Here is a 56,172-nt window from a genome sequence, read left to right as displayed (position 1 = left end):
CCGATTTGACTTGTCAAGTGCACTATTCGATATGTTGTGTCAATTATGTTACGACGTTAGATTTTGGTTGTCCATTGCTTAACCTGTTGACATTGGATTAGAAATACAATTAAACCAATGCCAGTAATGGGCGGGAAGAAATGATGAGTATGGAGACAAAGATATATGAAGGAACGCGAGCTTTTCGTATTCGACGGGTTTTCCGGGGCTGATCCGATAAACCGCTTAGTACCCCTACTTTACACAGAGAAAGGTTGGACTCCCAATGTATAGTATTCGATAAGAAAGTATCATAACTTACGCAGTTCGACCCATTTTATAGGGGCTGTTTTGCGAGCTATGATGGATTTATACAGTAACTTCTCGCTTATGTATTACTCCGAGCTTAGCGTCCGGTTTATTCAAGCATAGTTTCTCACATTTACCGATTAATCTCATGAACTGCATAAGTCATGAAAGTATGTTTTCCTTGGATCAACTGCTGGAAATGTGTCCAGATGAAATCCTGTTTTGGCTTGTAGCAAGACATAGCCATCTCCGTTATTATTAAAGCTCATTAGGCCAGCCATGGCGACCGGGCATCTGAATATGGCAAGAACGCATAGCATTTTAAAGTATAAAAATCCTGTTTATACAGTATTGGTGAGAGCGCATTATTTATGCCGGACGAGACCGATCCTGTGTTATTGCAGAAAAAAAAGCTGTCCCCGGTCTACGACCCTTGGGACAGCCTCTTCGATTACAATCCCCGTTCCCGTCTTCGGGCGACGCCGGAAGCATAAGCGGCCTGGATGACTGCTTCCTTCACTTTCTCGGCGACATGCGGATTGAATACGCTTGGAATAATATAATATTCATTCAGCTCTTCCTCCGTAACGACCGAGGCGATGGCATGAGCGGCCGCCAGCTTCATCTCCTCAGTGACGCGGGAGGCGCGGCAATCCAGCACGCCCCGGAACAATCCCGGGAAGCAAAGCACGTTGTTGATTTGATTCGGATAGTCCGACCGTCCGGTCGCCATCACGCGCACAAGCCCTTCGGCCTCCTCGGGCGCAATCTCCGGTGTCGGGTTAGCCATAGCAAAGACGATCGGATCCTTGGCCATCCTGCGGATATCGTCTGCCTTCAGGACGCCGGGCGCTGACACGCCGATGAAGATATCGGCTCCCGCAATCACGTCGGCTAATCCTCCCTGTTCGCGTTCCGGGTTCGTGTTGCCTGCATACCAATTCCACGCTTCGTGCTCATAGTCTCGGCCGTTCACAAGCGCACCGGCGCGATCAACACCAATGATGTTGACGACCCCTGCGGCCAGCAAAATTTTGGTGCAGGCGATTCCGGCTGCTCCGACGCCGTTAAGCACGACTTTGCAGTCCTGGAGCCTTTTTCCCGCCAGCTTCACCGCATTTAAGATGCCTGCCAGCAGAACAACGGCTGTTCCATGCTGATCGTCGTGGAAAACCGGAATGTCGAGCTCCTCGATCAGCCGCCGTTCGATTTCAAAACAGCGCGGGGAGGAGATGTCCTCTAAATTAATTCCGCCGAAGGCTGGTGCGATCCGTTTGATCGTAGCGATAATTTCTTCTGTGTCCTGCGTATCGAGGCATATTGGGAAGGCATCGACGCCTGCCAATTGCTTGAACAGCATCGCTTTTCCTTCCATGACCGGCATTGCCGCGAGCGGGCCGATATTACCGAGCCCGAGCACCGCCGTTCCGTCCGATACAACGGCAATTGTATTCCGCTTAATCGTCAAGGTATGCGCACGGCTGGGCACTTCATGGATGGCCATGCTAACGTTCGCTACGCCAGGCGTATATACGCGTGAAAGATCGTCCCGCGTCTTGATTGTCATCTTTGGCGTCACTTCTATTTTTCCGCCCAAATGCATGAGAAACGTCTGATCGGACACCTGAAGCACATGCACGCCAGGCAATTTATTTAATGCGCTTACAATTAACTCTTTGCGATTTGTTTCAGAAATATTGACAGTCAGGTCACGAATCGTTGTCGTCTTGCCCGTTCCGCTCACGTCGACGGCTACAATATCTCCGCCTGCTGCGCCGATCGCGGTGGCGATTCGTCCGAACGTCGTGCTGTCCTTATCCATTTCCAAGCGAAGCACGATGTTGGTGCTTGCAGCTGCCGGCATTGCCATGTTGACCACACTCCCGTTATACGGTATCTGTAACTGATGCCTTTCATGTTACCGTTTTCATAGGAGTGTGGGAAGCTTTTGGACATATTGTTATTTATGAACGTTTTGGTCATGGCTTTAACACATATCGGTTAACGGGCCGGCCGACACCTCCGTAAATGATTTTAAGCTTGACGCGGCCCGTCTTCTCGAGATAATCCAGGTAACGCCGGGCGGTCACGCGCGCAATCCCGACGCCGTCGGCGGCCTCCTCCGCCGATAATCCGCCGTCATGCAGCTGCATGACATGCAGCACCTGCTTTAGCGTGGCGGCGTTCAAGCCTTTGGGCAAATCATCCTGAACGTTCGAGGGGGCAGCCGCTGCAACGCGGGACTCTGCAGGGACGTCTTCGACACCTGAATTGGCTTTATGCAGCAAGCGGTCCAATTCGTCTTGCGTCACCGACGGGGCTTCCGTACAAGCTTCATGCAGCAAGCGGTAGCGCTCCAACGTTTGCTTAACCCGTTCCAGCTTAAACGGCTTTATAATATAGTCGAATGCGCCGTTTCGAAGCATGGTGCGTATCGTTTCCGCATCCTTGGCCGCAGTGACGGCGACCACCTCGACTGGCAGTGCCATGGTCCGCAGCCGCTGCAGCGTTTCGATGCCGCCGAGCGAAGGCATGAATACATCAAGGAAAACCAGGTTCGGCGATAACTCCCGGACCAGCTGCAGACCGTCATTTCCGTTACCTGCGATACCGACGACCTGGAAGCCTTGCACCTGCTCTACGAACAGTCTGTTAACCTCTTGAACCATAGGGTCGTCTTCGATTAATACAACCTTGTATAACGGTTTATCATTTGCTTTCATATTGCAGCCCCCCTGTCATCGGAAATGAAATCTCCATCGTGGTGCCCCGGCCGGGCTCGGACTCGCACCTTAGCTCGCCGTTTCCTTTCTTCACGATGCCTTGCAGCAAATAAAGCCCGATCCCGCGGTTTTTGTTCTCTTTGGTGGAGAAGCCGCGTTCCTGCATCCGTGCTTTTATTTGGTCTGTCATTCCGCAGCCGTTATCCTCCACGAGGATAGAGAGCAGGTCTTCATTTTGCTCCAAACTAACATAAACTTCTTTGCGCTCCCGTTCGATTTCGGTCAAAGCGTCAAAAGAGTTCTCGATCAAGTTGCCCAGCAGCAGAACGAAATCGTGACGGTCCAGCAGTGGAGGAAAACGTTTCAGCTCGCTGTGCGGATCGATCTGGACATGAATGCCGAGCTCTTTGCCCCGGCTGATTTTGCCGAGCAGCAGCCCCGCCAGGCTGTCATCTGTAATATTTTCCTGCATAAACCGTGTAATCCCTTCCTGCTGTTCAGTGATATCGTACACATATTGAAGCGCCTGATCTTTTTTGTCCAGCTGAAGCAGTCCCGCAATGGTGTGCAGCTTGTTGCTGTGCTCATGATTTTGAACCCGAAGCGCATCAACGAATTCGCGCACCCCGGTCAGTTCCTCCGCCATTCTCGCTACTTCCGTGCGGTCCTGGAATATCGCAATGGCGCCTACAGTCATACCCTGTTCGCGAATGGGGATCCGATTGCTCCAAATAAGTGTTTTGCCGATCCTCAGCTCTTGATTGAGCACGGGCTGCTCAAGCTTCAACACTTCAGGAAGCCGGGTATCGGGAAGCACGTCGCAAATTGAACGGCCGACCGCATCCTGCACGACGCCGAAAATTTGTTTGGCACGATCGTTGAAGATCGTTATTGTCTCACTGCGATCAATGGCGATCACGCCTTCGTGCATGGCTTGGAAAGCGGCGCTCCGTTCCCCGAACATACGGGCAATCTCCTGCGGCTCCAAATTGTACATTTGCTTCTTGATATGGCGGGCAAGCAGCGCGGAACCGAAAATGCCGAACAGCAGGGAGAGCAGGGCAGTAAGCACGATCGCTTGCCGTTCTTCCGCGATGAGCTCTTTCAGCCCGGGCAGCAGTCCGCCCGCCACGATGACGCCAATTTGCATATGCTGCTCGTTCATGACCGGCACGAAGGCGCGCAGACCGATGCCGGCTTCTCCCATTACCTTGGACACGTATGTGTGCTCCGCAAATGCCGCATCCGCGTCGGTCGCGGCAAAGGTCCCGCCGATCCGTTCCGTCAGCGGGTGGGAAAGCCTCGTCCGATTCATATCGAGTACAACGATATAAGCAACATTGTTGATAATCCGAATGTTATCCGCAATTGGGGCAATATGCCGCGAAGCGCCCGGATTGCCTATGTTCTCTCTAATATCGGGCAAATTGGCGACAGTCCGGGCGGTGATCATCAGGCGCTGCCGCAGCTCGTCCTCCTTGATTCTTGTTACGCTGCCTATTACGACGACACCGCCGATCAGAAGGGAGAAGAGCACCAGTCCGAACGATAAAATGACGATTTTCCAATAAATGCGCAATTGGTTCAAGGACGGTTTCTCTCCTTACGTGCTTTAGTTTACGATTTGACTCTATTGTGAAATAATGATCGTAAAATAGCAACAGGGAGGTATACGGTGAAGACGTGGATCGGCATTGGATTGTTTATTGTGCTGGGGATGTTTGCGGCATTCCTGATCGGGTTTCGGCCGCATTTTACTGATTCGCTGCCGATGGATGATGAGCAGACGGGTCTGAAGGATCGTATTATTATCAAATTCAGTCATGTCGTTGCCGAAAACACGCCTAAGGGCCTCGCTGCCGAGCATTTTGCGAGACTTGTGAAGGAACTGAGCGATGACCGCGTGGAAATTCAGGTGTTTCCGAACGGGATGCTGTATTCCGAAGATACTGAATTCGCGGCGCTGCAGAGCGGAGACATTCAAATGATCGCGCCTTCCTTCTCGAACATGAGCGTGGTCGAGCCGGCGTGGCTGGCGATGGATTTGCCGTTCGCTTTCGCTGATCAGCAGGCCGTTGACGCTGCGCTGCAGGGTGAGCTTGGGCGGCGGTTGTTCGGAACGCTTAACTCTCACAAGGTACAAGGAGCAGCCTTTTGGGCGAACGGGTTCAAACAGATGACGAGCAGCGTACGGCCGCTTCAGGTTCCGGACGATTTTCGCAACCAGATGTTTCGCATCCTTCCGAGCCGGTTGCTTGTCAGCCAATTTCAAGCGCTTGGCGCATCAACCGTCAAGATACCGTTCAACGAGGTCTACGGTATATTGAAGGACGGATCCGCGGACGGGCAGGAGAATACGATATCGAATATTGTTAGCAAGCGTTTGTATCAGGTACAGAAATATATGACGATCAGCAACCACGGCTATTTGGGTTATGTGGTACTGTTCAACAAGAGGCTGTGGGCGGACCTTTCTCCTGAAGTGCAGCGGGTACTGCAGCAGGCGCTGGAGGAGACGACCGCGTGGATCAATCAAGAGACGGCTTCGATGCATGAGAAGCAGCTTCTCGAGCTGAAGGGGATAGACGGGTTCACGATTCATATGCTCACCGAAAAGGAAAGACAGCAATGGATCCGCAAGCTGGAGCCGTTGTACGATCAGTATGAGCAGACAATCGGAAGTGAGCTCATGAGCGAAATCGGAAGACCGAAATAACCAAAACGAACAATATGACCGCATGCTTGTTTGGAAGCGGTATCTCTTTTAGAATGAGGGCACACGCAAAATAAAAGCGTTTTCACAAAAAAAAGAAAGCGAGGATGCCCTCATGCGATTTAAACTGAATTTGAGAAATCTTACTGTACAAGTCGTGATTGCTATTATTCTTGGTATACTGTTCGGACACTTCTTCCCGGCAAACGGGGAACAAATGAAAATACTTGGTGACGCTTTCATCAGGTTGATCAAAATGGTCATTGCTCCGATCGTATTTTTCACCGTTGTGAACGGCATTGCCAATATGGGCGACTTGAAGAAGGTTGGCCGGATCGGAGGCAAAGCGCTGTTGTATTTTGAGATCGTAACTACGGCTGCGCTCGCGATCGGTCTGGTCGTTGTCAATCTGGTCAAACCGGGAGCGGGGATTGATGCCGGCGCTGCGACTGGCGATGTTTCCCAATACACGGAAGCTGCGGCGGAATCCAGCCATAGCATGACAGACTTCCTGCTACACATTATTCCGGATAATGCTGTAGGCGCGATGGCGGCGGGAGAGCTGCTGCCGATTCTGGTCTTTGCGATTTTATTCGGGCTTTCTTTAACGGCAATGGGCGAGAAAGCTAAGCCTGTAATCGCTTTGTTCGACAAGATGACACATGCTTTCTTCGGTATCGTGAATATGATCATGAAAGTGTCGCCGATCGCCGCATTCGGCGCGATGTCCTACACGATCGGCAAATTCGGGCTCGGTTCACTGTGGTCGCTCGGCAAGCTGATGGGCTCGGTTTATATGACAATGGCTTTCTTTATCATCGTGGTACTTGGATTGATCGCACGTGCTTACGGTTTCAGCATCTTTAAGTTTATGCGTTACATCAAAGAAGAAATCCTTCTCGTGCTTGGCACTTCTTCTTCGGAATCCGCCCTGCCGCGGATGATGGATAAGCTGGAGAAATACGGCTGTTCCAAGTCGGTTGTAGGTCTTGTCGTTCCTACCGGCTATTCGTTCAATCTGGACGGCACGTCGATTTACTTGTCTATGGCTGCGTTGTTCGTGGCGCAAGCGTCCGGCGTAGAGATGACGATTTGGCAGCAGTTGACGCTGCTTGGCGTGCTCATGCTTACCTCCAAGGGAGCGGCGGGCGTAACAGGCTCCGGCTTTATTACGCTGGCGGCAACGCTGGCGGCGTTCCCAAGCATTCCAGTCGCAGGGATGGCTCTGCTGCTGGGGGTCGACCGCTTCATGTCGGAAGCCCGTGCGATTACGAACCTGATCGGTAACGGCGTCGCCACTGTCGTCGTAGCCAAAATGGAAAATGAGTTCCATCCAGACGGGAAGCAGGAAGCGGACGAAACGGTTGATTATAGCGAGCTTCCGTCTGCGGGATCAGCTGGGAGCCTTATCAAGACGACTACCAATCTAGGGTAGTTAACGGACAAACAAAGGCGGGGCATATGCTCCGCCTTGTTTGTGTTAACGGGATATTTTACGCAAAAAAAATGAAAAGTTGTTGACCAGTTCTCTTTAAAGAACTAAAATAAAAATATCGTCTGTTATAACGCCTGACTTTGCACCTGTAATTGCCTGGTTCATGATGGATCTAAACTGGCCGAAGGAGAATATTATGATTGGGGAACGGATTAAAAGTCTACGGGAAAAAAAGGGCTACTCGATTACGAAGCTTGCTGATCTTGCTGGCGTCTCCAAGTCTTACTTAAGCTACATTGAACGAAATATGCAGAATAACCCCTCTCTTAAAGTGATGGCAAAAATCGCGGCTCCTTTGGATTCTAACATCGAATATTTATTGGGAGAAGAGCATTTACCGAAAATTTATGAGGATGAAATATTAGACGATGAATGGCGTTCTATTATAAAAAAAGCCGTTGACGAAGGAATGAGCAAGGGAGACTTTCAAGCATTAAAAGACTTGGTCCGTTCGAATATGTGGAAGGAAAGCCTGCAGGACGCGGCTGTTTCATCAAACGAAAAAAAGAAAACATCGAATATTATTATTCTTCATATCGATAACTAACGGCGAATGAAAAAAATGAAATCATGTATTGACATGTTCTATATAAGGAACTAAAATTGACTTATCGTTCTTTATAACAAACAATGTTGGCAGGTGAACAAATGGATGGCAAGCAATTGGAAGACGTGCAGACAGAGCGTATTGAAAAGGAAAAGGGCAAGGAAATTAACCTCAAGGCGCTTTACGGCACGCTTAGAAAGCGCCTTTGGCTAATCGCACTCATGACTATCAGCTTGGCCGTTATCGCGGGCATCTACAATTCGAGACCCGAAACTCCTCTCTATGCTGCATCATCGCGAATAATCGTCGCTGCAAGCTCGGAAATGATGGGCACTGCGAGGGTCCTGTTTCGAGAGCCGATTGTCTTAAACAAGGTAGCTGAGGAGCTTGGACTGAATCGTTCTGCTGCAGGACTACGGGGGCAAATACGATTAGACAGCGCTGAGGGTTCCCTTATTACGGTCGTAACGGTCGTTGATCCGGATGCAAGACTGGCAGCTGAAATTGCAAATACTTCCGTTGAGGTATATAGGCAAGTAGCAGCCGAAACGTTAGGCGTGAGCAGCATACGGGTGCTGACGCAGGCGGAAGAAAGCTCCTTTCCAATCAATGAAAAGAGCAACACGATCGTATTTGCCGCATTAATAGTCGGCCTCATTATGAGTATTGCTCTGACCTTCTTGCTCGACTCCCTTGATGATTCTATTAAGTCTGAGCAGGAGGCCCAGGAGCTGCTTGGGCTGACGATGCTTGGGCAAGTTTCCCAAATGAAGCGAAAAGATCATGCCAGAGCATCCAAGAAACAAAAAAGCATTGTAGCGCGAGGTGAAACCATTGGTTCGTGAACGCAAAAAACCGGCAAAGTCATTCGTAAGCAGAAGCTTGTTAGCCTACGTGAATCCCCATAGCTCTATTTCGGAGCAATACCGGACCATTAGAAACAATATTCAGTATGCAGCTAACGGGAGGAAGGTCCGTTCATTGCTTGTGACATCGCCTTCCGAAGGGGAAGGGAAGTCGACAGCTGCCGTAAATTTGGCCATATGCATGGCGCAGCGCGGAGACCGGGTGCTTGTCATCGACGCCAATTTCCGCAATCCGGTTCTTCACCAAATTTTCAGCGTACAAACCTCTCCGGGTTTGTCGAATGTATTAGGGCAGCAGCTCGATATTCGCGAAGCCATTTATAGTACCGAGGTCGAGGGCTTGCAAATTTTGCCGAGCGGACAACGATTTTTTAACTCGACGGAATTGCTGGATTCTGTTCTCATGGTCGATGTGATGGACTATGCCGCTTCCCATTACGATATGATTTTGCTGGACTGTCCGCCCGTGCTGGGCGTAGCGGAGACGAATGCGCTGGTCAATAAATGCGATGGCGTCATTTTGCTGCTAAAGAGCGGAAAGACGCAGCAAGAGCAGGCGAAGGAAGCAAAAAAGGCGTTGCTGTTTGCAAAAGCCAATATTTTAGGCGTCATACTAAACAAGAAAAGCGTTTGATGATCTCAATCGGATAGCGCTTTTTTTGCGGGACAGTCGTTCTCTATTAAGCACAATTTTCATTTTCAATAACATAGTCTTGTTCGGTGATGTCTCCTTACCGTTATCAATGGAGGCACTCGGCCATGCTGTGGGCAATATTCGGCCTTAGACGCAAGTCGTCAAGGGTGTGGCGTGAGGCGGGGTTCGATGCCCCAAAGGATGATCTGGAAAGGGTGAACGATTTGAAGTATCGTCAAAGGTTATCATTTTTGATTTTAATAGACTCGCTTATCGTACTGACAGCCATTTTTATTAGCAGGTTTCTGCTGGATGCCTCGCTTGATGTTGTGACGCCGCCTATTGTCATTAGCTCGATTACGCTGCTGCTTAGTCATCATTTCTTTTCCTTCTACTACAAGCTGTACAAGAAGGCATGGGAGTATGCGAGTGTCGGAGAGCTTTTGATCATCTCGAAGGCAGTCTCGTTCTCGATCATTACGGCAGCAATCATTCAGCAGATTGTTTTGCAGGATGTGTATTTTCGCTTACTCGCCGTAACCTGGATGATTCATATACTGCTGATCGGCGGCTCTAGGCTCTGCTGGAGAATCTTTAGAGGCAGATACCATAATAATGGCGGAATGCGCAAGCGTACGTTGATTGTCGGAGCAGGCTCGGCGGGTACGATGGTGGCCAGGCAGCTTCTGGGTAACGGATATACGGAGCTTCTGCCTGTCGCATTCGTTGACGACGATGCCAATAAACATAATCTCGATATTATGGGCATTCCGGTCCTCGGCGGCGTTGCGAGTATCGCGAGGCTCGCGGAGAAGCAGAAGATTGATAATATCGTCATCGCGATTCCGTCTCTGAATAAAAAACAGCTTAACACGATTTTCACCGAATGCGCGAAGTCAACGGCCAAAACGCAAATCATTCCGATGCTGGAAGATCTGGCTACCGGAAAAGTATCCGTTAACCATTTCCGCGACGTTCAGGTTGAGGATTTGCTCGGCCGGGAGCCGGTAGAGCTCGATATCGACAGCATTTCCGGTTATGTGACGCAGAAGACTGTTATGGTAACGGGAGCGGGCGGGTCGATCGGCTCAGAGGTATGCCGGCAAATTTCCAAGTTTTTGCCGGAGAAGCTCGTTTTGCTTGGACATGGGGAGAACAGCATCTATTCGATCGAGATGGAGCTGAGGGAGCTTTACGGGCATACGAACATTCAGTTCGTGACGGAGATTGCGGATCTTCAAGACGAAGCGAAAATGCTGGCGGTCATGCAAACGCATCGCCCGCAGGTGGTCTATCATGCCGCCGCGCATAAGCATGTGCCGCTCATGGAAAGAAATCCGGAGGAAGCATTCAAAAATAACGTGCTCGGCACCCTGAATGCGGCCAAAGCGGCTAGCGCGAGCCGCGTCGATACCTTTGTTATGATTTCGACCGATAAAGCCGTAAATCCGACGAGTGTGATGGGGGCAACCAAGCGTATCGCGGAAATGATCATTCAGCATATGGATCGAGTCAGTTCGACGAAATTTGTGGCGGTACGGTTCGGCAATGTGCTGGGCAGCCGCGGCAGCGTCATTCCCTTATTCAAGAAGCAGATTGAGAAGGGCGGACCGGTCACGGTGACTCATCCTGACATGGTCCGGTATTTTATGACCATTCCCGAGGCTTCGCGGTTAGTTATTCAAGCAGGCTCGCTTGCCAGAGGAGGAGAAATTTTCGTCCTCGACATGGGAGAGCCGGTGAAAATAACCGATCTTGCTCAAAATGTCATTCGGATGTCCGGCTACACGGTCGAGGAGATTGGCATCCAATACACGGGCATAAGGCCCGGCGAGAAGCTGTTCGAGGAAATGCTGAAGGAAGATGAAAGAAATGAAAAGCAGGTTTATCCGAAAATTTACATAGGAAAATCTATTGAGGTTTATTTTGAGGAAATTGAAGAGATCATTCGAGAATTCGCCGGGATGAATAAGACCGAACTGCGGATTCGTCTGCTTGATCTTGCGAATAATGTTGTTGTTTTACCGAAGTTCGCGTCGGTTACCGGATAAAAAAGCAGAGAAAAGGCGGTTGAATCTATGAAAGTAAGAAAAGCGATAATCCCGGCTGCCGGCTTAGGCACAAGATTTCTGCCAGCAACGAAAGCGATGCCGAAGGAAATGCTTCCGATCGTCGATAAGCCTACCATACAGTACATCGTGGAGGAGGCGATCGAATCAGGGATTGAGGATATTATCATCGTTACCGGCAAGCATAAACGGGCGATAGAGGACCATTTCGACAATTCCGTGGAGCTTGAGCAAATATTAACGGCCAAGCATAAATACGAATTGTTGAGCGAGGTTCGCAAATCATCCGACATGGTCGACATCCACTATATACGGCAAAAAGAGCCCAAGGGCTTGGGTCATGCGATCTGGTGCGCCCGCAAGTTTATAGGAAACGAGCCGTTTGCCGTGCTGCTGGGTGACGATATCATTTCGGCGGAGAAACCGTGTATCAAGCAAATGATCGAAAAATACGAGCAATACCGCACCTCGATCATCGGCGTACAGCGCGTAGCGGATGATGTAGTGTCTCGTTACGGGATTGTCGATGGAAGCTTATTGGAACAATCCTTCCACCGGGTGAAGCATCTCGTGGAGAAGCCTGCTCGCGAGGATGCGCCTTCGAATATGGCGATCATGGGGCGTTATATTTTGAGCTCGGCTATTTTCGACGTTTTGGGCAATCAGAAGCCAGGAGCCGGAGGCGAAATCCAGCTAACGGATGCGATTGCAACGCTAAACCTGTCGGAGGCGATCTACGCCTATGAATTCGAGGGCAAGCGTCATGATGTGGGCGAGAAGATGGGCTTCATTCAAACGACCATTGAGTTCGCTATGCAGCGGGAAGATTTGCGCTACGAGCTGTTAGACTACCTGTCGCAAATGGTAGAACGGGAAGGTGTTCGCAAATAACGACGGGATAGGGTGGGGACATGGTTAACAAAATATTGTTTTTTGCAACCGTTGATTACCATTTCAAGGCGTTTCATCTGCCGGTCATGGAATGGTTCAAGCAGCAGGGATGGGAAGTTCATGTCGCCGCGAAGGGCGAGCTTGATCTGCCGTTCGTTGATAACAAATTTAATTTGCCCATAGAGCGCTCACCCTTTCGTTTAATCAATGTGAAGGCTTATCGTGAGCTGAAAGCTCTAATCAAGCAGCAGGATTACAGCATCATTCATTGCCATACGCCTATGGGAGGCGTAATTGCACGCTTGGCCGCACAAGGGGCAAGAAGGCATGGTACGAAAGTAATCTATACGGCGCATGGCTTTCACTTTTGCAGAGGGGCTTCCCTTCTGAACTGGGCGCTCTATTATCCGATCGAGAAGAGGCTGTCCCAAATAACCGATTGCCTGATTACAATCAACGAGGAAGATTATAGCTTAGCCGTTTCGAAACGCTTTAAAGCGCAAAGGATTGAGCATGTACATGGCGTAGGCGTCAATACTTTGAAATACAAGCCTTTGCCCCAAATCGAAAAATGGCGGCTGCGTCAGGAGCTGGACTTTCGTACCGATGATTTCCTAATGTTCTATGCAGCAGAATTCAACAAAAATAAAAATCATCAGCTGCTCATTCATGCGCTCGCAGCGATTAAAGAGCAAGTACCCCATGCCAGACTGCTGCTGGCCGGTCAGGGTCCGCTTCTCGAGCCGTGCCGCGAGCTGGCCGCTCAGCTTGGCGTAGCGGAAATGGTTCAATTTCTCGGCTATCGCACCGATATCGCCGAGCTTCTGCCGATGTGCGACGTTGCGGTTGCTTCAAGCTTGCGGGAGGGCCTGCCCGTTAATATTATGGAGGCGATGGCCTGCGGTCTTCCCATCGTCGCCGTACAGAACAGAGGGCATTCGGAGCTTGTGTCCGACGGGGAGAACGGTTTTATTATTGCTCCAAGCGATACGGCATTGTTTGCCGAACGGTTGAAGCAGCTTAGTGGATCCATTGAGCTCAGGAAGCGTATGGGGATGAGAAGTCTGCAATTCGTGCAGAAATATGGATTGGCGCAGGTTAAGCAAGAGCTTGGCGGAATTTATATGTCGTTTATGCTGGGGGAACCGAATGAATCCCAAAGTCAGTATCGTCGTGCCTATATATAATATGGAAGCTTATTTAGACAGATGTTTTGAGAGTCTGCTCGGGCAAACTTTAACGGACATAGAGATTGTAGCGGTTAATGATGGATCTTCGGATTCAAGTCTTCAGCTACTTCAGGATTACGCGCGTCATGACTCGCGGATAATCGTCATAGACAAAGCGAATGAAGGAGTATCAGCTGCCAGAAATGATGGCGTGATGGCGGCGAGAGGACGTTACATCGGGTTTGTCGATCCGGACGATTGGGTCGATTCGGACATGTATGAGGAGCTGTACCGGGCGGCTGTTCAAGAAGACATCGAAATCGTCATGTGCACCTATATTCGTGAATTCGATGGGCATTCGAAGGAGAAAATTTTCCAATTGCCGCATAAACAAACCTATCGTGCGGATGGGGTTCGAACGAATATGCTTAGGCGGCTTGTCGGCCCTTTGAAGGAAGAGGTTGCAAATCCTGAATACTTGGATGCATGGGGAACCGTCTGGTCTAAACTTTATCGTGCTGAATTGTTGAAGGGCAATCATTTGAAATTTATGGACCTAAGACTAATAGGAAGCAATGAAGATACTCTATTTAACATGCATGCGTTTTATTATGCCAATTCCTTTATGTTTCTTAATCGCCCGCTCTATCATTATTGGCGTGCAAATGCAGCATCAATCACTTCCACCTACAATCCGAGGCTGGCGGAGAAATTCGATAAGCTCTACGGTTCCGTGCAGTCCTTCCTCTTGGAAAAGCAACTGGACGATGAGTATAAAACAGCGTTAAACAATCGGATTTGTATGAATGTATTAGGGCTGGGGCTTAATATCATGAGTGAGGGACCGCTTTCTTCTATTCGGAAGAAGCAGAAAGCTTTAAGCCGGCTGCTGCATAGCAGCCGTATTAGTCAGTCTCTTAAGAAGTTTGAAGTAAGTCACTGCCCTTTGATTTGGAAGGTCTTTTTTTTATGCGCGAAATACAAATTTTCGCTCGCCATTTACTTCATGCTAACGGCCATTAACTGGATGAGAATAAACAAAACGGGGAGGATTAAAGTTGAAACCGGTTCGAATCTTGCAAGTGGTCACGATCATGAATCGCGGCGGATTGGAAACCATGCTGATGAACTACTACCGTCAAATGGATCGAAGCAAAATTCAGTTTGACTTCATCGTTCACCGGCATGAGGAAGGTCATTATGATCAGGAGATTGCGGCTTTAGGCGGAAATATTTATCGCATGCCTCAAATCAGGCCCGGAAATTATTTTCCATATTTTAGAATGCTGGATCAGTTCTTTAGGGATTATCCTCATTATCAGGTTGTGCACGCCCATATTAACGAGAATAGCAGCTTTGTACTTAAGGCGGCCAAGAAAGCCGGAGTTCCTTGCCGAATAACGCACAGTCATTTAAGCGATCTTGGTATCGATGTGAAGCTGCCCTTTCGTCTGTACGCAAGGCTGGCGATGAAGGATAATCCAAGCAGCTACTTTGCTTGCTCGAAGAAAGCGGGGAAATGGCTGTTCGGCAAACGATTATCCGACTCCGGAAAAGTAATCGTGCTGAATAATGCCGTGGATGTCAAACAGTTTTCGTTCAATCCTGGCATTAGAGATCAGATAAGGGCGGAGCTTCAAGCTGGAGACCGTTTCGTTATCGGCCATATTGGAAGATTCAATGAACAGAAAAACCATGACTTTTTAATCGATATTTTTAAGGCGCTTCATGACAAAGAGCCGCAATCGATGCTGGTTCTGGCAGGCGAGGGGCATTTGAGGCCGATGATCGAGAAAAAGATCGAAAGGCTGGGCTTGTCCGGGCACGTCAAATTCCTTGGCGTTCGTAACGACATATCCGATCTGCTTCAGGGTATGGATATTTTCCTGTTTCCTTCTTTATTCGAAGGCTTGCCGGTCGTTCTGGTTGAAGCGCAAGCCGCGGGCCTCAGATGCGTCGTTTCCGATACGATCACATCGGAAAGCGATGTAACGGGCAGGCTTCAGTTTATTGGCTTAAAGGAGTCAGCCGGGTATTGGGCTGAGCAAATCGCTGCCACCTCCCGAGAGCACGCCGATACCTCCGATTCGTTAAGAAGCAATGGATACGATACGACTACAATGGCGAAATGGCTGTCCGATTATTATATGGACCAGGTCTCCATGGCTGTTTCAAGGTAATGGGGGATGAATGATAGTGAAGCCGATGTTGACTGTGTTTACGCCTACTTATAATCGCGCCTATACGCTGCATCTTTGCTACGAGAGCCTCAAGCGCCAAAGCTGCAAGGATTTTGTGTGGCTCATTATTGATGACGGCTCAACGGACAATACGAAGGAGCTTGTGGCTGGCTGGATAGAGGAAAATGGCATACCGATCCGCTATCATTTCCAGGAAAACCAAGGAATGCATGGCGCGCATAATGCAGCCTATGAACGGATCGATACGGAGCTTAATGTCTGCATCGACTCGGATGACTATATGGCCGATGACGCTGTCGAGAAAATAACGGCTTTTTGGAAAAAAGCAGGAAGTGAACGGTATGCGGGCATCGTCGGATTGGACGTAACCCAGAACGGAGAGGTAATCGGCTCCAGACTTCCCGAGCATTTGGAGCATGCTACGCTTACCGATCTATACGCTTTGCATCAAGTGAAGGGAGATAAGAAGCTTGTTTACCGTTCGGAATTAACGAGCAAATATCCTCCTTACCCTATTTTTCCCGGCGAAAAATATTGTCCATTATCCTACAAGTACATTCTGATCGATCAGGATTATCCGCTGCTCATTATGAACGAGGTGTTATGCGTCGTTGAGTATAGGCAGGACGGATCAAGTCTCAATATCATCAAGCAATACAAAAAAAATCCTCACGGCTTTTCCTTTTTCCGCAAAGTCGCGATGGCCTATGCCCCGTCCTGGAAAAGCAGAGTTCGCGAGGCCATCCATTATGTATCCAGCAGTGCAATTATTCGAAACAAAAACTTTCTTAAGGAATCGCCGCGCAAAGGGCTAACTCTTCTCGCGATTCCGTTTGGATTGATGCTTTATGTTTACATTCAAAATACGAATAGAGCAACGGTGTTGAAGCAAAATCAATAACCAAACGAGCATATAAGAATTCAGAGAAGGGGGCGAATAACATGACGATACTGTGGATTACGCTGGCTTTCGTATTCTCAGTTTCATTAGCGGCCAGATACTTTTCAGTACCGGCAGGGATCGCCCCTTCAACGATCATTCCAAACAAGTATTTGGCTTTTATAGCTGCGCTCACGCTTGCGGCGGTTTCCGGTCTGCGAGTTAATATCGGCGATACCTTCTTCTATATGCACAGCTATTCAATCGGTGATTTTAGCTGGGAGTCGATTGCTGACAGCAATGACATCGGCTTTAATATTTTGCAAATGCTGCTGAAGCAACTGTCGGACGAACCGCAAATTCTAATTTTGACGACTGGCGTTTTGACCAATTTATTAATCGTCATGGTACTGTACAAGTATACGAGACTGTTCGAGCTAAGCGTCTTCTTGTATATCACTATGGGAACCTTTACAGTATCCATGAACGGGATAAGACAGTTTATGGCTGCCGCCATTATATTCGCCGCTACAAAGTACGTGCTGGAGGGCAAGTGGAAGCCGTATATAGCCATCGTCGTCTTTGCTTCCTTGTTTCACCAGAGCGCGTTAATCATGATTCCGATTTACTTCATCGTGCGCAGGGAAGCATGGACGAAAACGACCTTTATACTGCTATCTTTAGCAGTCCTCATGGTATTCGGCTTCAATGAATTTTCCGAGTTGTTATTTACCGCGATCAAAGACACTCAGTATGGTCATTATGAAGCCTTTGCCGAGGGCGGAGCCAGTTATATTCGAGCCATTATTGGGATATTGCCGCTTTTGATTGCTTATTTTGGCAGAGAAAGACTTAAACAGATTTTTCCCAATGCCGATGTGTTCGTTAACATGTCACTGGTGGGTGCTGTGATTATGCTGATTTCGACGCAGAATTGGATTTTTGCGAGAATGGCCATTTATTTTAATTTATATCATCTTATTTTAATCGCTTGGTTAATTAAAGTTTTCCGTAAAAAGGATCAAAAGCTCATTTATCTATTGCTATTAATTTTCTATTTTTTATTTTATTTTTACGAATCGGTGATCGCTCTCGGACTGGAATATAAAAGCGATTATTTAATATGGCCGCTATAGAGGGGGGATTTGAGTGAAGGTTGCAGCTAAAATACCTCGCATTGTCCATTATTGCTGGTTTGGACGCGGGGAAAAACCGAAGAAGATGGTCAAGTGCATGCGAAGCTGGCAAAAGCACTTAAGCGATTATCAATTTATCGAATGGAATGAGGATAATACCGATCTTTCCGTGAATCGTTATGTGAAAGAGGCTTACGAGGCCAAAAAATACGCGTTCGTCAGCGACTACGTCCGGCTTCATGCCTTGTATCATCATGGCGGCATTTATATGGATACAGATGTCGAGGTCATTAAGCCGCTTGATAAATTTTTGAACCACGAGGCTTTTTCCGGCTTCGAGGATCAGACGTTTCTCCAGTCGGGAACGATGGGGGCCGCTAAACATCATCCTTGGATTAAAGAATTGCTGGAGGATTACGACAACAGAAGCTTTCTGCTCAAGGACGGTACATACGATACGACTACGAATACGGCGGTCATCACGGCCATTTGTAAAAATCATGGATTAGTGTTGGACGGCAGCTATCAGGTGATTCAAAATGGAGTGACTTTCTATCCGAGAGATTATTTCAGCCCTTATGATTATATAAACGGCGGCAATTATAAGACCGGTGACAGTCATACGATCCACCACTTTGCCAAATCGTGGCTCCCCGCACATGTCCGTATAAGAGGCGATGTGAAAAGAGTATTAAGCCGCGTTGTCGGTCCCAAAATGATCGCACAAATGAGAAAGCTGTTATCCTCTTCTCATTAAGACGGAATGAATACGAGAGTAAGGAGCCATTATTTATGTTGAAACGAATATTCGATTTTGTTACGGCAAGCACGCTGCTTATTATTCTGGCTCCGATTATATTGCTGACAGCCATGATGGTAAGGATTAAGCTTGGCTCACCGATCGTATTCAGGCAGAAGCGTCCGGGCTTGCATGGCGTTCCGTTCTATGTTTATAAATTCCGTACGATGACTGACGAGAAGGACAGCCTCGGCCAATTGCTGACGGATCAGCTTAGGCTGACCGCCTTCGGAGCGTTCATGCGGAAATATAGCCTGGATGAGCTGCTCCAGCTCATTAACGTCATCAAAGGCGAGCTCAGCTTAATCGGGCCCCGCCCGCTGCTTATGGATTATTTGCCGCTTTATACGGAGGAACAGGCGCGGCGCCATCTTGTAAAGCCTGGAATAACCGGCTGGGCGCAAATTAACGGCAGAAACGCAACCTCGTGGGAGGAACGGTTCGAGCGGGATGTCTGGTACGTGGAGAATCAAAGCTTCCGGCTGGATATGAAGATATTGCTGCTTACCGTAAAAAAGGTGATACGCTCAGAAGGAGTTTCGAATGCCGGGCATGCTACGATGCCTATATTTCTAGGAACAACAAGCAGCCGCGAAGGATAAAGCCATTTCTCAAGCATGGATATGCGAGAGAATTGGCTTTTTATATTTTTCTGATAAGGATGTGTAATGATATGCCAGCTAATGAAATGAAACGAATCTATTTGTCTCCGCCGCATATGAGCGGCAAGGAGCGCTTTTATATTGACGAAGCCTTTCAGACAAATTGGATAGCTCCGCTTGGACCTCATATCGATGCTTTCGAAAAAGAGCTGGCGAATTATGCAGGCACAGCCGACGCGGTGGCGGTCAGCTCAGGCACGGCCGCCATTCACTTAGCGCTGCAATTGCTGGGCGCAGGCCGCGGAGATACGGTATTCTGCTCCAGCTTTACATTCGTAGCAAGCTCGAATCCGATCCGATATTGCGGGGCTGAGCCCGTATTTATCGATTCCGAGCCCGAAACGTGGAATATGTCGCCGGAGGCGCTGGGAAGAGCCTTAATGGCTGCTGCCCGCGAGGATAAGCTGCCGAAGGCTGTCATCGCCGTTCACCTGTACGGACAGGTCGCTAAGATGGATGAAATTAATGCCGTTTGTCAGCAATATGAAGTGCCGGTAGTCGAGGATGCCGCTGAATCATTAGGCTCCACCTATAAAGGGAAGCAAAGCGGAGGATTCGGAAAATTCGGTATTTTTTCTTTTAATGGAAACAAAATTATTACGACATCGGGAGGGGGCATGCTAGTATCCAATGATACGGAGTTATTGACAAAGGCTCGTTTCTTGGCAACGCAAGCAAGGGATTTGGCACCTCATTATCAGCATAGCAGCATGGGCTACAACTATCGGATGAGTAACGTGTTAGCCGGCGTGGGCAGAGCACAATTAGAGGTTTTAGATGAAAGAGTGGCTGCAAGAAGAGCCGTATTCGATAATTATGAGCAAGCATTTGCTAGTCGTAGAGGAATCAGCTTCATGCCGGAGCTTAGCGGTACGAGATCCAATCGATGGCTGACGGCTTTAACGATTGATGAACAGGAGACAGGTGTAACTATACCGGTATTGCTCGAAGCATTGGCAGACGCAAATATTGAAGCAAGGCCGCTCTGGAAGCCGCTCCATATGCAGCCTTTATTCGAAGGCACACGATTTTATTCGCATGAGGAGGGAGAGCCTTTTTGCGAGCGGCTGTTTAGGAGCGGCATTTGTTTGCCGTCAGGCTCAAGCATGACGGCGGCGGACCAGGTTCGGGTTATAGATTGCATGAACAGCACATTCGATAAGCTTGCCGGCAGAAGCGCTCAAACCGCTTAATGGAAAGTCATAGATAACGTTCTCCTGCCTCTCTGTTTCTAATAACCTTGGCAGGTGTTCCATATGCGACGACATGAGAAGCGATGCTGGTTAAGACGGTCGAGCCTGCGCCGATTACGGAATGCTCGCCAATCGTTTGGCCATGAATGATGTTAGCACCCATCGAGACGACCGAATAGTCGCCAATGCTAACGTTTCCGCCCGTGGCTGCCTTTGGGGCAAAGGTAACGAATCGGCCTACGTTGCAGTCATGATCCACGGAAGCATGGGTATAGAGCACGTTGTGCTCGCCGATAATCGTATCGCTGTTAATGATAGCGCCGGCCATGAGCACAGAACCGGCACCGATAGCAGCTCCCCTCGCAACTGACGCCGTTGGATGAATGGCGGTCACGAAATGAAATTGGGGATTGATGGTGCGAATAGCGTCTGCAATGTTCGCTCTCTTCCAATTATCTCCGATCGCGATGATACCGCTGCTCACGCGATCTGCATTCGCGGCCAGCCAAGCTTCGTCTCCCAGTATTTCATAGCCATAGAAAGAAGTGCCTGCCGGCTTATAGCCGTCAAGCAAACCTGCGATACGGTAACGGCCATCTTTTTCAATTGTGTCAATGACAGCCTTTGCATGGCCGCCGGCACCGTATACGATAATCGGATCAATCATTGCATTCTCCCCCATATTTGCTATTCCAATTCAATGATCTCTTTCATTCTAGCAGAATCGATCGATTTATTCTAAAGGAATAGTGAACTTTTTGGAATGGTAATTGACAGATGATAAGTAAGGTGATAATCTGTATTCATGTTCGTTTTATAGAACAAAATAATTATTTTTTTGTTCGCTATTGGCTAATTGGTATGAAGGAGAAATTCATGAATAATGACGTTGCTTTCCATATGGAAGACTTGTCAAATGAGCTGAAGCTTATGCTTGCACTGCTTTCTAACGATGAAGGCGAAGATCTCACTTTCGAATTACAGGAGCTCTTACGGACTGCCGATTGGGATCGGTTTATAGAGCTGGCAAGACATCATCGTGTGTTTCCGTCATTGAATCGGAAGCTTCAGGAGTTGAAATCCGCGGATATCCCGACCTTCGTGTCTACCATGTTCCACCGGGATTATTACCGCAATACATTGCAAATGCTTGGATTAAGCGGGGAAATGGAGCAGCTGGCCAAAACGTTCTCCGATGAGGGGATTCGGACCCTATTTTTGAAGGGACCAGTCATAGCGGCAGATCTCTACGGGGATGTATCACTGCGAACCTCCTGCGATTTGGATCTTCTTATTCCGCTGAAGGAGCTGGAACAAGCCGAGTCGCTTCTTCTGAATCTCGGTTACGAGAAGGATGATTATATTGTCTCTGTTCTGAATGACTGGAAATGGAGACATCACCATACGACCTTCATCCATCCCGTGAAGAGGACTAAGGTGGAGCTGCATTGGAGGCTGAACCCGGCGCCCTCGAAGGAACCGAGCTTTAATGAGCTATGGAGCAGGAAGCGGAAGAGCTCCTTAATCAGCAGGTCCATCTATTATCTGGGCCGGGAAGACTTATTTCTGTTCCTCGTCTCTCACGGTGCGCGCCATGGCTGGTCCAGACTTCGTTGGCTGCTTGATATTAAACAGCTTGTTAATCAGAAGCTGGATTGGCCGGGGCTAGTGAAGTTATTAAAAAAGCACAGTTATTTGCATATCGGAGGACAGTCGCTTCACCTTGCTGCCCGCTTACTGTCAGTCCCTCTGCGTGAGGACATGAAGCCGCTTCTGATTGGAAGAAAGGCGGATTGGCTCGCTGAGGACGCGATGTTCTACGTTCATCGTATGGTGAACCTGCACACGGATCCGATACCTGAAGAGGTGGGGCGCTATCATAAGCGTTACTTATTCTCCCTCCTTACACCCCGGCAAAAAATGACTTTCATTGCCAGCTTTCTTTATCCTTATCCGGAGGATGCGGACACATTGCCATTACCTAAGCCGTTACATTTTCTTTATTTCCCGCTTCGCCCTTTTTTATGGGCTTGGAGGAAAACAAGAAAGCAGGCTTTATCATAAATAGAATGATTTCAATTATTAGGAGATAACGATGAGAAACATATTGATTGCTTCCTATGACATGGAGGTTGGCGGCGTCGAAAGAAGTCTTGCCGGCATGCTGGATGAATTTGATTATGCGCATTTTGATGTCAGCCTTATGCTGTATCGGCATAAAGGGGATTTTATGGAACTGCTCAATGATAAAGCCAGGCTGATGGGAGAAATTCCTCAGTATGCAACTTTGCGTAAGGGAATAGGGGAGCTAATGAGATCCAATCAGCTCCAGTTAGGAATCATGCGTCTCCTTTCTAAGCTGCACGCTTCGATTATTTGCAGGTTCTTGGGCATTGCCGAATCAGGTTATATCCAGCAGCAATTAATGTGGAAATATGCCTTACCGTTTCTTCCAAAATTGCCGCAGGAATATGATATGGCAATTAGTTATTTGTGGCCGCATTACTTTGTTGCCGAAAAGGTAAAAGCTGAGAAGAAGGCAGCATGGATTCATACGGATTATTCAACCATAGAAACGATTCGAAGCATGGATCTCGTTATGTGGGATAAATTCGATTACATTATAGCCGTTTCAGATGCATGCAGAAACTCTTTTCTTAAGAAGTATGAATCTTTAAGCCATAAAGTCATCGTCATCGAAAATATTATGTCACCCGAATTTATTAAAAGTATGGCATCCGAGCCATTACCAAATAATCCAATGAGTTCAGACACAAGATTTAAGCTGCTGACGGTTGGAAGGCTTTCTCACGCCAAAGGAATCGACAATGCAGTAAAGGCGTTTAAACTTCTCATGGATAAAGGGTATAACGACATCGTTTGGTACGTCGTAGGTTATGGCGGGGATGAGGCTATGATTCAGGACTTGATTGCCGAATATAAGATTGAAGATCGATTTATTCTCCTAGGCAAACAAACGAATCCATATCCCTATATTCAGGCTTGCGATATGTATGTGCAACCATCCAGATATGAAGGGAAGGCCGTAACCGTAACGGAAGCTAAGGTTCTGGGCAAACCAATTGTCATAACCAACTATTCGACTGCGCAAAGTCAAGTTCATAATGAAGTCGACGGGTATATCACAGATTTGTCCATAGAGGGTATAGCTGATGGCATTGAAAAGCTATATTTGGACAATGAGCTCAGAGAACGTATGGCAAGTAATTGCGCAAGTTTTGAATATAGTAATCGCGAAGAGCTGGATAAGTTGTATAGATTGATTCATGAAAGAGAGAGGGGGCTCGTTACATGAATATGAAGGTAAGTGTAATTATTCCCGTGTATAATGCGGAAAAGTATATTTCGGAATGCATCGATTCCTTACTTGCTCAGACGCTTCAACATTGCGAGTTTATATTCGTTAATGATGGCTGCAGCGATAGAAGCCGTTTAATCATTGAAGGTTATCAGAATAAGGATGCCCGAATTAAGCTCATTAATCAGCCTAACCAAGGAGTAAGCGCAGCGCGGAACAACGGCATTGCGGCGGCTGTCGGCGAATATGTCGGTTTCGTAGATGCCGATGATTGGGTCGAGCCAAGCATGTTCGAAACGCTGTATGACGCCGCGGCTGCTGAACAGTGTGATATCGTGTTCTCTAATTTCGAAAGCGAGCAGGATGGGCGGAGGTTTGTAAACCAATGCCCCTTCCCAGCAGGCGAAGTATTGGATAAATATTATATCAGTAAAGAGATTTTTCCTATATATGTAAAAGGGGATCAATTGAATTCGGTATGGAACAAATTGTATAAAGCTGCGCTTATTCGAGGGCATAAGGTGCAGTTTCCAGATGAAATAGCTTTGGGGGAAGATGGGTTATTTAATATTAAAGCTATAAGCTGCAGCGTACATGTAAAATATATCGACTTTACGGGCTATCATTATAGAGAGGCTCCGGGCAGCGCTTCTCGTAACATTGCGAAGAAAGACTATTTCGCTGGAGCTCTGGATGTATATCAAATGAAGCTGCCACCAGCATTCTTGTCTCAGCTGGATGAGGAGAAGGTACTTTCGCTTAAGTCATTTAGGCTTATTAAGTCAGTCATATCGTATATTCATCTTTATTATATGCCGGCAACCGGGCTTAGTTTTCGGCAGAAATATCGCTATGTGAAAAAAATGCTTGAGCATAAAGCTATCCATGAAGCTATACCACGGTATAAGGAGCAAATTAACGGTGAGCTTGGCAGGTATGAATGGCTGATTCTTCTTATGATGAAATCCAAATCTGCAATGGCATTATATTGGCTCACTGCATACAGCAGAACTAGAAATAAACAATCTATTGGAGGTTAAGACATGAGAATTATGATGTTTGCACATGGCGGGAGCTTAAATAGAGGCTGCGAGGCAATCGTAAGATCATCGACTAAGCTTATAAAAGAAGAGATTAATGGAGCTAAGGTATACTTGGCTTCGGATAAACCTCATACGGATAAGGTCATTCCATCGTTGGACGAGGTTTATGATGGATCAAAATCTGATCTAAGAAAGTATTCTTTTAATTGGTTCATATCTTCACTTCAGTATAAGCTGCTAAAGAATGAAACCTACGCTTTGGGAATCATTGAACAGAAAATTATTAACCGTATCAAGGATATGGACGTTTGCTTATCCATAGGGGGAGATAACTATTGCTACGGGGAACAGCCTAATTGGTACGAAATTGATAGAAGAATAAAAGCTCAGGGAAAAAAATTGGTTTTATGGGGCTGTTCAATAGGAGAAGAAGATATGTCCGAAAGAAAGCTGCGTGATTTACAATTGTTTGACTTAATACTTGCGCGTGAAACCTTAACGTACAACATGCTCAAAAATAAAGGATTACATAATGTTAGACTTTGCGCGGATCCGGCATTCACGATGGAGCAAGAAGAGTTAGTTTTGCCAGAGGGGTGGCAAGAAGGAAACACGATCGGTATTAATTTCAGCCCGCTTGTATGGAAGAGAAATAAAAATTCCAAAGAAGCAGTGACAGAGCTTATTAAACATATTCTAACGAACTCAGACATGACCATTGCACTTACTCCCCATGTTGTAGACCATGGCAATAACGATTATGAAGCACTGAAAAATTTCCATGAGGAATTCAAGAATACAGGACGTATCATTCTGTTGCCGGATCATCTAACAGCTGTTCAATACAAGGGATACATAGCAAGAATGAGGTTTTTCATAGGTGCGAGAACTCACGCGACGATAGCGGCATATTCCAATTACGTGCCGACTATGGTATTAGGATACAGCGTGAAGTCGAAGGGAATCGCTAAAGATATTTTTGATGAAGAGAAACTGGTGTTAGGAATTGAGGATATTTCTAACAGCAGCAAATTAATCGGCTGTTTTAACGAGATGATTCGAGAAGAAGAAGCAATAAGGAAACGGCTGAAGAAGTCAATTCCCCAAATTAAAAAGATGTCGTATAAAGCAGTGGAATATTTAAGAGAGCTTTGCTGAGGTGAGCATGAAAAAAAATCTATTGTTCGTTATTCCCAGTTTGTCAGCCGGAGGGGGAGAACGCAGCTTGGTGAATCTACTCTCCCAAATTGACTACAGCCAATATAACGTAGATTTGTTTTTGTTTAGCCATGAGGGTTTATTTATGGACTTAGTGCCTGAGGAGGTATGCGTACTGCCCTTGCCGGACAGCTACAATCGGTTCGCACTGCCTCTGAAGCATTCGGTCACACAGTTCTTATTGGCGGGAAGAGCATCACTTGCTTATAACAGAATCATGTTCAGCTTAAAAAACAGGACAATAAAAAATGTAGCACTAAGAGAGCAGTTAAGCTGGAAATACCTTTCCAGTTCCATGAAAAACGTCATGAAACAATACGATGCAGCTATCGGGTATTTGGAGAAAACATCGATCTACTATTGTGTCGAGAAGGTGGAAGCTTCGAAAAAAATAGGATGGGTTCACACGGACTATGACAAGTTAGGTATGGACCCTTGTTTTGATATTAACTATTTCAAAAAACTGGATCACATCGTTACCGTTTCAGAGGAATGCGCAAATATTTTAAAACGTCGCTTTCCTGATCAGGATGAAAAGGTGAATGTCATTCAAAATATCGTTTCTCCGACGGTTATCAACCAGTTGGCAGATGAAGGTCATGTGGATGTTTTCAATAGAAAAGGCGACGAAATCGTTGTCCTTTCTGTCGGAAGGTTAAATGATGAAAAGGGCTTTGATTTGGCTATTAAAGCTTGTAAGAAGCTAGTCGACCAGGGCTGTAACTTTCAGTGGAATGTTATTGGCGAAGGGGAAGAGAGAGAGAACTTAACGAAATTAATTATGGAGTATGGGGTAGAAAATCATTTTAAGCTGCTTGGATTAAAACCCAATCCATATCCGTACATCAAACAAGCAGATATCTATGCGCAAACATCTAAATTCGAGGGGAAATCCATCGCTATCGATGAGGCCAAAATTTTGAATAAACCCATTCTTGTTACAAATTTCTCAACGGCCAATGATCAAATAAAGAATGGAGTTGAAGGTCTCATAGTCGAAATGAATTCGGAAGCTGTCGCTTCTGGTATTGAAAAGCTGATCAAGGAAAAGCGGTTAAGGAGTAGTATGTCAACTCATTTATCCGGATTACAATTAGGAACAGAAGAAGAAATAGAAAAGCTTTATAAGCTTCTTGGATAGGTGGATAAGCCATGAAGAAAAAACTTTTATTCGTGATGAATAATCTGAACTGCGGCGGTGCTGAGAAGTCTCTTATTTCACTGTTGCAAACCATAGATTACGCCAAGCATGAGGTTGATTTGTATTTATTTAAGCATGAAGGTATGTTCTTCAATAAGCTGCCCAAGGAAGTCAACCTATTAAATGAGCCTCCCCTTATCCATTATTTTGATATGCCCATAAAAACGGCTGTTATGAATTGTATGAAAAAGCGGAAGTTCAAACTGGCATTATCGAGAATTCGTGCAGGCTATATCTTTAAAACAGAAAAAAACAATGCGCGATGTGAACAGAGGGTATGGAAATATGTGTCGAATTCATTGCAAATGCTTAACAAGGAGTACGATGCAGCGATTGGTTACCTCGAGAAGTCTCCCGTGTATTTTGTTATAGAAAAAGTTAGAGCTCGCACAAAAATCGGATTTATTCATAGCGATTACGACAAACTCGGCATGGATCCAAATATGGATTCTGATTTTTTCCAAAAGCTAAATTATGTCGTTACTGTTTCCGAAGAGTGCGTCCAAATACTGAAGGAACGATTCCCAATGCTTGAGCATAAAATCAAGCTCATGCATAATATCGTATCTCCTGCCGTCGTTACCAGCATGTCATTTGATCCAGTTGCCATTTCCGGAAGTACCGTTACTATTACATCAGTAGGCAGGCTAAACGCTATTAAAGGATTTTCGATGGCGATAGAAGCGTGCGAAAGGCTGGTTAAGGATGGGTATGATATCCGGTGGTTTATTGTTGGAGAAGGCCAGGAAAGAAGGAACCTGGAGATTTTAATTAAAGAGAAAAATCTTCAAAATGCCGTTATTCTTGCAGGACAACAAGAAAATCCATATCCGTATATGAAGGCATGTGATCTTTATGTGCAGACCTCCTTGTTCGAGGGACACTGTTTAACCGTTACCGAGGCAAAAATCTTAAGAAAGCCTATTGTTTCAACCAATTTTAAAGCTATCTATGAGCAATTATCCAATGAAAAAAATGGTTTAATAGTGGAACAGGATGCTGTTTCGATATACAAGGGTATTAAAAGACTAATTGATAATGAGAATTTGAGAAATCATTTCGTGAATAATTTAAAAAAAGAAGAGCTTGGTACTGAGAATGAAATCATAAAATTATACCAGTGGATTGGCTAGCTAAAGGGGTGGTTATTATTTTTTTTCAACTACTTAGTATTTTGCTGCTTATGACCGCAGCGGTTATTGTGTTCATAGATGTCCTGCCTCTTATAAAAGATTGGTTGGGAAGGATTCATATCGGCAGGTTCTCGAATACGAACGAATGGAATTCATCGATAACAAAAGCAGGAATGAGATGGTTGAATCATACCCCGAAAATTAAAGTAACGGATAACACTCGGCTGGTTGTCATCGATATGTTAAAAGGAAACTATACCAAAAACGCCATTCAAAATTGGCAAGAAGCAGCATTGCTTCTAGGATTGGCGGAATATGCAGAGAAGAACAAAAATCCGGAACTGGAACATGAAATCGCTGCGTATTTAAATACTAAATTCGATCGTGAAGGACAGTGGAAACAGAAGCCGGAACATATCGATGCCGTTATATTAAGTTACGCGGTAATGAAATTAAGCTTCATAAATATCGATCGTTATAAATTAGCTTTTGACTACACATGGGAATTGATAAAAGAACATATTGGCGAGGATGGCACTGTACTGTACCGAAAGTCTATGGAAAATTACCGTTATGTAGACACGATCGGTTTTATATGTCCTTTTTTAGTTGCATATGGGATAAGGTACAACAAGGAAGCATGTGTACAGTTAGCTGTAAAACAAGTGCAACAATATGTTCAGTTCGGCATGTTGGAGAACCATTATATACCTAGCCATGCGTATCATATTAAGAGTAGATTGCCGCTTGGTTTATATGGCTGGGGCAGAGGATCAGGATGGTTTGCTCTGGGACTTATCGATTCCTGGATGGAGCTTCCGACAGAGCATAACTCCAAACCCGTACTTGAGGAATTTATTAAGAGGTTTGCCGGGGCGATTTTAACCTTTCAAAGGGTGGATGGAAACTGGAATTGGACCGTCACGAGAAGTGAATCAAGACCAGATTCTTCTACCACTGCGACATTAGGATATTTTTTACTGCAGGCTTCTCAAATTGAGGAAATCGCAGAGAAATGTACAGAAGGAGCAGAGCGGGCTGTTCGCTATCTGATGAAGGTGACAAGAAGAAATGGAGCAGTTGATTTTTCGCAAGGGGACACAAAGGATATAGGTGTTTATTCCATGCTGTTTAATATCTTGCCTTTCACACAGGGATTTTGTATTCGAATGGTTAACGCTGCTGCTAGAAAAAAGGTCGCATGAATGAGATAGGGGATTTATATGAGAGTGAAAAGCTCTTTATTAAATATTTCGGCCGGCTTGGGTAATCAAATCATAATAACGATTCTTAGCTTAGTCTCACGCACTGTGTTTATTAACAGTTTAGGAATCGAATATTTAGGCATAAACGGATTATTTACGAGCATTCTCGCTATGCTTACATTGGCAGAAGCAGGGATAGGCTCCAGCATCATTTATAATCTGTATAAACCGGTGGCTGATAACAATCAGCCCCAAATATTGGCATTGATGCAGCTATACAAAAGAGTATACCTTGTTATAGCGGGAGTCGTATTGCTGCTTGGGCTGGGACTAATGCCATTTCTTGATCTAATTATCAAGGATACAAGCGTAGAAAACCTTAATCTCATTTATTTATTATTCCTTATCAATACGGCAGCTCCTTATTTATTTGTATATAAGCATTCCTTTTTAAATGTAAATCAAAAAAACTACATCGTAACAGCCGTTTTCTCAGTGTCAGCTATCCTATCCACCTGTATGAAAATTGCCATTTTGTTTTATACAGAAAATTACATTTTGTACCTTGTTATTGAAAGCAGCATCTCCATTGTTACATCAATTATATTAGCCATCATAGTCGATAAGATGTATCCAATCTTGAGGAAGAAAATACAGACAATGCTTGATCCGGAAACGAAAGCTAATTTTATAAAAAACATGAAAGCCATTATCCTCCAAAATGTAGGTAATTACTTTATATTTGGAGTGGACAGCATTATGATCTCTACATTCGTCAGTATCGCGGCCGTTGGTCTATATTCCAATTACAAAATGCTAATCGATATTTGCAGAACCTTTCTTAATCAAATATTTGCAAATATGTATCATAGCTTGGGCAATTTGGTTGCAAAGGAGAGTGCCGGTGCGATCTATCGCATATTCAAAGTAACGTATCTTCTCAACTTTTGGTTATATTCTTGTTTGTCCATTGGTCTATATGTAATGGTTGAGCCATTAATCGTCATGTGGATCGGTCCGGAATTTACAATGCCCAATGTCGTTTTGCTTCTGCTCGTCATTGCTTTTTTCGAAAGAGGAATGCGCAACTCGTTAAGTGCGGTGAAAACAACGGCAGGAATATTTCACGAGGATCGTTTTACTCCGTTATTTCAGGCTTCCGTTAATCTTACCGTGTCTCTCATTCTTGTGCATTATCTGGGTATAGCCGGTATATTCATAGGCTCCTTGGTAAGCGCGATCATGGTTCCATTCTGGTATACGCCATTACTGGTCTACAGAAAAGTATTTCATCAGCCAATTCGCTATTATTTCTTTAGTTACGCGCGTTATACGTTAATCGGAATAGTCGCATGTATAATTGTCAGCAGTGTTATTGAAATGGTGCCTTCAACCACGATCATGTGGTTAGCTTTGAAGGGTGTTGCTTGCTTCATTCTCGTCAATGCGATCTACATTGGCGTATTTCATCGTACGGAGGAATTCAAATATTTGTTTGGAATCATGCATAGTTTGTTTAATAAGGTGCCAAAAGTCAATTTGATCTTGAACAAAGCCTTTAAACGGGATAGAGATATGGATGTTAGTGGAAACAAGTAATATTCTTTAACTATGGAGAGGGGTAAGTGTAATGGCCATTCTAATTACTGGCGGTGCAGGGTATATCGGGAGTCATACATGCGTAGAGCTTCTTGAGGCGGGCTATGAGATTGTTATTGTCGACAATTTATCAAACAGCAGTCCAATGGCATTGAACCGGATAGCTGAGATTACGAATAAAAACTTTACCTTTTACAAAATGGACCTGTTGGACCGAAACGGACTCGACGACGTATTCTCCAGACATTCCATTGATGCGATTATGCATTTTGCCGGTCTTAAGGCAGTCGGAGAGTCCGTTCGCTTGCCGCTGACGTATTACCATACGAACATAATGAGCACCCTGGTCCTCTGTGAGGTTATGCAGAAGCACGGCGTACATAAGCTGGTATTTAGCTCGTCGGCTACGGTCTATGGGCTGCAGGAGCAGGTGCCGATCTCCGAAAACTTCCCCCTTGAAGCAACGAATCCATACGGACAGACAAAGCTGATGCTTGAGCAAATATTGCTGGATCTGGCGAAGTCTAACGAGCAGTGGGGAATTTCGATTTTGCGTTATTTTAATCCTATTGGAGCGCATGAGAGTGGAAAGATCGGTGAAAATCCGAATGGCATTCCGAATAATTTGCTTCCGTTTATTTCGCAAGTAGCCGTCCAGAAGCTGGAGCAAGTAAACGTATTTGGTGACGATTATCCCACAGCAGATGGAACTGGAGTTCGGGATTATATACATGTAGTTGATCTGGCAAAGGGGCACATGCGGGCGTTAGAGAGGATACTGGGCAAGACCGGCGTAGATGTCTATAACCTGGGAACGGGCCGCGGCTATAGCGTGCTTGAGATGATCGCTGTATTCGAGAGGGTATCAGGCCGCAGCATTCCGTATTCGATTGTAGATCGGAGACCTGGCGACATCGCTGTTTGCTTCGCGGATACGTCCAAGGCAAATGAAGAGTTAGGCTGGGCTGCTCTTCGCGGTATTGAAGAAATGTGCAAGGACGCGTGGCGCTGGCAGTATTCGAATCCGAATGGCTATGAGCAGGAAGAGCTATTTGCAACGAACTAGCAAGATTTCGATTTCGACAAAAATTGCAACAAACTAACATTTTTGTGAGACATGAACCGACAACATGCGCAAAAGAGCTGAATTATAATACAATAGAAACCAAATAAAGAAGAAAAAGGGAGACGTTGAAATGCGTTTAGTATCTGGGCACCTTAAACGCAGGGAGTCAGTGGTGCAACCGTCCCAAATCGAATGGGGGACATAGAATTATGGTGCTTGTAAAATCAGAGGATAATCAGGACTTGGATAAGGAATGGGTAGCCTTAATAAAAGACGCGCGATCAATGGGATTTACGAAAGAAGATGTGCGTAAAGTTCTTCTGTGCCTTCAGGAAAGCGGCAAGGATGATACGAAAGAAACGGCTGTTTAATAACAAAAAAAGCGCTATTCGCGCTTGATCTTCCACTTGTTGAATTCCAAAAATTCTTTGAACTGATCTTTGCTGACACCAGAGGCCATAGCTTCTCTAACCAAATCGGCCCATTCATGGTCAAGATGATCTGCCTTTTGCTCAATCTGGTCGCTATTCAAAAATTGTTCAACTGTAACATTCAAAACAGCGCCTACCTTTTCGAGAAACTGAATCGAAGGATTTTGCTGGAGCCCTCGTTCAATGGAGCTTAAATAAGATTTAGCGACGCCGGCTCTTTGTGAGAGCTCGGTCAGTGATAGGCCATTTCTCTTGCGCAGCATCTTAATACGTTCTCCGATCATAGCAAACTCCTCCGTCCTCACATCATCGTAGACTATCTTCTATTATAACGAAATATTCTCAATTGTAAAAGCTTTGATGTTTCCGCTACTGTAAGTTATTGGATACTAATTACATAAATCAATGGAATGAAACTTACTATATCATTCGTAAATCTATTAGTAAATAAGGGTGTATAATAACGTTCTTTATAGTGAATGAAAAATGTGATTTTTACGAAAAAAAAGCTGTTTTAATGATTGACAACGGTGTTTAACAGGTGTAATATGCAATTATGTTCTTTATTAAGAACCACACTCATTTAGATTACAAAGTCAATTACCCACAGGAGGAACATATGAGCGCCATCGCAGGTGTATTTCAAACGGATAACGCATTTCACATATTTGAGCAAGGAAGCAGCCTGATGGATGCTTTAACCCGATATCCCTGCGATACAGCTCAAGCGTGGCATGTGAATAATATATTCCTTGGCTGTCATAACCAGTGGATAACGCCTGAGTCGATTGACGAACAAAATCCATATTATGATTCCGAAAAAGGATTGGTGATTACCGCTGATGCCATCATCGATAACCGCGCTGAGTTGTTTGATTTACTGAAGGTGCATAAGGACCTTAGAAAGCAAATGACGGACAGTGAGTTAATCATGCTGGCATATGATAAGTGGGGCGAGGAATCACCTGGATTTCTAATCGGCGACTTTGCCTTTATGATTTGGGATGAGCGAGAGTGTCGGTTGTTTGGCGCCCGGGACTTTTCCGGCAGCCGTACACTTTACTATCATTGGAATCAGAATCGTTTCGCTTTTTGTACGACAATCGAACCATTATTTTTTTTGCCTGGCATTAAGAAGCAAATGAATGAACAATGGCTTGCTGAATTTTTGGTTATCGCTGGTATGGTGGATGTTGCGGATACTTCACTGACAGCCTATCACCATGTTGAACAATTGCCGCCCTCTCATAGTATTACCATAACAGGAGAGAAATTGACTTTAAAGAGATACTGTTTGCTGACGATAGGTGAAAGCCTTCGTTATAAATCGGATGATCAATACGTGGAGGCGTTCCAAGAGGTGTTTCAGGAAGCTGTTTCCTCAAGGCTAAGAACGTTTCGCAATGTTGGGTCGCAACTGAGCGGAGGCTTGGATTCGGGATCGATTGTGAGTTTTGCTGCACGAGAGCTTCGCAAGGATAATAAGCAGCTTCACACCTTTAGTTATGTACCGGCAAGTGATTTTATTGATTATACTCCAAAATATATGATCGCTAACGAGAGACCTTTTATAGAATCCACGGTGCGATACGTGGGTGGAATTAAGGATCACTACCTGGATTTTCAGGGAAGGGATTCCTATTCTGAAATTGACGGGATGCTGGGGATTACAGAAATGCCATATAAGTTTTATGTGAATTCGTTTTGGTTGAGAGGAATGTTTGAGCAAGCGCATAGCCAAGATGCAGGCATCTTGTTAAACGGAGGCAGAGGGAATTTATCTATATCCTGGGGAGGGGCAATTCCTTATTATGCACGGCTCTTAAAAAGATTAAAGTGGATTCGCATGCTGACCGAGCTGCGCCAATACAGTCTTAATATCGGTTCCGGTCGCAAGCAGTTGATGTCTTATGTAGGCAGAGAAGCATTTCCCTTTATTAACCGGTTGCGTCCTTTGGGCAAACCGTACCATGAGCCGACCATCATTCATCCAAAGTTCGCTCGAAAAACGAATGTTTATGCTAAGCTTCGCATGTTTGGAATAGATGAGATTGGCAGGTCAACAACTCAAGATCCTTATGAGCTTAGAAAACAGCATTTTGAGCAATTATTCCAATGGAACGCTAGTAATACACTGTCTGCGAAGTTATCTTTGCGATACTCCCTATGGAAGCGAGACCCGACCAACGATATTAGGGTCATTCGTTATTGTCTATCTTTGCCGGAGGAACAGTATGTACAAAATGGCCTTGACCGTGCCCTGATAAGGAGGGCAACTGAGAATCTTCTTCCTGATAATGTCAGATTAAATCAACGCATTAGAGGAGTGCAAGGTGTGGATTGGGTGCATCGAATGCTTCCTAAGTGGCAACTCTTTACCGATGAGATAGAAAAGATGTGTAAGGATAACTCATTTCTGGAGATTGTAGACGGTAATGTACTAAGGGAGGCTAATTCCAAGCTTAAGGATGGAGTTCGTCCCGAGCATGCGTACGAAGTTCATCTTAAAGTTTTAATGAACAGTCTGATCGTCTACCGCTTTATTAAAAACAATGCATGAAGGGAGGTGATATTCTATGAAAACGAAAAAATTATGGAGTAAGCCGCAGCTTGAGTTTCTTCATGTACATATGACGGAGGCTGCTACCTACACAAGACCAGACCATGACGAAGCCTATAATGGTGATACTACTGCAACGTATCCAAATGGTGATTTTGTTGAGCATCATGTCAGCTAGGGTATAATCTCTTCGTTTGAAGCAAGAAGCCCTTACACATACCATGTATAAGGGCTTCTAACTTATTCAAGCAATAAATGGAGTGAGTATATTATTGAAAACAGAGACGAAAGTCGTATACAAGGCATTTGGATTAACGATAATCAGTGACATTCCGTTTCCTGAGCTTCCGCGTGTAAACGAGGATGTTGAGCATGTCGATATTGTAGTCAAAATGGACACCTTCCTGAAAAGCGGCTTTCATGCTAAGCCGTTTGAATTTGTAGCGGATGATTTTAGGCTGACTGTGCAAATTCCTGATGTAGGGGTCTTCCGAATACAAAAGGGAAAAGAGATTGTCATATCGCCTTTTGCGGGCGCGGACGAGGATCTCATTCGTTTGTATCTTCTTGGATCTTGTTTCGGAGCTTTGTTGCTGCAGAGAGGCTGCTATCCGCTGCATGGAAGCGCAGTGGCTGTCAATGGGAAAGCATACGCTTTTGTAGGTAATTCCGGTGCGGGAAAATCAACGCTTGCTTCAGCATTTATGGAAAAAGGTTATCAGTTGCTAAGCGATGATGTAATCGCAGTGTCATTAACGCAGGAGAACAAAACAGCGCTGGTCACACCTTCATATCCACAGCAAAAGCTATGGCAGCAAAGCTTGGATGCTTTTGGTGTGAGCAACAGTCCATTTCGTTCGATATATGGAAGAGAAAACAAGTTTTGCATACCCGTCGCACATAAATATTGTTCAAGCCCATTGCCGCTTGCAGGAGTATTCGAGCTTGTAAAAACCGATGCGGAATGTATTACGATTCAACCCGTCTTGAGATTAGAGCGTCTGCATAAACTGTTTATGCATACGTACCGTCAATATTTAATCCCAAAAATGAATTTGTCCGAATGGCATTTTGCAAGTTCCGCCGCGCTCGCAACTGTATTGCCTTTTTATCAAATTACGCGATCTACAAAGGGCTTTACTGCCCATCAGCTTGTAGAGATGATATTAAATACCATTCAAAAGGAGGATTAAGTAATGACAAAGAGTACAGTGATATCAACGCATACCCTGCTTTTAGATCAGCTAGTGGTTCGAGGAGATAATAATATTGTAAGCGATATGGGCGGGGAAAAGGTAATGCTTAGTATTGAGAATGGAAAGTACTACAATCTCGGTGTGATGGGCGGGCAGATTTGGGATCTGGTTGATGAGCCAGTCACCATTGCCAGTGTCGTTGACAGCCTGATTCAGGAGTTTGATGTAGAAAAAGCACAGTGTGAAGAGCAAGTGTTATTGTTCTTATCACACTTACTGGAAGAAAGACTTTTGCAAATAATAGAATAGAGTTGTGGTGACTTTATGAGAATGATTAGGAAATGTATGGTGCTGATCCGTTTAGATTTGAACACCATCTTACTATTCGCAGAGTCTGTCATTTTTTTAGGATGGGTCAGAATTCAACTCCTATATCATCCGTTTTCTAAGATTGCGCCTTCTCTAGGCAGATATATGGCGGAAACGGATATAGAATTACGAGTTGAAAATAGAATCGCTCTATTAAATATACGAAATGCGATTCAAATTATGAGCAAATATACGTTTTGGGAAAGCAAGTGCCTGGTTCGAGCAATAGCTGCTATGAAGATGCTGGAGAGACGACGGATCGGCAGCACTCTATATTTAGGGACAGGAAAGGATGACAGCGGGAAAATGATCGCTCATGCTTGGCTGCGAAGCGGTTCTCTTTATATAACGGGTGCGGAAGAAATGCATCGATTTACGATAACGGGCAAGTTTGGCAAAGTGATCTAATCCCAGATACGGAAAGTGATGAGACGATGAAATCTTTATTATATTTCACAAAAAAGCTTCATGCCTATGCTGGAAAAATATTATATATTAATCTCTTTGGGAGTATTCTAATTGGACTTCTGGATGGTATAGGTATTTTATTATTAGCGCCTTTGTTAAGTATAATCGGCATAGTCGACATCCCGTTGAACGATTTTCCAGGTCTTCGTGTTTTGTATGCTTTGCAAGAGCTTCCTAAGGATAGAGCGTTACTAATTATACTAGGTATATACATTATAATGGTCTCGGGTCAAAGCTTTATTGGCCGAAACATAGGTTTAAGGGAAATAAGGATTCATACTGGCTTTATAAATCATATTCGATTGGAAATCTACCGTACGTTGTTGCAAGCCAACTGGGGCTTCATTATGAAAAAGAGGAAGTCAGATCTTATTAATTCTTTAACTGGTGAACTAGGTCGAGTGACTAACAGTACGTTTGTTTTTTTGCAATTATTAGCATCTATTGTATTTACAGCTATCCAAATTGGATTGGCCATGCTTATATCCTTTAAAATGACTTTGTTTGTATTAGGTTGTGGTCTTGTAATCGCGCTCTTATCCAAAAGGTTTATTAGGAAGTCAAGAGATTTAGGCACTGTGATGACTGACTTGGCCCAAAGCTATCTTGCGGGCATTACGGATCACTTTAACGGAATGAAGGATATAAAAAGCAATCTGTTGGAATCCTCAAGATATCGGTGGCTTGTAGATTGGTCAAATAAAATAGCATATGAAAGATACGAAAATTCGAAGGTGCGGAGTAATTCGCAGCTCTCTTACAAGTTGTTTTCCACGCTAATGATTGCGGGATTTATTTATGGTTCCGTTACATTGTTTCAACATCAGGGCATGTCGCTCCTGCTGATATTGGTCATTTTCTCTCGTTTATGGCCTCGCTTTACTGGAATTCAATCTAATATGGAAAATATTGCCGGATCCATATCTGCTCTTAAAGCGTTAATGGAACTTCAAGAGGAATGCTTCAAGGCCCAGGAGCTGCAAGGAGCGAATGGTATCGACGGAGGGGCAATTATGCCGCTCAAGCTTGAACAGAATCTGGAATGTCAGCAGGTTTATTTTCGATATGATCAGCATCAGCCGGATTATACGCTTGAAGCCGTTAATGTGCGGATTCCAGCCAACAGCATGACGGCAATTGTTGGGCAATCCGGTGCCGGTAAGAGTACTTTGATTGATTTGTTGATGGGACTAATGAAGCCGGAGGCGGGAAAAGTGCTCGTTGACGGCAAAGAGCTTGCAAATGCAGACTTATTGTCACTTAGAAAATCGATTAGTTATGTCCCTCAGGATCCGTTTCTCTTCCACGGCAGTATTAGAGATAATTTAATAATGATTAACCCGAACGCTAGTGAGGAACAAATGTGGGAAGCGATGGAATTTTCTTCCGCTGCCGAATTTGTGCAAAAGCTTCCTCGCGGTCTGAATACGGTTATCGGAGATCGTGGCGTCAGGTTGTCGGGGGGGGAGCGTCAAAGGCTTGTATTGGCTAGAGCTATCCTGCGGAAGCCGTCCATTCTTATATTGGATGAAGCGACTAGTGCGTTGGATACGGTGAATGAAACTAAAATTCAAGAGGCTATTGAGAAGCTGAAGGGAAGGATGACAGTTATTGTCATCGCTCACCGGCTGACAACGATTCGTAATGCGGACCAGGTTATTGTATTGGACAAGGGGAAAATCGTACAAACCGGGCAATTCGGTCAGCTGTCTGAGGATAAGAAGGGGTTATTCAATACTCTGCTAGGCAATCAACTGCAAGTAGCTTTATAATGATAATTTTATTATACTTAAATTGTACAACATCATGCTTAGGAGGATGCAGTTGGTTATTTTTCTCGCGGTTTCGGTATCGTTGTTTCTCTTATATGTCCTCTTCATATTTCCAACCCAATGGTTGAAAATAGAACGGGTACACCATCCTTTAGGTCTGAATAAACGTATTATGCAAATTAGTGATCTTCATGTCGATAAACTGCGCGTCAGCGCGCGAAGGATTCGTTTAGCATTAGAGGATGCTCAGCCGGATTATATTTTTTTGACCGGCGATTATACTTACGATGAACGTTATCTTCCGCGAGTGGCTCACTATTTCAAAGCAATAGCTGATTATGGCCTGCCAGTATATGCGGTCTTAGGTAATCATGATTACGATCTGCCTCGCCTGCAGCGGCTTCTCGACTTGTTTAAGGTCTATCATATTCATGTCCTGCGTAATGAGTCTGTCCAGTTAGATGATTTTCAACTGGTTGGTATCGATAATGATTCTACGAGACACAGCAGAATTGAGCCATCCTTTGAAGGAGTAAACGGTGAGAAGCCGATTATCGTGATCACGCATGATCCCAATGTACTGCTGCGCATCAAGCGCCCATTTGATTTTTTAATGGCCGGTCACCTGCATGGAAAGCAGATGAACGTGCCATTCTTTTTTGTTTTTAAACCGAAAGGTCCGTTGGCGGCCAAAGGGATATACAAAGGCTTGCATTTTGGTGAGCAGGGCCCTTATTACATCTCAAAGGGCATCGGTCAAGCAGGCATTAATGCCCGATTTATGGTGAGGAGCGAGATTACGATCCATGAGCTTTGAGCAGGGCGTATATTCCAACCTTTACCGGGATAATCCATTTAAAAAGCCCTTGGCCAAGCGCGCTTTCGCGCGTATGGACAAGGGCTTTGCATGTTTACGGTTCGTCGTGCACTTCCGGAATGGCATCGTTGTAGTCGTCTTCACCGGGATAATCGCGTGACATGCCCGCGTGGAGCGTGCGGTTTTCGTAATCAAATTGATTGGATGACCGCTGGTCGATTCGCCACGGCTTGCTTTTGCCGAGAGATTCCACCCGCATGCCGGAGCCGTAGGGCCCCTCCGGAAACTCCTCCGGTATAAGGTCATTGCGCTGCGACTCCACTGTCGAAACATCGGTGTACGGCTGGCGATCTTCATGAGTAAAGCGATCCATCAGCAAGCTCCTCCCGAATTGGTAATTTACTACCGTTTCAGTGTACCCTGATTAGTCGGTAAAATGCACCGTTCCTACAACAAAATACAAAAACTGGACGAGCTCCGCCGCTTCTTCCTCTGTCAGCTTATACGTGTATTCCAAGTAGCCTTCCTCTTCAAGGTCGTCGGGACCGATAATGGCGGTTTTCCCGGATTGAAGGTCTGTGATCAGCTTCTTGCCATAGAAACGGTTTGTTGAAGTAATCGCCAAGTCAAAGCGCTTCAAGCTGGGACCTATAAAGGTAACGAACCTTGTGGACGTTTGTTCGGTCGTATCCGACATAAAATCAAAATCAGGCAGCATGATATATAACCTCCACTTCTTTAATTACGTTCCTTATACAATAACAAAATGCTTGTAATAAAGAAATCATTATGTTAGCATGAAAGCAATCGAATCATTGAACGTGTGAGGAAGCACCTCTTCTGCCGTAGGCGGAAGGGGTGCTTTTTTTGTTGTCCCGCTCCTTGGACAATAAGCGGAACCGCTGCCTTTCCGTTCAATAAATTCGCAACTATATCTGCTATTGGAGGATTGAGCTAATTATGCAAATCGTATTTTTGAACACGTTCGAGAAACCGGGAGAGGAACAGCAGGTTGCGAGTGCGCAGCTGTCCATTTGTGAGCGGCAGGGGGTTTGGGCCGTACTATGGATGGAAGGAAAAGAAACGTCAGAAAATCCTCAAACCTGGTTCGAAGGCACTTCATGGGAAGAAATGATAACCGCTTTCCGGCATGGAATCGCAAGAGTGATGGGAGAAGGCTATGCTCCTATTATTGACGGCATGCTCGATGAGCGCCGCACAGCTGCGGGCAGCTTCCTCTCGATGCTGCAGTGCTACGGAGAGCTATACGCGGAACAGGGGCTGTTCCAGTCCTTGCGCGAATGGCGCCGTGCTAAAGCGGTCGCAGAGAAGCGCTCCGCTTATCTTATCTCAACGAATCGTATGTTGTGGATGATCAGCGCTTTTGTTCCGCGGACCGAGGAGGAGCTGCTGCAAATTCCAGGCTGGGGCACTGCCAAGCATGCAGCCTATTCCGCGGAAGTGCTGGCTATAACCAGCGAAGCGAACAGGACGACTGAGTTTCCTTTACAGTGGGTAACGGAGCAGCTCGACCCGGCTGCGTATACGCAATGGTTATTCAAGCAGAAGGAAACGAAGTATAAGAATCAGATGGACCGACAGCATGCCAAAAAACATATTTTAAACGCGGTCCAGCAGGGCGGGACATTAGATCAGCTTGAGGCTGAGCTTGAGCTGTCCCGTCGCGAGCTGCTGGACCGCATCGAGCAGATGGAACAGGAGGGCTATGATTTCGAATCACTCGTTGCGAGAGAGCTTGCCCCTGTGCCGGAGGATGAGCAGCAGCTTGTATGGGATGCGTTATCGTTAGTTGGAGACAAATACTTGAAGCCGGTGCTTCAGCAGGTTTATGGCTCACCGGAGACAACTGAGTCGAATAATTCTGTGGATCAGCTATATGAACGCTTACGCTTGATCAGGCTGCGCTTCCGCAGAAGCCAAACGAATAAAGCGGTTTAGTGTATGAACAGAAAAAAAGCATCCGTGAAGGATGCTTAATATTTATTGCGAGATCTGGCCGTAGGCTTTGAATACGGCCAGATTACCGATTTCCTGCCATGTGACGGTTCCATCGGTTACTGTGGCCCTGGAGGTAGTCGGCCAGGCGGGTGCGACTGTGCCTGTCGTCCCCGCGACCATTACTTGATATACTCGTCCTGCTGCGTTAATTTGGTCGCCCTTCACCTTGGCGGTGGATGCTGTCCAAGCGAAAGTATTCGCAATTCCAGAAGTTATACAAATCCACCCTGCATATCCGCCAGCCGCAGGGAAGGCGTTGCCATAGATTTGGTTGCGGAACCAGCGGCCGGACGATGGAGGCGTTAGACCTTCTACGCTGGTGTCATAGTCAATGTAGACGCCTGCTTCTGCGGCGGGCATATCGATGTTTGTGAATAAGTTTCTAACCGAGGCAAAGGTTTTCACGGCTCTTTTATTGGTATTGTTATAATAGGCCAATGCAAGCCGTCCTGCTCCCGTATAAACGATTTCCGCATCTTTCAGGAATAAACTATTCGTACCAGCCACGTTGAACACGTTTGTAAGGAGATACAGGAAGCTGCTATTCGAAATTTCAATACGGCTGTGATCCACTTCTATCCAACCATATCCGGTATTGAACTCCGTTTGGAAGAGATAGGTATTCGTCGTTACATGAAAATCGCTGTCTTCGATCTTAGTGATTGGTGATTCTCCCGGCGTGTTTATATTTCCGATCTTCACTACCGAATCGGAGAATTTACATTGTTTAAAGGTAGCGGTTCTTTGTTTTTGAGAGAAAATATGATTATTCAAGACACATTTTCTAAATCGGCAGTCTATAAAATTAGCTTCTTCGGCATTTGAATTTTGATTTCTTGTTTCAATTCGCAAATTCATATTGATCATAATGGTATTTTTGATCTCATAAACCCTGAAATAGATATCTCTTGGCTGGGACTGTCCTTCGAATGTACAGTCTTCTACACGGTTAACTGTAATGGCTGGAATGCCTGCATACGTATCCGTCCAGCGGAAATGATTGTTCCGGCAGATGAATTTGTCATCGTTCGGCATAGAGAAGACACCGGCATCGACAATCGTGTTTCGATGGAAGTAAACATCGTAACCTTCACCCATTGAACCTGTATTGTTGGTAAATGCGATGGTATTATTCTCAATGTTTACGTGAGCGTTCTGCAGATGAGCCGTCATTAAGCCTATCCCCGTCTGGCATCGATACAGATAGTTTTCTTTGACGTTGGCGGCGTGAAGTGAGTATAGATTAATGCCAATGCCGCTCAAGTTGTAGAAATGGTTATTGTGAATTTCGAGGGTGTAGCATCCTGCAAGGATCCCATGATGCAGGTTATAAAACAGATTATTCTTTATGATACAGTTATCGCCGTAGGAGTCCTCTTGGTTGATGCCGTATCGGGTTGGGTCTGTAAAAAGCGGTTTTCTATCCATCATGCCGGTACCGTCATGCAGAATACAATTATTGACAACGTTGTAGTTTCCCCCAAGCGTAACGCCGCCGCGGTGAATATTATAAATCTCGCAGTACTCCACGGTATTATGATGCGGGGTTAAACCGAACTTGAGCGTGATTTGCATATTTTTCGTAGTTATTGTTTCATTATTGAATAGGAGCCTGAATTTTTTTGCGCCTGGGGGAATAGAGATCGGGGTATATATTTTTTTGTTTTCATAGCGTCCTAGAAAAGTGTTATCGGCCGTATAATAGAATACGGCAACTTCTTTGGTGTTGATATTCGTTTGGCGAGTATACCCGGCACCGCCGATCAAAAAGCTGTCATACTCCGTGGTTGCCAGGTTTAGCATCTGAGAAACGACCGTTTTTCCAGCAGCCGGAATTATAGCTCCGGTCTTCCTATCGATATCATTTACTGTAAGACCCATACCAAATTCGCCATACTCATAAAAAGATGTGCTGTCGAAGGAAATTCCGTCTCCCATATAGCTGCTGACTTTGCAATTTCGCACGGAGCTAAAGGAAGAGCCTCTGATGACCTGGATACCATAGGTCCATTCAATGGATGCTTCTGCAGCGGTTTTGAAACTCCGATCGTCCTTGCAGCCGACTAGCACCAGATTCTTAATGTGAGTGTTGGTCGCGCCTTGCAGCTTAATGCTGACGCCATCTTGCCCATTCGAAAATTTACCCGGAAAGTTGTAAAAATCGGATACGCCCGTTCTTGTATCAAACGGAGACTTTCGTTCCGAATCATAGATCACCTTTAGTGTTGAATCGTTAAAGTCTACTGTAATGTTGCTTTCTGTGATCATAATCGTTCTAGGGTAGCAGATTGGATAGGAGCCCTTTGGTAAAATGATTGTGCTGTACCCATTCTCGGCCGCCCACTGAATGGCCGCGTTGAAGCCTTGAACATTGGCATCTGCGCGGATGTAATCCTCGTTTGCATAAGGCTTTGCAGGCAGTCCGGCTGTAATGCCCCATCTTTCAATTTCGATCATATAGGTGATGCCGGGTACGGCAGGTCCAGCTGGACCTTGAGGTCCTGTTTCTCCTTGCAGCCCTTGTGGACCCTGGGGCCCTACCGGTCCCGGGATGCCGCCATACCCATCGGGTAAAGCCGATGGTTTTATTTTGCCGGTAGCAGAATCATAAATATTGCCGAGCAGAACTTGAAGTTGTGAATCGTCATATACTTGAATCTCACTGCCATTCACGTTGATGAAACCGTTTTTAGGTAATGTCATTTTTCCACCCCTCTTTTTTCCATTTATTGGACGTGAAATAGTATATGGAATAAAGACGGACGCCGTAACTGTTATTGACTAGTAAAGTACCTTTTCTATTAAAAGAAAAAGCGCCCGAAGGGCGCTTTTTGCTGCCAGTCTTTAAGTATTCACTTGTTCTCCGTAATGCCGGTCTGATCATGCCAGATCGTATCCGCATATCGAATACAAGCGCCAGAATCGCAGTCGAGGCCCGTTTCATAGGAACGGTTCCCGATTAAGTTGACTGCTTCTTCCCTAAGCTTACGAACCTGTGCCCGATCCTCCTTCGCAGGCTGCGGATGCTCGAAAGCTCTTAGCCATGCGAGGATGGCGGGGATTACTGCGAGAGCATCTGTCATCGCCCGGTTCCAAAGTGTCCATACATTCTCCCGGTGATAAATTTTGCCGTCAACGGGATCAAGCCAAGGCTTCCCGGCAAGGTTCAATATATCATAATTTATATTGTTGCTCTTATAGACGAACGGCTCGATCTGTCCGAATGTCAGCTTTCTCCTTATGCCTGTAGGATCATGGAATAATCGTTGTGCGGTCGTAAAATCCCGGTTGGCCCGATTCCAGTCCTTGCGGGCAATAAGAGGGGCAAGCTCTGGATAATAGGTTTCCGTTATAGACATGAAAGCGTCGATAATCGGTTCGGGAAACACGCCGCCCGTATTGATATATTTATATACTGCAGTATTCCAAGTTTCAATCCCCCACAGCTCACGCACGATTAAAGTGTCCATCATAATTTCAAATCGCTGATGATCCCATTTGCGAAAGCCTGATTTGCTAAATATATAAGGGTGCAGGTTTCGATCAAGTATATGATGCAGCACGAAGCCGAGAGTATATAGGATGGACGGATCGGACTGGTTCGAACAGCCCTTTCGTTCAATTACGGAATCCAGCAGCAGGGTTAGCACAGGGCCGCAATGACTATTATGCAACTCCGTACCCATACGATTAAGCGCAGCGCTGCGCTGCCAAGGGAAAAAACGGTGATAAAACAAAAAATCAGGTCCCTGACAGCCCAAATTAAACATATTTTTATGTTCAATGGATTGGAGAAGCTCAGCATCCCCGAGCTCTTTGAGCACGAATTGTCCGAATATGAAATGAGCCCAGACGTTTGGCATGTACATCAACCTCCATGCTTTAGCAAAATTCTACAGTTTTTGTTAAAGGAATATATAGTTCTAAAGCTCCATATCCTTCATTTATAGTATACTTGTCCTAATGAATTAAGTATAATAGAAAACAAACAAGACAAAGCGCGAATTTTGTCGAAAAGGAGCGTAACCTCTTTATGAAGGCTGAATATATTAACCCGTTTCTTGAATCCGCAAAAATCGTTATTGAGCAGGTCATTCAAATACGTCCTGCGACTGGAGAGCTTGGTCTTAAAGATATCAAGTTTGTTGAGAACTATATTTGGATACAAATTGGGCTCAATGGGCAAATGAACGGTGACATTGTATTCGGGCTTAGTGAACAGGTTGCTCTAAAAATGGTTTCAGCGATGATGGGCGGATACGTCATTTCTGAAATCGATGAAATCGTTCGAAGCGGTATTTCTGAGCTGGGTAATATGATTAGCGGTAATGCGAGCACCATGCTGTTCAACCAAGGCATAAGAGTCGATATTACGCCGCCGAAGGTTATTCAATCTGCTCAATCCGCAGGCTTCACGGCGCAGAAAGCATTAACGATTCCGCTTATTATGGAAGGTATCGGAGAGCTCGATATCCAAGTTTTAATCGCATCTTAGCACAGAAGAGGCTCCTTAGGGAGCTTTTTTTTGCGTCTGCAATACCAATCAGTTAAACTTATAAATGGGTGATGTTGGATGTTAAAGGGCAAAGTTGTTTTCATTTCCGGCGCATCGAGCGGTATCGGGGCATTAGCGGCCGCAAGTCTTGCCGAGCAGGGGGCCATTCCCGTGCTGACGGGCCGTAATTTGGATAGGCTGAGGGAAATCGCCTCCACGATCAAGGGAAGCTGCTCGGTCTTTCAGATGGACGTAACGGATAACGTCCAGGTTCAGCAAACCGTTGAAGCTGCCGTTGCGAAACACGGTAAAATAGATATTTTGCTGAACAACGCTGGCTATGGCAAGTTTGAGAAGTTTACGGACATGCCTGTGGAAAGCTTTGAGCATATGATGGATACCAATTATATGGGAATCGTACGCTGTACGAAGGCTGTCATCCCTCACATGATGAAGCAACGGAGCGGGCATATTGTTAACATAGCTTCTATGGCAGGGAAAATCGGTTCTGCAAAGTCAACGGCCTATACGGCTACGAAGCATGCCGTGCTCGGATTTACGAATTCACTCCGAATGGAGCTTCGAGAGCATGGCATACATGTGTCGGCGATTAATCCGGGCCCTATTGACACGCCATTTTTCTCGCTGGCTGATCCATCCGGCTCCTATGTAAAAAACGTGAGCTGGTTTATGATGAAGCCGGAGTATGTCGTGAAATCCATTATTCGCGTAATGGAACGGAAGAAGGAAGAAATCGACCTTCCGAAGGCGGCTTCTGCAGGCATTAAGCTTTATCAGTTACTGCCGCGTACGGCAGATCGATTGTTCGGCAAATGGTTTAATCGAAAATAAAGGTTGGACTAAGAGAGGAATCAAGTATGAGTAAATATACATGGAATGAGATTGGCATTAACGAAGTGCTGGCAGGCAAGCTGGCAGCTAGCGGGATTGTGGAGCCGACTGACGTACAAGCGGAGACGATTCCCATTTTGCTTGGGGGCAGCGATGTTTCTGCGAGATCGCAGACGGGCACCGGCAAGACGCTTGCTTATTTATTGCCGCTTCTGCAGAAGCTGAATGTCCATTCGGGCGCGGTACAGGCCGTCATATTGGCTCCGACCCAGGAGCTTGCCATGCAAATCGTACGCGTCGCGGAAGCCTATGGCGAGCCGCTTAACCTTCGAGTGCAGCAGCTTATAGGCGGAGCCGCATTAAAGCGTCAGGTAGAGAAGCTTAAGCTTAAGCCGCAGCTCGTCATTGGTACGCCGGGACGAATACATGAGCTGCTGAAGCTGCGCAAGCTTAAGCTGAATGACGTAACCAACGTAGTCATTGACGAGGCGGATCAGGTGTTTCAGCTTGGTTCGACCAAAGAGGTTGAAGCGATCTTGTTCGCTATGGGACAAGAGAGACAGATCGCTTTTTTCTCCGCGACGTATCCGGACCAAATGGCCAGATTCGAGGGGCGCTGGATGAATAATCCGACCCGCATTCAAATTACGCCGGAGCATCGCGTATCGGAAACGATTGTTAATTATTATATCGTCAGTGACAAGCGGGATAAGACGGACACGGCAAGAAGGCTTGTCAGGCTGTTGAATCCATCTTCCGCGCTGTTGTTTTTAAATGATACGGACAATATTGCGAACTGGGAAGCTAAGCTTAGCTACGAGGGCTTCACAGTGGAAGCGTTGTACGGCGATGCCGACAAGCAGCGCCGGGCAGCTACGCTGGCACGCTTCCGCGACGGACGCTGCCAGTTGCTGCTCGCAACGGATGTTGCGGCCCGCGGATTAGATATTGAAGGGCTGACGCTCGTCATTCAGCTCGATCCGGCCTCGGATGCAGATCATTACGTGCATCGGGCGGGACGAACAGGAAGAATGGGCCGTTCCGGAACGGTCGTATCGATCGTGACTCCGCAGGAGCTGTTTATTATGGAGAAATTCCGTAAGCAGCTCGAAATCGAGCTGACCGAGCGGACCATGTTCAGAGGCAAGCTGCTTACAGCGGAGGAGCTGCGGGAAGCAACGCGTCCGTTTGCCAGACGTCAAGAAGCGAAGCAGGCCCCCGAAGGTAATGAAGGGGAGCGGGCTTCGGTTGAAACGAGGAAGCCGACAGTACGTGCTTCATCCGGGCTTGCAAAAATCGCCCAGGCAGCCGCAGCGCCGCAGCCGCCAAAGTTAAAAGCGAAGCTTGCTCCCGCGAAGGCCCCCGTGAAGGCGGAGCATAAACGAGAAGGCAAAAACAAAGGCGCGCCGAAATGGTTGAAGGCAAAACGCGAAGAGAATAAAAAACAATAATTATTTTTTGGAAGCCACCCTCTTAAATCGAGCAGCCTCTCCCGAAACCTATGGGCGAAGGTTGAAACATGCGGCAAACCCGCAATCGAAAAAGGAGAGTGGCTTTCTTGACAAAACAAACTCTATGGAAAAAGACAGCGATATCCTCGCTTGCTCTGCTAATGCTAGCAGGCGGAGCGACGTCCGCATTTGCAGACGGCGGTAAGGGCAGGGGGCATGGAGGCGGACGCGATGACGACAAAGGTCGTCATGAGGACAAGCATGACAGATATGATAGTGATGATGATGATGATGACGATGACGACGACGACGATGATAAATATGAAATAACCTGGAAGTTCGAGGACGAGGAAGATCTGAAGTGGGCAATGGAATACATCATGCGTCTTGCTTCGAAGGGCGTGTTCACTGGTTACGAGGATGGCACGTTCAAACCGAATCAAAAGATTAGCCGTATTGAAACTCTAACGGCTGCAGTTAGATTGATGGGACTTCGCACTCAGGCTGAATCGGCGGCAGAAATGAGCACCGAGCTGCAATTTAGAGATGCGGAGAAAATCGAACGCAAATATCAGTGGGCTGTCGGCTACGTAGCGGTCGCGCTGGAAAATGACCTGTTCTCCGAAACGGAAGCGGAAGTGAAGCCCGAGGCGAATGCGACAAGACTATGGTCGACTATTCTATTGATTAAAGCGCTTAAGCTGGAAGATGAGGCGAAGGTACTCAATAATACGAAGCTGGACTTTAAAGATGCGAAAGAGATTCCAGCCGGTTCCGTCGGTTATGTAGCTCTTGCCCTTCAGAAGGGTATTATTACTGGATATGAAGACAAGCATGGCAACAAAACATTCCGTCCTAATCAGCCCGTCTCTCGTGCAGAGCTCGCAGCGCTTCTGGATCGTACCGATGTGGAAATGCCGGATCACGATGCTGCGGCCATTACAGGCAAGCTGAAAGCAGCTTCGGCAAGCGGTGCCATAACAGTCGTGAAGTCGGATAATACCGAAGCAGCTCTTGCTCTGGATTCTAATGTATTCATTTTCCGTGATAACCAGAAAGCTGCCGTAAGCGCGCTGCGCGCAGGTGACGAAGTGCTGGTACGTACTTATCAGAACAAGGTTGTATTCATTGAAGTGACGAAATCGGCTGCTAACGTTATTGCTTTCGATGAGTTGGGCGTAGTCAATACGCTAACCTTTAATGCGCAAGCAAAGCTTTCGACGATCTCCATCTCGCGGGTAGAAAATTCGCAAACCAATGTCCTTATTTATAACATCGATTCTAATGTAACGATTACGGGCGACGTATCGCTTCTGAAGCCTGGTCAGCTTGTACAGGTGAAAGGCGAGAACGGAACGGCTAAATCGATCGAAATCAAATAACACGAGAAAACTGAAAACGAGAATAACGAACAAGCAATAACTTCGCAAGGCCCGGATTCCGTCTAATACACGGAAATCGGGCCTTATCTCGTTTCGGTTGATTACTTCACTGCGCCTTCGGTCAAACCGGAAATAAATTGCTTGCTGAACAGAAGGAATATAAGCAGAATCGGCAGAGTCGCCAGAACTGTGCCCGCCAATATCATGGAATAATCTTGATAGTAGGCCCCGCTCAAATTTTTCAAGGCAATTTGGATCGTATGCACGCTGCGATCCTTCAAGACGACAAGCGGCCACAGGAAATCGTTCCAGGAACCCATGAACGTTATAATGCCAAGCGTCGCAAATCCTGGACGAACGGCCGGTACGGTGATATTCCAATACAGACGAAAGTTGGAGCATCCGTCAATACGCCCGGCTTCCAGCAATTCATTCGGAATGCTTGAAGCAATATATTGGCGCATCCAGAATATTCCGAAAGCGTTGGCGATACCGGGTATGATGACCGCTTTGAGAGTGTCTAACCAGCCCAGTGAGCTGATAATCATATAGGAAGGGATCAGACCGAGCTGAGAAGGGACCATCATCGTACCGACCAAAAAGGCAAATAAGAAATGCCGCCCTTTAAACTCAAGTTTTGCAAACGCAAAACCGGCGAGTGAACAGAAGAAGAGCACGCACAACGTCGCCGTCGTCGATACGATAAACGAGTTTATTATCGCCCTGCCGAAATCAACGGTGTCAAATACTTTTCCTAAGTTTTCGATAAATCTGGAGCCAGGCGACAACGCCGGCGGGAATTTGTTAATGGAGGCTGTCGTATTGGAACCGATGACGAACATCCAATAGAAAGGGAAGATGGATAACGCTGTGATGGCGGTAAGAAAAGTATAGATCGAGAACCGTCCTAACTTGGATCCGGCCATTCCCGCAGATTGTTTCATAAATTCACCCCTATTCCGCAGACTGAAGTCGTCTCGTAATAAACAAATTGATTAGCGAGAAAACGACGATGATAAAGAATAGCATCCAAGCGATGGCCGATGCGTACCCGAACGCTTGTCTGGCAAATGCCTCTTCATATAGAAGAAGGGTAAGGGTTAAGCCTTGTCCTTGCGAGCCTCCGCCGGTGCCGGAGAACATTAACGGCTCAGCAAATATTTGCATACCGCCAATCGTTGACAAAATAATAGTGAATATAATCATCGGCCGGAGCAGCGGAATCGTAATAAAGAAGAACTGCTGGCTCTTCGATGCTCCGTCGATTGTACTCGCTTCATACAGGTCGTTAGGAATACTCTGAAGGCCTGCCAGATATATAATGGCGTTATAGCCGGTCCATCTCCACATGACCATTGATGAAATGGCCAGATGCGTCCCTAGTACAGAACTTTTGAAATCGATGGGATCAATGCCGATGAACGAAAGGGCGTAATTGATTAATCCATAATGCTGGCCGAATATCGCGCCGAAAATAATCGCGACCGCTACAACGGAAGTGATGTTGGGTAAAAAAACACTGATGCGGAAAAACTCTTTGCCTTTCATGAGAGACTGGTTAAGCAAGAAAGCCAGGATCAGCGCGCAGAACAGCTGCGGCAGTGTTGATATATACCAGATGCTGAACGTGTTATAGAGTGATTTCCAAAAATACGGGTCTTCCAAAATAAACTTGTAATTTTGGAAACCTGTAAACGTCTTGGTCCCAAGTATGCTCCATTTATGGAGAGACACCCATGCTGTAAAAATCATGGGAAAAAAGCCAAATACAGCGAACAGAATAAAAAACGGCGCTATATACAGATAGGCGGACAATTGATCTCGCATTCTCTGATTGAATTTCTTTTTCGTTGAAGCTCCAATCATACCATTTACCTCCATTCGACATTATTCAGCCTTATATGATGATGGAAAAGGGAGGCTGATGCATGTACATCAGTCTCCCGCGCACTGCCTCTATTTACGGGACATTTGTCTTTCGATGTCCGCTATGGCTGATTTCCATGCATCTTCCGAAGAGGCTTGCTTATCTTCTACACTTGTAATCGCTTTGTTAAGCGTGTCCTCCACCGTTTGGGAATCCGGTCCTTCCCATACTGGTTTGACGAGCTCAGCGGCTTGAGCGTAAAGCTTGCCTACAGGCGCGTTGCTGAAGTAAGGGTCTGTGAATGATTGGATCTCATCGCTTATGAATAAAGAAGGGGTTGAAGGGAAATTTCCGTTTTTCTTAAACGTCTCTAACTGTTGTTCCGGCGAAAGCAGCCATTTGATCAGTTCATATGCTTCTTTCGAATGCTTGGACTGCTTCGGAACCGTCAGGAACGACCCGCCCCAGTTACCGGAGCCTTCAGGCATCATCGTGATGTTCCATTTGCCCGATGCATCCGGTGCGTTTGATTTCATAAAGCCCATCATCCAGGCAGGTGCAAGCTCAACGGCGAAATCGCCATTCGTCATACCTGTGCCCCACTCCGTTGTCCATGCATCGATATTGGCAGTGATGTTAGCTTCGAGCGCTTTAGACACGTAGTCCCAAGCTTTCTTCACTTGCGGGTTATCTTTCAAAATGAGTGTGCCGTCAGGCTTGAAATATTTCTCGTCGCCTTGGCCAACCATGATGTTCAGCAAACTGGCGGCATTGTCGATCATGCCTACGCCTGCATTAGCCCGAACTTTTTTGCCAGCTTCGATAAAGGCATCCCAAGTATTGATCAACTGAGCGACTTCGTTCGGGTCCGTCGGCAAGCCGGCTTTCTCGAAGACGTCGGTGCGGTATGCCATCGCCATCGGGCCGATGTCGGTCGGAATGCCGAGTAAAGCCGATCCGTCAGCAGTCAATGCTTGTTTCCATTTCCAGTCGATATAGTCGGTCTCGAGATCTCCAGCGCCTAAATCCAGAAGGTTGTAGAACTGCTCAGGGCTCGATTTGAATTTTTCGATCACTTTGACTTCCACCGCTGAAATATCGGGAGCACCGCTGCCTGCCGCCAAGGAAGTCTGCAGGTTGTTATGAACATCGGCAAACGGTGAGAGTTGTATGTCAACTTCGAGATTGTTTTTCGCCGCATACTCTTTAATTTGATCTTCAATGCCCATGCCTGGCCACAGCCAGATCGTCAATTTTACTTTTTCCCCACTGCTTGCCTTCTCGTCCGAAACAGTGTTTGTTGAGCCCTTATCGCTGTTATTTGCGCCCGAATTCGAGCTGCATGCCGCTACCGAAAGAGCCATTATTAAGCTAACGAGTAAAATACTTATGCGTTTTACCATATGTGATATCCCCCTCTTAATGATGCGCCGCTTGTAAGCGCTTACCAAAAGTATAAGAGATTCACTGGCCGATGCCCACGGGTCTAGTCTTAGATATATTGGATTTATATCAGATAGGGATCAAAAAAAACCTCACGATGCTCGGAGTAACGTTCCGATATCATAAAGGTTGCCGAAAGGAGGGGTTGTTATTTCACCGAGCCCTGCTCCCGGTATTGATTGGGCGTTTTGCCGAAGGTAGCTTTGAAAAGTCTGCTGAAGTAAGCCTGATCCACATAGCCGACCTGTTCGCAAATTTGATATATTTTCAAATTAGTCGTGGCTAACAGTTCCTTGGCCTTCTCCAATCTGTATTGAATGAGATGGTGGGTGAACGTAAAACCGGTCTTGGATCTTAGCAGACCGCTAAGGTAGTTCGGATTGACCTCCAGCTTGTCTGCGACGGAAGCAAGCGTAAGATCAGAGGCGTATTCAGCTTCGATATAGTCGAGTGTCAGACGAACCAGCCTGTTCATCTGTTCTGACATATTAGTCGAACAATTTAGCAAACCCAGTTCTTTAAGGCTGTGAATATACAATATATTGATATCAGATATGGATTTGGACTCGCCGCCGTATCCCATGCGAAGTTCGATCTTGAGCAGCTGTTCAATGGTTTCCTTACTGCGTACGCATTCCTGCCTCAACGTTTTCGGATCCTTGCCTCGAACAAAAAGCACAATGGTAATTAGCCCTTCTTCGATCGCAATGACAGGGGTGCTGACCGGTTCAAGCAATTCGAGCAGTACGTTTTTGATGAAAAAACGAATCGGCCGCTCCCACAATATATCTCTGCTCGCGGTCAAACTAAATAAAATGACATCATCGTAGGGCGGAAACAGGTCCTCATCGCAGTTTGAAATCGGCAAGCCGTACAGTAAATCCATGATCAACTTATCCAACATATCCCGGTTTCGCTTTAAAGCAAGCTTCTCATTGTTCTCCCGATGCTCGAGCATCTGCTCCACCTTTTGGATACATTCGATGATACGCTCCTTGGAAGCCGGCTTCAACAAATAGTCAAACACGTCAGTCCGAAGGGCGTGCAGGGCGTAATCAAAATCGGCGTATCCCGTCAAAAGTATGGTGTGAGTATCAGGGTAATGCTGCCGAATATAGGAGGACAGCTGGATACCGTCAATAACCGGCATACGGATGTCGGAAATGACCAAGTCAGCCGGCTGCTGTTGTAAAATTGCAATCGCTTCTTCTCCGTCTTCCGCAACCTCGACATCATACTTGTCGCTATAAGTCCTAATCATGCGAGACATGGAATTTCGGACCACATGTTCATCATCAACGATTAAAATTCGCATAATATATATTCACCGCCGTTGTCAGTATTCTTGCATAGATTGTTCGATTTGTATGATCGCATCCCGCCACGCCTGTTCAGGCGTGGCCGATTGTATTTCAAGCTTCTGAATTGCTTCATCAAAAGCATCAAATGCTTTCCGCGAGAAACGTCCCTCGTAGACAGGCTTTACTGATTTAGCAGCCTGGGAATAAATCTCGCCGACTGGCGCCCCATTGAAAAACTCATCCCGCAGCTGTTTGATCTGATTGTCGTCGAATACGGCGGGCGTTGACGGAAAATTTCCGTTATGAATAAACGTATCCAACTGCTGCTCAGGGGCGGTGAGCCATTGAATCAGCTGGAACGACTCTTTCGGATGGCGGCCTTCTTTCGGCATCGTAAGGAAGGAGCCGCCCCAGTTGCCGCTTCCTTCCGGAAGCCGCGTAACGTCCCATTTGCCGGCGGAATACGGTGCATTTTCTTTAATGAACCCCATCATCCAGGCCGGTGCTAGAATGACGGCGAATTCTCCGGTATTGGCGCCTTTTTCCCATTCCGGTGTCCAGGAGGGGATACCGGCGGACAATTGGCGCGCGGCAGCCTCCGCGGTATTGGCCCATACCCTCTTAACACCCGGATTTTGATCGGCAATGAATTGGCCTGTCTGTTTGTCAAAATAGAGGGTATCGAGCTGGCTGATCCCGCTTCTGTATACATTTGATAAATTATCAAACATCGCTTTTCCGGTCGTTCTCCGTACCGTCTTGCCCGATTCGAGCAGGGCATCCCAGGAATCGATGAGGCGGGAGACCTCCTCGCGGTCCGTCGGAAGGCCGGCTTGCTTGAACAGATCGGTTCGGTAAATCATTGCAATGGGACCGATATCGGTCGGCAGCCCGTAAAGGAAAGAACCGTCGGGTTGCTGGGCTTGCTGCCATTTCCAGTCGAGATAATCTTCTTTGAAGGCAGCACCTCCATACGTGAGCATGTTATGGAAACGGGCCGGAAACGATTTGAACATATCAATATAAACCGTTTCGATCAGGCAAATGTCAGGTGCACCGCTTCCAGCGGCAAAGGCTATCTGGAGATTGTCGTGCACATCTTGAAACTCAGAGATCTGTATGTTGATTTTCAACTCCGGGTGCTGCTCCTCATATTGGCTAATCAACCGCTCGAGACCGGTTCCCGGCCAAAGCCACACGGTCAGCTCGGTGACGGAGGAGGCGTTCTTCGTGGCATCTCGAAGCGGCTCTGGCGTTTGATATACGCTGCAGCCCGGCAAGAAGAGGCAAAGTAGAGCCATGAAATAAAGTGTGATTTTGCACATCAATAACCATCTCCTATAAGAGGGAAAATGACTTCGGCTCGTAATCCGCCCATCTCGCTTTTATATAGCCGTAACCCATACTCTTTCCCGTAAATCAATCCGACGCGATAATGCAGATTGGCTAACCCGAGTCCTGTGCTCATCAAGTGAAGTCGATCCGCATCATGTGGGAATTGGAGGGCAGAGGCCATTTCTTCGTCCGTCATACCCTTCCCGTTGTCTTCTACGATAAAGCGGAGAGTGTGGCCCTGTTTCGAAATCTCGATGCGAATCCGCCAAGGCCTTCCTTTAATTGATTCGAGACCGTGCGTCATAGCATTTTCCACCAGAGGTTGTAGCAGCAGCTTCATGATGCGGTAGTTTAACAAATCGTC

General features: G+C 46.1%; 52 protein-coding genes and 1 riboswitch (1 of these 53 only partly in view). Of the genes, 37 read left to right on the top strand and 15 right to left on the bottom strand.

All coding sequences use genetic code 11. From position 1 onward, the window contains the following. Positions 1-739: 739 nt before the first annotated feature. The 3 genes from L1N85_RS03190 to L1N85_RS03180 form a co-directional block, all read right to left on the bottom strand. On the bottom strand, positions 740-2,158 hold the full coding sequence (locus L1N85_RS03190) for an NAD-dependent malic enzyme (protein WP_235234730.1): 1,419 nt from the start codon (positions 2,156-2,158) through the stop codon (positions 740-742). Between the two features lie 109 nt (positions 2,159-2,267). Further along, positions 2,268-3,011 carry a response regulator gene (locus L1N85_RS03185; protein ID WP_235234729.1) on the bottom strand — a complete coding sequence of 248 codons (744 nt, stop codon included), beginning with the start codon at positions 3,009-3,011 and terminating at the stop codon, positions 2,268-2,270. Then, a complete protein-coding gene (locus L1N85_RS03180; RefSeq protein WP_235234728.1) occupies positions 2,998-4,599 on the bottom strand; it encodes an ATP-binding protein in 1,602 nt (533 codons plus the stop codon). The genes L1N85_RS03185 and L1N85_RS03180 overlap by 14 nt, the downstream gene beginning before the upstream one ends. A gap of 87 nt (positions 4,600-4,686) precedes the next feature. On the opposite strand from L1N85_RS03180, the gene L1N85_RS03175 reads away from it, so the two are divergent. The 15 genes from L1N85_RS03175 (at position 4,687) to L1N85_RS03105 (ending at position 20,266) form a co-directional block, all read left to right on the top strand. Then, complete coding sequence (locus tag L1N85_RS03175) at positions 4,687-5,727, top strand: DctP family TRAP transporter solute-binding subunit (protein WP_235234727.1); 1,041 nt, start codon at positions 4,687-4,689, stop codon at positions 5,725-5,727. 112 nt (positions 5,728-5,839) lie between these two features. After that, positions 5,840-7,159, top strand: coding sequence for a dicarboxylate/amino acid:cation symporter (locus L1N85_RS03170; RefSeq protein WP_235234726.1), 1,320 nt, complete (start codon positions 5,840-5,842; stop codon positions 7,157-7,159). A gap of 196 nt (positions 7,160-7,355) precedes the next feature. After that, entirely contained in the window at positions 7,356-7,766 is a 411-nt protein-coding gene (locus tag L1N85_RS03165) for a helix-turn-helix domain-containing protein (RefSeq protein WP_235234725.1), read from the top strand. Positions 7,767-7,867: 101 nt separating this feature from the next. Beyond that, positions 7,868-8,611, top strand: a complete 744-nt coding sequence (locus L1N85_RS03160) for a YveK family protein (protein ID WP_235234724.1) — start codon at positions 7,868-7,870, stop codon at positions 8,609-8,611. Continuing rightward, complete coding sequence (locus L1N85_RS03155) at positions 8,601-9,266, top strand: CpsD/CapB family tyrosine-protein kinase (protein ID WP_235234723.1); 666 nt, start codon at positions 8,601-8,603, stop codon at positions 9,264-9,266. Before L1N85_RS03160 ends, L1N85_RS03155 begins: the two co-directional genes overlap by 11 nt. A gap of 224 nt (positions 9,267-9,490) precedes the next feature. Then, positions 9,491-11,317 (top strand): polysaccharide biosynthesis protein, encoded by a 1,827-nt coding sequence (locus L1N85_RS03150; RefSeq protein WP_235234735.1) that lies wholly within the window; start codon positions 9,491-9,493, stop codon positions 11,315-11,317. A gap of 27 nt (positions 11,318-11,344) precedes the next feature. Next, the gene (gene galU / locus L1N85_RS03145) at positions 11,345-12,226 is read left to right on the top strand and encodes a UTP--glucose-1-phosphate uridylyltransferase GalU (protein WP_235234722.1); all 882 of its coding nucleotides are present in this window, start codon (positions 11,345-11,347) and stop codon (positions 12,224-12,226) included. 20 nt (positions 12,227-12,246) lie between these two features. Next, entirely contained in the window at positions 12,247-13,413 is a 1,167-nt protein-coding gene (locus L1N85_RS03140) for a glycosyltransferase family 4 protein (RefSeq protein ID WP_235234721.1), read from the top strand. Next, complete coding sequence (locus tag L1N85_RS03135; protein ID WP_235234720.1) at positions 13,376-14,563, top strand: glycosyltransferase; 1,188 nt, start codon at positions 13,376-13,378, stop codon at positions 14,561-14,563. The genes L1N85_RS03140 and L1N85_RS03135 overlap by 38 nt, the downstream gene beginning before the upstream one ends. Then, positions 14,454-15,575: a glycosyltransferase family 1 protein gene (locus tag L1N85_RS03130; protein ID WP_235234719.1), complete on the top strand. Its 1,122-nt coding sequence runs from the start codon at positions 14,454-14,456 to the stop codon at positions 15,573-15,575. Before L1N85_RS03135 ends, L1N85_RS03130 begins: the two co-directional genes overlap by 110 nt. A gap of 16 nt (positions 15,576-15,591) precedes the next feature. Beyond that, complete coding sequence (locus L1N85_RS03125) at positions 15,592-16,497, top strand: glycosyltransferase family 2 protein (RefSeq protein WP_235234718.1); 906 nt, start codon at positions 15,592-15,594, stop codon at positions 16,495-16,497. Positions 16,498-16,538: 41 nt separating this feature from the next. Further along, positions 16,539-17,612 (top strand): EpsG family protein, encoded by a 1,074-nt coding sequence (locus L1N85_RS03120; RefSeq protein WP_235234717.1) that lies wholly within the window; start codon positions 16,539-16,541, stop codon positions 17,610-17,612. A gap of 13 nt (positions 17,613-17,625) precedes the next feature. Continuing rightward, the gene (locus L1N85_RS03115; RefSeq protein ID WP_235234716.1) at positions 17,626-18,369 is read left to right on the top strand and encodes a glycosyltransferase family 32 protein; all 744 of its coding nucleotides are present in this window, start codon (positions 17,626-17,628) and stop codon (positions 18,367-18,369) included. Positions 18,370-18,407: 38 nt separating this feature from the next. Then, entirely contained in the window at positions 18,408-19,013 is a 606-nt protein-coding gene (locus L1N85_RS03110; protein WP_328285143.1) for a sugar transferase, read from the top strand. A 71-nt stretch (positions 19,014-19,084) separates the two neighbouring features. Beyond that, positions 19,085-20,266: a DegT/DnrJ/EryC1/StrS family aminotransferase gene (locus L1N85_RS03105; protein WP_328285141.1), complete on the top strand. Its 1,182-nt coding sequence runs from the start codon at positions 19,085-19,087 to the stop codon at positions 20,264-20,266. Positions 20,267-20,273: 7 nt separating this feature from the next. Here L1N85_RS03105 and L1N85_RS03100 read toward each other — a convergent pair whose 3' ends face one another. Then, positions 20,274-20,933: an acetyltransferase gene (locus tag L1N85_RS03100; protein WP_235234714.1), complete on the bottom strand. Its 660-nt coding sequence runs from the start codon at positions 20,931-20,933 to the stop codon at positions 20,274-20,276. 209 nt (positions 20,934-21,142) lie between these two features. Here L1N85_RS03100 and L1N85_RS03095 point away from each other — a divergent pair, with 209 nt between their 5' ends. The 10 genes from L1N85_RS03095 (at position 21,143) to L1N85_RS03050 (ending at position 32,421) form a co-directional block, all read left to right on the top strand. Next, on the top strand, positions 21,143-22,330 hold the full coding sequence (locus L1N85_RS03095) for a nucleotidyltransferase domain-containing protein (protein WP_235234713.1): 1,188 nt from the start codon (positions 21,143-21,145) through the stop codon (positions 22,328-22,330). 31 nt (positions 22,331-22,361) lie between these two features. Then, positions 22,362-23,582 (top strand): glycosyltransferase, encoded by a 1,221-nt coding sequence (locus L1N85_RS03090; protein ID WP_235234712.1) that lies wholly within the window; start codon positions 22,362-22,364, stop codon positions 23,580-23,582. Beyond that, entirely contained in the window at positions 23,579-24,625 is a 1,047-nt protein-coding gene (locus L1N85_RS03085) for a glycosyltransferase family 2 protein (protein WP_235234711.1), read from the top strand. The genes L1N85_RS03090 and L1N85_RS03085 overlap by 4 nt, the downstream gene beginning before the upstream one ends. Before the next feature lie 3 nt (positions 24,626-24,628). Beyond that, on the top strand, positions 24,629-25,786 hold the full coding sequence (locus L1N85_RS03080) for a polysaccharide pyruvyl transferase family protein (RefSeq protein ID WP_235234710.1): 1,158 nt from the start codon (positions 24,629-24,631) through the stop codon (positions 25,784-25,786). A 7-nt stretch (positions 25,787-25,793) separates the two neighbouring features. Then, on the top strand, positions 25,794-26,987 hold the full coding sequence (locus tag L1N85_RS03075) for a glycosyltransferase (protein WP_235234709.1): 1,194 nt from the start codon (positions 25,794-25,796) through the stop codon (positions 26,985-26,987). Between the two features lie 11 nt (positions 26,988-26,998). Then, entirely contained in the window at positions 26,999-28,180 is a 1,182-nt protein-coding gene (locus tag L1N85_RS03070; protein WP_235234708.1) for a glycosyltransferase, read from the top strand. 17 nt (positions 28,181-28,197) lie between these two features. After that, entirely contained in the window at positions 28,198-29,385 is a 1,188-nt protein-coding gene (locus L1N85_RS03065) for a glycoside hydrolase family 88 protein (protein ID WP_235234733.1), read from the top strand. Between the two features lie 18 nt (positions 29,386-29,403). Beyond that, the gene (locus tag L1N85_RS03060; protein ID WP_235234707.1) at positions 29,404-30,984 is read left to right on the top strand and encodes a lipopolysaccharide biosynthesis protein; all 1,581 of its coding nucleotides are present in this window, start codon (positions 29,404-29,406) and stop codon (positions 30,982-30,984) included. A 31-nt stretch (positions 30,985-31,015) separates the two neighbouring features. Beyond that, positions 31,016-32,050: a UDP-glucose 4-epimerase GalE gene (galE, locus tag L1N85_RS03055; protein WP_235234706.1), complete on the top strand. Its 1,035-nt coding sequence runs from the start codon at positions 31,016-31,018 to the stop codon at positions 32,048-32,050. A gap of 109 nt (positions 32,051-32,159) precedes the next feature. Further along, positions 32,160-32,242: riboswitch (cyclic di-GMP riboswitch) on the top strand. Between the two features lie 17 nt (positions 32,243-32,259). Continuing rightward, positions 32,260-32,421, top strand: a complete 162-nt coding sequence (locus L1N85_RS03050; RefSeq protein WP_235234705.1) for an anti-repressor SinI family protein — start codon at positions 32,260-32,262, stop codon at positions 32,419-32,421. 14 nt (positions 32,422-32,435) lie between these two features. Here the strand turns inward: L1N85_RS03050 and L1N85_RS03045 are convergent, their stop codons facing one another. After that, positions 32,436-32,765 carry a helix-turn-helix domain-containing protein gene (locus L1N85_RS03045; protein ID WP_235234704.1) on the bottom strand — a complete coding sequence of 110 codons (330 nt, stop codon included), beginning with the start codon at positions 32,763-32,765 and terminating at the stop codon, positions 32,436-32,438. A 335-nt stretch (positions 32,766-33,100) separates the two neighbouring features. On the opposite strand from L1N85_RS03045, the gene L1N85_RS03040 reads away from it, so the two are divergent. The 7 genes from L1N85_RS03040 to L1N85_RS03010 all read left to right on the top strand — a co-directional run bounded on the left by L1N85_RS03040 (position 33,101) and on the right by L1N85_RS03010 (position 39,663). Next, entirely contained in the window at positions 33,101-35,041 is a 1,941-nt protein-coding gene (locus L1N85_RS03040; protein WP_235234703.1) for a lasso peptide isopeptide bond-forming cyclase, read from the top strand. A 16-nt stretch (positions 35,042-35,057) separates the two neighbouring features. Next, complete coding sequence (locus tag L1N85_RS03035) at positions 35,058-35,219, top strand: hypothetical protein (protein WP_235234702.1); 162 nt, start codon at positions 35,058-35,060, stop codon at positions 35,217-35,219. 94 nt (positions 35,220-35,313) lie between these two features. Next, positions 35,314-36,234, top strand: a complete 921-nt coding sequence (locus tag L1N85_RS03030) for a phosphoenolpyruvate carboxykinase (ATP) (RefSeq protein WP_235234701.1) — start codon at positions 35,314-35,316, stop codon at positions 36,232-36,234. Between the two features lie 18 nt (positions 36,235-36,252). Further along, entirely contained in the window at positions 36,253-36,546 is a 294-nt protein-coding gene (locus tag L1N85_RS03025) for a lasso peptide biosynthesis PqqD family chaperone (RefSeq protein ID WP_407946311.1), read from the top strand. A gap of 15 nt (positions 36,547-36,561) precedes the next feature. Beyond that, positions 36,562-37,014: a lasso peptide biosynthesis B2 protein gene (locus L1N85_RS03020; RefSeq protein ID WP_235234699.1), complete on the top strand. Its 453-nt coding sequence runs from the start codon at positions 36,562-36,564 to the stop codon at positions 37,012-37,014. Between the two features lie 26 nt (positions 37,015-37,040). Next, positions 37,041-38,846, top strand: coding sequence for an ABC transporter ATP-binding protein (locus L1N85_RS03015; protein ID WP_235234698.1), 1,806 nt, complete (start codon positions 37,041-37,043; stop codon positions 38,844-38,846). Positions 38,847-38,892: 46 nt separating this feature from the next. Further along, on the top strand, positions 38,893-39,663 hold the full coding sequence (locus tag L1N85_RS03010) for a metallophosphoesterase (protein ID WP_235234697.1): 771 nt from the start codon (positions 38,893-38,895) through the stop codon (positions 39,661-39,663). A gap of 94 nt (positions 39,664-39,757) precedes the next feature. On the opposite strand, the gene L1N85_RS03005 is transcribed toward L1N85_RS03010, so the two are convergent. Together L1N85_RS03005 and L1N85_RS03000 are read right to left on the bottom strand one after the other, a co-directional pair. Further along, the gene (locus L1N85_RS03005; RefSeq protein ID WP_235234696.1) at positions 39,758-40,036 is read right to left on the bottom strand and encodes a hypothetical protein; all 279 of its coding nucleotides are present in this window, start codon (positions 40,034-40,036) and stop codon (positions 39,758-39,760) included. Positions 40,037-40,087: 51 nt separating this feature from the next. Next, the gene (locus L1N85_RS03000) at positions 40,088-40,381 is read right to left on the bottom strand and encodes a DUF3055 domain-containing protein (RefSeq protein WP_235234695.1); all 294 of its coding nucleotides are present in this window, start codon (positions 40,379-40,381) and stop codon (positions 40,088-40,090) included. Positions 40,382-40,623: 242 nt separating this feature from the next. On the opposite strand from L1N85_RS03000, the gene L1N85_RS02995 reads away from it, so the two are divergent. Further along, a complete protein-coding gene (locus L1N85_RS02995) occupies positions 40,624-41,622 on the top strand; it encodes an HRDC domain-containing protein (protein ID WP_235234694.1) in 999 nt (332 codons plus the stop codon). Between the two features lie 42 nt (positions 41,623-41,664). On the opposite strand, the gene L1N85_RS02990 is transcribed toward L1N85_RS02995, so the two are convergent. Beyond that, positions 41,665-44,385: a right-handed parallel beta-helix repeat-containing protein gene (locus L1N85_RS02990; protein ID WP_235234693.1), complete on the bottom strand. Its 2,721-nt coding sequence runs from the start codon at positions 44,383-44,385 to the stop codon at positions 41,665-41,667. Positions 44,386-44,534: 149 nt separating this feature from the next. Next, positions 44,535-45,545, bottom strand: a complete 1,011-nt coding sequence (locus L1N85_RS02985; RefSeq protein ID WP_235234692.1) for a zinc dependent phospholipase C family protein — start codon at positions 45,543-45,545, stop codon at positions 44,535-44,537. A gap of 170 nt (positions 45,546-45,715) precedes the next feature. Here L1N85_RS02985 and L1N85_RS02980 point away from each other — a divergent pair, with 170 nt between their 5' ends. From L1N85_RS02980 to L1N85_RS02965, 4 genes are all read left to right on the top strand, one after another. Next, positions 45,716-46,177, top strand: a complete 462-nt coding sequence (locus L1N85_RS02980; RefSeq protein WP_235234691.1) for a chemotaxis protein CheX — start codon at positions 45,716-45,718, stop codon at positions 46,175-46,177. Between the two features lie 78 nt (positions 46,178-46,255). After that, positions 46,256-47,029, top strand: coding sequence for an SDR family NAD(P)-dependent oxidoreductase (locus L1N85_RS02975; RefSeq protein WP_235234690.1), 774 nt, complete (start codon positions 46,256-46,258; stop codon positions 47,027-47,029). A gap of 26 nt (positions 47,030-47,055) precedes the next feature. Continuing rightward, positions 47,056-48,480 carry a DEAD/DEAH box helicase gene (locus L1N85_RS02970; RefSeq protein ID WP_235234689.1) on the top strand — a complete coding sequence of 475 codons (1,425 nt, stop codon included), beginning with the start codon at positions 47,056-47,058 and terminating at the stop codon, positions 48,478-48,480. A gap of 107 nt (positions 48,481-48,587) precedes the next feature. Further along, complete coding sequence (locus L1N85_RS02965) at positions 48,588-49,862, top strand: S-layer homology domain-containing protein (RefSeq protein ID WP_235234688.1); 1,275 nt, start codon at positions 48,588-48,590, stop codon at positions 49,860-49,862. A gap of 101 nt (positions 49,863-49,963) precedes the next feature. Here the strand turns inward: L1N85_RS02965 and L1N85_RS02960 are convergent, their stop codons facing one another. The 6 genes from L1N85_RS02960 to L1N85_RS02935 form a co-directional block, all read right to left on the bottom strand. Then, a complete protein-coding gene (locus tag L1N85_RS02960; RefSeq protein ID WP_235234687.1) occupies positions 49,964-50,806 on the bottom strand; it encodes a carbohydrate ABC transporter permease in 843 nt (280 codons plus the stop codon). Positions 50,807-50,816: 10 nt separating this feature from the next. Continuing rightward, positions 50,817-51,728 (bottom strand): carbohydrate ABC transporter permease, encoded by a 912-nt coding sequence (locus L1N85_RS02955; protein WP_235234686.1) that lies wholly within the window; start codon positions 51,726-51,728, stop codon positions 50,817-50,819. Positions 51,729-51,818: 90 nt separating this feature from the next. Further along, a complete protein-coding gene (locus L1N85_RS02950) occupies positions 51,819-53,132 on the bottom strand; it encodes an ABC transporter substrate-binding protein (protein WP_235234685.1) in 1,314 nt (437 codons plus the stop codon). A 188-nt stretch (positions 53,133-53,320) separates the two neighbouring features. Continuing rightward, positions 53,321-54,487: a response regulator transcription factor gene (locus tag L1N85_RS02945; protein ID WP_268818122.1), complete on the bottom strand. Its 1,167-nt coding sequence runs from the start codon at positions 54,485-54,487 to the stop codon at positions 53,321-53,323. 21 nt (positions 54,488-54,508) lie between these two features. Then, positions 54,509-55,798 carry an extracellular solute-binding protein gene (locus L1N85_RS02940; RefSeq protein ID WP_235234683.1) on the bottom strand — a complete coding sequence of 430 codons (1,290 nt, stop codon included), beginning with the start codon at positions 55,796-55,798 and terminating at the stop codon, positions 54,509-54,511. Next, a protein-coding gene (locus L1N85_RS02935; protein WP_235234682.1) for a sensor histidine kinase crosses the window boundary here: on the bottom strand, positions 55,798-56,172 show its 3' end. It continues 1,395 nt past the right edge of the window; only the last 375 of its 1,770 coding nucleotides appear in the window; its start codon lies beyond the right edge, outside the window; it ends in the stop codon at positions 55,798-55,800. The genes L1N85_RS02940 and L1N85_RS02935 overlap by 1 nt, the downstream gene beginning before the upstream one ends.

Source organism: Paenibacillus alkaliterrae, from assembly GCF_021532375.1.
Taxonomy (GTDB): domain Bacteria; phylum Bacillota; class Bacilli; order Paenibacillales; family Paenibacillaceae; genus Pristimantibacillus; species Pristimantibacillus alkaliterrae.
The sequence above is the reverse complement of the archived record's forward strand: the minus strand, read 5'-3'. Positions and strand labels throughout refer to the sequence as shown.

What these genes read in the sequence shown, in the direction of transcription:
- L1N85_RS03190 (WP_235234730.1), bottom strand. Translation starts at nt 2,158, where the DNA reads ATGGCAATGCCGGCAGCTGCAAGCACCAACATCGTGCTTCGCTTGGAA.
- L1N85_RS03185 (WP_235234729.1), bottom strand. Translation starts at nt 3,011, where the DNA reads ATGAAAGCAAATGATAAACCGTTATACAAGGTTGTATTAATCGAAGAC.
- L1N85_RS03170 (WP_235234726.1), top strand. Translation starts at nt 5,840, where the DNA reads ATGCGATTTAAACTGAATTTGAGAAATCTTACTGTACAAGTCGTGATT.
- L1N85_RS03165 (WP_235234725.1), top strand. Translation starts at nt 7,356, where the DNA reads ATGATTGGGGAACGGATTAAAAGTCTACGGGAAAAAAAGGGCTACTCG.
- L1N85_RS03160 (WP_235234724.1), top strand. Translation starts at nt 7,868, where the DNA reads ATGGATGGCAAGCAATTGGAAGACGTGCAGACAGAGCGTATTGAAAAG.
- galU (WP_235234722.1), top strand. Translation starts at nt 11,345, where the DNA reads ATGAAAGTAAGAAAAGCGATAATCCCGGCTGCCGGCTTAGGCACAAGA.
- L1N85_RS03140 (WP_235234721.1), top strand. Translation starts at nt 12,247, where the DNA reads ATGGTTAACAAAATATTGTTTTTTGCAACCGTTGATTACCATTTCAAG.
- L1N85_RS03135 (WP_235234720.1), top strand. Translation starts at nt 13,376, where the DNA reads ATGAATCCCAAAGTCAGTATCGTCGTGCCTATATATAATATGGAAGCT.
- L1N85_RS03120 (WP_235234717.1), top strand. Translation starts at nt 16,539, where the DNA reads ATGACGATACTGTGGATTACGCTGGCTTTCGTATTCTCAGTTTCATTA.
- L1N85_RS03105 (WP_328285141.1), top strand. Translation starts at nt 19,085, where the DNA reads ATGCCAGCTAATGAAATGAAACGAATCTATTTGTCTCCGCCGCATATG.
- L1N85_RS03100 (WP_235234714.1), bottom strand. Translation starts at nt 20,933, where the DNA reads ATGATTGATCCGATTATCGTATACGGTGCCGGCGGCCATGCAAAGGCT.
- L1N85_RS03095 (WP_235234713.1), top strand. Translation starts at nt 21,143, where the DNA reads ATGAATAATGACGTTGCTTTCCATATGGAAGACTTGTCAAATGAGCTG.
- L1N85_RS03090 (WP_235234712.1), top strand. Translation starts at nt 22,362, where the DNA reads ATGAGAAACATATTGATTGCTTCCTATGACATGGAGGTTGGCGGCGTC.
- L1N85_RS03085 (WP_235234711.1), top strand. Translation starts at nt 23,579, where the DNA reads ATGAATATGAAGGTAAGTGTAATTATTCCCGTGTATAATGCGGAAAAG.
- L1N85_RS03080 (WP_235234710.1), top strand. Translation starts at nt 24,629, where the DNA reads ATGAGAATTATGATGTTTGCACATGGCGGGAGCTTAAATAGAGGCTGC.
- L1N85_RS03075 (WP_235234709.1), top strand. Translation starts at nt 25,794, where the DNA reads ATGAAAAAAAATCTATTGTTCGTTATTCCCAGTTTGTCAGCCGGAGGG.
- L1N85_RS03070 (WP_235234708.1), top strand. Translation starts at nt 26,999, where the DNA reads ATGAAGAAAAAACTTTTATTCGTGATGAATAATCTGAACTGCGGCGGT.
- L1N85_RS03060 (WP_235234707.1), top strand. Translation starts at nt 29,404, where the DNA reads ATGAGAGTGAAAAGCTCTTTATTAAATATTTCGGCCGGCTTGGGTAAT.
- galE (WP_235234706.1), top strand. Translation starts at nt 31,016, where the DNA reads ATGGCCATTCTAATTACTGGCGGTGCAGGGTATATCGGGAGTCATACA.
- L1N85_RS03050 (WP_235234705.1), top strand. Translation starts at nt 32,260, where the DNA reads ATGGTGCTTGTAAAATCAGAGGATAATCAGGACTTGGATAAGGAATGG.
- L1N85_RS03045 (WP_235234704.1), bottom strand. Translation starts at nt 32,765, where the DNA reads ATGATCGGAGAACGTATTAAGATGCTGCGCAAGAGAAATGGCCTATCA.
- L1N85_RS03040 (WP_235234703.1), top strand. Translation starts at nt 33,101, where the DNA reads ATGAGCGCCATCGCAGGTGTATTTCAAACGGATAACGCATTTCACATA.
- L1N85_RS03035 (WP_235234702.1), top strand. Translation starts at nt 35,058, where the DNA reads ATGAAAACGAAAAAATTATGGAGTAAGCCGCAGCTTGAGTTTCTTCAT.
- L1N85_RS03020 (WP_235234699.1), top strand. Translation starts at nt 36,562, where the DNA reads ATGAGAATGATTAGGAAATGTATGGTGCTGATCCGTTTAGATTTGAAC.
- L1N85_RS03015 (WP_235234698.1), top strand. Translation starts at nt 37,041, where the DNA reads ATGAAATCTTTATTATATTTCACAAAAAAGCTTCATGCCTATGCTGGA.
- L1N85_RS03010 (WP_235234697.1), top strand. Translation starts at nt 38,893, where the DNA reads ATGCAGTTGGTTATTTTTCTCGCGGTTTCGGTATCGTTGTTTCTCTTA.
- L1N85_RS03005 (WP_235234696.1), bottom strand. Translation starts at nt 40,036, where the DNA reads ATGGATCGCTTTACTCATGAAGATCGCCAGCCGTACACCGATGTTTCG.
- L1N85_RS03000 (WP_235234695.1), bottom strand. Translation starts at nt 40,381, where the DNA reads ATGCTGCCTGATTTTGATTTTATGTCGGATACGACCGAACAAACGTCC.
- L1N85_RS02995 (WP_235234694.1), top strand. Translation starts at nt 40,624, where the DNA reads ATGCAAATCGTATTTTTGAACACGTTCGAGAAACCGGGAGAGGAACAG.
- L1N85_RS02990 (WP_235234693.1), bottom strand. Translation starts at nt 44,385, where the DNA reads ATGACATTACCTAAAAACGGTTTCATCAACGTGAATGGCAGTGAGATT.
- L1N85_RS02985 (WP_235234692.1), bottom strand. Translation starts at nt 45,545, where the DNA reads ATGCCAAACGTCTGGGCTCATTTCATATTCGGACAATTCGTGCTCAAA.
- L1N85_RS02980 (WP_235234691.1), top strand. Translation starts at nt 45,716, where the DNA reads ATGAAGGCTGAATATATTAACCCGTTTCTTGAATCCGCAAAAATCGTT.
- L1N85_RS02975 (WP_235234690.1), top strand. Translation starts at nt 46,256, where the DNA reads ATGTTAAAGGGCAAAGTTGTTTTCATTTCCGGCGCATCGAGCGGTATC.
- L1N85_RS02970 (WP_235234689.1), top strand. Translation starts at nt 47,056, where the DNA reads ATGAGTAAATATACATGGAATGAGATTGGCATTAACGAAGTGCTGGCA.
- L1N85_RS02960 (WP_235234687.1), bottom strand. Translation starts at nt 50,806, where the DNA reads ATGAAACAATCTGCGGGAATGGCCGGATCCAAGTTAGGACGGTTCTCG.
- L1N85_RS02955 (WP_235234686.1), bottom strand. Translation starts at nt 51,728, where the DNA reads ATGATTGGAGCTTCAACGAAAAAGAAATTCAATCAGAGAATGCGAGAT.
- L1N85_RS02950 (WP_235234685.1), bottom strand. Translation starts at nt 53,132, where the DNA reads ATGGTAAAACGCATAAGTATTTTACTCGTTAGCTTAATAATGGCTCTT.
- L1N85_RS02945 (WP_268818122.1), bottom strand. Translation starts at nt 54,487, where the DNA reads ATGCGAATTTTAATCGTTGATGATGAACATGTGGTCCGAAATTCCATG.
- L1N85_RS02940 (WP_235234683.1), bottom strand. Translation starts at nt 55,798, where the DNA reads ATGTGCAAAATCACACTTTATTTCATGGCTCTACTTTGCCTCTTCTTG.